This window comes from Nocardioides sp. P86, assembly GCF_023712465.1.
In the GTDB taxonomy this organism is placed as follows: domain Bacteria; phylum Actinomycetota; class Actinomycetes; order Propionibacteriales; family Nocardioidaceae; genus Nocardioides; species Nocardioides kribbensis.
Map to the genome: position 1 here is coordinate 803519 of NZ_JAMAYE010000001.1, position 57671 is coordinate 861189.

Annotated in this window: 39 protein-coding genes and 1 pseudogene (2 of these 40 running past the window's edge); 21 read left to right on the top strand and 19 right to left on the bottom strand. The window is 74.9% G+C overall.

Features of this window, described 5'->3' with window-relative positions; translation table 11 throughout:
• Positions 1–645: the 3' portion of a hypothetical protein gene (locus tag M3673_RS03715; protein WP_251531665.1), read on the top strand. Its footprint begins 462 nt before the window's first position; the window shows 645 of its 1107 coding nt (coding positions 463–1107); its start codon lies beyond the left edge, outside the window; its stop codon occupies positions 643–645.
• 20 nt (positions 646–665) lie between these two features.
• Here the strand turns inward: M3673_RS03715 and M3673_RS03720 are convergent, their stop codons facing one another.
• Positions 666–1499, bottom strand: a complete 834-nt coding sequence (locus M3673_RS03720) for a thioesterase family protein (RefSeq protein ID WP_251531668.1) — start codon at positions 1497–1499, stop codon at positions 666–668.
• A gap of 63 nt (positions 1500–1562) precedes the next feature.
• Here M3673_RS03720 and M3673_RS19070 point away from each other — a divergent pair, with 63 nt between their 5' ends.
• Positions 1563–1973, top strand: coding sequence for a YidH family protein (locus M3673_RS19070; RefSeq protein WP_056862263.1), 411 nt, complete (start codon positions 1563–1565; stop codon positions 1971–1973).
• Positions 1974–2224: 251 nt separating this feature from the next.
• Here the strand turns inward: M3673_RS19070 and M3673_RS03735 are convergent, their stop codons facing one another.
• On the bottom strand, positions 2225–2860 hold the full coding sequence (locus M3673_RS03735) for a hypothetical protein (RefSeq protein WP_251531669.1): 636 nt from the start codon (positions 2858–2860) through the stop codon (positions 2225–2227).
• Between the two features lie 181 nt (positions 2861–3041).
• On the opposite strand from M3673_RS03735, the gene M3673_RS03740 reads away from it, so the two are divergent.
• Complete coding sequence (locus M3673_RS03740) at positions 3042–3425, top strand: hypothetical protein (protein ID WP_251531671.1); 384 nt, start codon at positions 3042–3044, stop codon at positions 3423–3425.
• A complete protein-coding gene (locus M3673_RS03745) occupies positions 3422–4753 on the top strand; it encodes a hypothetical protein (protein ID WP_251531673.1) in 1332 nt (443 codons plus the stop codon). The genes M3673_RS03740 and M3673_RS03745 overlap by 4 nt, the downstream gene beginning before the upstream one ends.
• A 90-nt stretch (positions 4754–4843) precedes the next feature.
• On the opposite strand, the gene M3673_RS03750 is transcribed toward M3673_RS03745, so the two are convergent.
• From M3673_RS03750 to M3673_RS03765, 5 genes and pseudogenes are all read right to left on the bottom strand, one after another.
• Positions 4844–5578, bottom strand: coding sequence for a hypothetical protein (locus tag M3673_RS03750; RefSeq protein ID WP_251531680.1), 735 nt, complete (start codon positions 5576–5578; stop codon positions 4844–4846).
• A 21-nt stretch (positions 5579–5599) separates the two neighbouring features.
• Positions 5600–6160: pseudogene (locus tag M3673_RS19800) on the bottom strand (proprotein convertase P-domain-containing protein); the annotation flags it as partial.
• 285 nt (positions 6161–6445) lie between these two features.
• The gene (locus M3673_RS03755) at positions 6446–16474 is read right to left on the bottom strand and encodes a calcium-binding protein (protein WP_251532802.1); all 10029 of its coding nucleotides are present in this window, start codon (positions 16472–16474) and stop codon (positions 6446–6448) included.
• Between the two features lie 201 nt (positions 16475–16675).
• Complete coding sequence (locus tag M3673_RS03760; RefSeq protein WP_251531682.1) at positions 16676–17167, bottom strand: hypothetical protein; 492 nt, start codon at positions 17165–17167, stop codon at positions 16676–16678.
• Between the two features lie 355 nt (positions 17168–17522).
• The gene (locus M3673_RS03765; RefSeq protein WP_251531685.1) at positions 17523–20654 is read right to left on the bottom strand and encodes an Ig-like domain-containing protein; all 3132 of its coding nucleotides are present in this window, start codon (positions 20652–20654) and stop codon (positions 17523–17525) included.
• Positions 20655–20990: 336 nt separating this feature from the next.
• Here M3673_RS03765 and M3673_RS03770 point away from each other — a divergent pair, with 336 nt between their 5' ends.
• The gene (locus M3673_RS03770) at positions 20991–22601 is read left to right on the top strand and encodes a hypothetical protein (RefSeq protein WP_251531687.1); all 1611 of its coding nucleotides are present in this window, start codon (positions 20991–20993) and stop codon (positions 22599–22601) included.
• Positions 22602–22860: 259 nt separating this feature from the next.
• On the top strand, positions 22861–24399 hold the full coding sequence (locus tag M3673_RS03775; protein ID WP_251531694.1) for an AtzH-like domain-containing protein: 1539 nt from the start codon (positions 22861–22863) through the stop codon (positions 24397–24399).
• A gap of 162 nt (positions 24400–24561) precedes the next feature.
• Here the strand turns inward: M3673_RS03775 and M3673_RS03780 are convergent, their stop codons facing one another.
• The 5 genes from M3673_RS03780 to M3673_RS03800 all read right to left on the bottom strand — a co-directional run bounded on the left by M3673_RS03780 (position 24562) and on the right by M3673_RS03800 (position 29154).
• The gene (locus tag M3673_RS03780; RefSeq protein ID WP_251531696.1) at positions 24562–25284 is read right to left on the bottom strand and encodes a YoaK family protein; all 723 of its coding nucleotides are present in this window, start codon (positions 25282–25284) and stop codon (positions 24562–24564) included.
• Between the two features lie 223 nt (positions 25285–25507).
• On the bottom strand, positions 25508–26569 hold the full coding sequence (locus M3673_RS03785) for an SGNH/GDSL hydrolase family protein (protein ID WP_251531698.1): 1062 nt from the start codon (positions 26567–26569) through the stop codon (positions 25508–25510).
• Between the two features lie 72 nt (positions 26570–26641).
• Complete coding sequence (locus M3673_RS03790) at positions 26642–27211, bottom strand: TetR/AcrR family transcriptional regulator (protein WP_251531700.1); 570 nt, start codon at positions 27209–27211, stop codon at positions 26642–26644.
• A 51-nt stretch (positions 27212–27262) separates the two neighbouring features.
• Entirely contained in the window at positions 27263–28270 is a 1008-nt protein-coding gene (locus tag M3673_RS03795; RefSeq protein ID WP_251531702.1) for an alpha/beta hydrolase, read from the bottom strand.
• Between the two features lie 152 nt (positions 28271–28422).
• Positions 28423–29154 carry a maleylpyruvate isomerase family mycothiol-dependent enzyme gene (locus M3673_RS03800; RefSeq protein ID WP_251531704.1) on the bottom strand — a complete coding sequence of 244 codons (732 nt, stop codon included), beginning with the start codon at positions 29152–29154 and terminating at the stop codon, positions 28423–28425.
• Positions 29155–29449: 295 nt separating this feature from the next.
• Between M3673_RS03800 and M3673_RS03805 the strand changes: the two genes are divergently transcribed.
• Genes M3673_RS03805 through M3673_RS03835 form a run of 6 tightly spaced genes read left to right on the top strand, consistent with a single transcriptional unit; the run spans position 29450 to position 39004 of the window.
• Positions 29450–30736, top strand: a complete 1287-nt coding sequence (locus M3673_RS03805; protein WP_193662155.1) for a hypothetical protein — start codon at positions 29450–29452, stop codon at positions 30734–30736.
• A complete protein-coding gene (locus M3673_RS03810; protein WP_251531712.1) occupies positions 30729–31829 on the top strand; it encodes a polysaccharide deacetylase family protein in 1101 nt (366 codons plus the stop codon). Before M3673_RS03805 ends, M3673_RS03810 begins: the two co-directional genes overlap by 8 nt.
• Positions 31826–33748, top strand: coding sequence for an O-antigen ligase (locus M3673_RS03815; protein WP_251531714.1), 1923 nt, complete (start codon positions 31826–31828; stop codon positions 33746–33748). Before M3673_RS03810 ends, M3673_RS03815 begins: the two co-directional genes overlap by 4 nt.
• On the top strand, positions 33745–36210 hold the full coding sequence (locus tag M3673_RS03825) for a glycosyltransferase (RefSeq protein WP_285838973.1): 2466 nt from the start codon (positions 33745–33747) through the stop codon (positions 36208–36210). Before M3673_RS03815 ends, M3673_RS03825 begins: the two co-directional genes overlap by 4 nt.
• The gene (locus tag M3673_RS03830; protein WP_251531722.1) at positions 36207–37757 is read left to right on the top strand and encodes a flippase; all 1551 of its coding nucleotides are present in this window, start codon (positions 36207–36209) and stop codon (positions 37755–37757) included. The genes M3673_RS03825 and M3673_RS03830 overlap by 4 nt, the downstream gene beginning before the upstream one ends.
• The gene (locus tag M3673_RS03835) at positions 37754–39004 is read left to right on the top strand and encodes a phosphotransferase (RefSeq protein ID WP_251531725.1); all 1251 of its coding nucleotides are present in this window, start codon (positions 37754–37756) and stop codon (positions 39002–39004) included. Before M3673_RS03830 ends, M3673_RS03835 begins: the two co-directional genes overlap by 4 nt.
• Before the next feature lie 111 nt (positions 39005–39115).
• Here the strand turns inward: M3673_RS03835 and M3673_RS03840 are convergent, their stop codons facing one another.
• The gene (locus M3673_RS03840; RefSeq protein ID WP_251531727.1) at positions 39116–40162 is read right to left on the bottom strand and encodes a GNAT family N-acetyltransferase; all 1047 of its coding nucleotides are present in this window, start codon (positions 40160–40162) and stop codon (positions 39116–39118) included.
• Positions 40163–40646: 484 nt separating this feature from the next.
• Here M3673_RS03840 and M3673_RS03845 point away from each other — a divergent pair, with 484 nt between their 5' ends.
• From M3673_RS03845 to M3673_RS03855, 3 genes are all read left to right on the top strand, one after another.
• A complete protein-coding gene (locus M3673_RS03845) occupies positions 40647–41795 on the top strand; it encodes an acyl-CoA dehydrogenase family protein (RefSeq protein WP_251531736.1) in 1149 nt (382 codons plus the stop codon).
• 85 nt (positions 41796–41880) lie between these two features.
• A complete protein-coding gene (locus M3673_RS03850; protein ID WP_251531738.1) occupies positions 41881–43434 on the top strand; it encodes a S28 family serine protease in 1554 nt (517 codons plus the stop codon).
• Positions 43431–43985, top strand: coding sequence for a GNAT family N-acetyltransferase (locus tag M3673_RS03855; RefSeq protein WP_251531740.1), 555 nt, complete (start codon positions 43431–43433; stop codon positions 43983–43985). Before M3673_RS03850 ends, M3673_RS03855 begins: the two co-directional genes overlap by 4 nt.
• Before the next feature lie 648 nt (positions 43986–44633).
• Here the strand turns inward: M3673_RS03855 and M3673_RS03860 are convergent.
• Complete coding sequence (locus tag M3673_RS03860) at positions 44634–46166, bottom strand: serine/threonine-protein kinase (protein WP_251531742.1); 1533 nt, start codon at positions 46164–46166, stop codon at positions 44634–44636.
• A gap of 154 nt (positions 46167–46320) precedes the next feature.
• On the bottom strand, positions 46321–46902 hold the full coding sequence (locus M3673_RS03865; protein ID WP_251531744.1) for a DUF664 domain-containing protein: 582 nt from the start codon (positions 46900–46902) through the stop codon (positions 46321–46323).
• Between the two features lie 48 nt (positions 46903–46950).
• Between M3673_RS03865 and M3673_RS03870 the strand changes: the two genes are divergently transcribed.
• Positions 46951–47421 (top strand): DinB family protein, encoded by a 471-nt coding sequence (locus tag M3673_RS03870; RefSeq protein ID WP_193662165.1) that lies wholly within the window; start codon positions 46951–46953, stop codon positions 47419–47421.
• A 28-nt stretch (positions 47422–47449) separates the two neighbouring features.
• Here M3673_RS03870 and M3673_RS03875 read toward each other — a convergent pair whose 3' ends face one another.
• Together M3673_RS03875 and M3673_RS03880 are read right to left on the bottom strand one after the other, a co-directional pair.
• Complete coding sequence (locus M3673_RS03875) at positions 47450–49636, bottom strand: PAS domain-containing sensor histidine kinase (protein ID WP_251531745.1); 2187 nt, start codon at positions 49634–49636, stop codon at positions 47450–47452.
• Between the two features lie 217 nt (positions 49637–49853).
• A complete protein-coding gene (locus M3673_RS03880) occupies positions 49854–50237 on the bottom strand; it encodes a helix-turn-helix domain-containing protein (RefSeq protein WP_251531746.1) in 384 nt (127 codons plus the stop codon).
• A 199-nt stretch (positions 50238–50436) separates the two neighbouring features.
• On the opposite strand from M3673_RS03880, the gene M3673_RS03885 reads away from it, so the two are divergent.
• Complete coding sequence (locus M3673_RS03885) at positions 50437–50988, top strand: phosphate-starvation-inducible PsiE family protein (RefSeq protein ID WP_251531748.1); 552 nt, start codon at positions 50437–50439, stop codon at positions 50986–50988.
• A gap of 30 nt (positions 50989–51018) precedes the next feature.
• Here the strand turns inward: M3673_RS03885 and ychF are convergent, their stop codons facing one another.
• Positions 51019–52095, bottom strand: coding sequence for a redox-regulated ATPase YchF (gene ychF, locus M3673_RS03890; protein ID WP_251531770.1), 1077 nt, complete (start codon positions 52093–52095; stop codon positions 51019–51021).
• Between the two features lie 141 nt (positions 52096–52236).
• Positions 52237–52737, bottom strand: a complete 501-nt coding sequence (locus M3673_RS03895; RefSeq protein ID WP_056904709.1) for a pyridoxamine 5'-phosphate oxidase family protein — start codon at positions 52735–52737, stop codon at positions 52237–52239.
• A gap of 259 nt (positions 52738–52996) precedes the next feature.
• Between M3673_RS03895 and M3673_RS03900 the strand changes: the two genes are divergently transcribed.
• The 4 genes from M3673_RS03900 to M3673_RS03915 all read left to right on the top strand — a co-directional run.
• Positions 52997–54742 carry an alpha/beta hydrolase gene (locus M3673_RS03900; RefSeq protein WP_251531772.1) on the top strand — a complete coding sequence of 582 codons (1746 nt, stop codon included), beginning with the start codon at positions 52997–52999 and terminating at the stop codon, positions 54740–54742.
• The gene (gene phaZ / locus M3673_RS03905; RefSeq protein ID WP_308196089.1) at positions 54739–55641 is read left to right on the top strand and encodes a poly(3-hydroxyalkanoate) depolymerase; all 903 of its coding nucleotides are present in this window, start codon (positions 54739–54741) and stop codon (positions 55639–55641) included. The genes M3673_RS03900 and phaZ overlap by 4 nt, the downstream gene beginning before the upstream one ends.
• A complete protein-coding gene (locus tag M3673_RS03910) occupies positions 55638–56960 on the top strand; it encodes an acyl-CoA dehydrogenase family protein (RefSeq protein WP_285838975.1) in 1323 nt (440 codons plus the stop codon). Before phaZ ends, M3673_RS03910 begins: the two co-directional genes overlap by 4 nt.
• 150 nt (positions 56961–57110) lie before the next feature.
• Positions 57111–57671: the beginning of a cysteine desulfurase-like protein gene (locus M3673_RS03915; RefSeq protein ID WP_251531774.1), read on the top strand. 654 nt of this gene lie beyond the right edge of the window; 561 of the gene's 1215 nt are visible here — the first part of the coding sequence; it begins with the start codon at positions 57111–57113; its stop codon lies beyond the right edge, outside the window.

The window sequence follows — 57671 nt, forward strand, 5'->3', positions numbered from 1 at the left end:
GCGTGGGTGGGGTCGTGGCTGCACGTCGCGGCCACCGCGAAGGGCTTCTGGAGCGCCCGGGTCGACGACGTCGTCGAGGTGCCGGCCGGTCGCCGCGCGGAGACCTTCGGCCACCGCTGGGTGCTGCCCGTGCGGCGCGGCCACGCCGCCGGCTCGGGCGAGGGCGTGGAGCCGCTGCGCTACTCGTTCCTCTCCGTCGACGCCTCCCCCGCGTCACCCGCGTCGTCGTCCGCCGCGCCCGCGGCGGGCCCGAAGCTGGTGGTCGGCGAGTACGCCAGGGGCCGCCGGACCCGGCGCCTGGCCCGCTTCGCCCTCACCCCCGAGGGCGCCCCCGTGGTCGGTGACGACGGCCGCGCCCGGCCGCTGTCGGTGCACGACAGCGGGGTGGCCGGCATGCAGGGCGCGGTGGTCTCGCGCGGGCGCTGGCACGTCACGACCTCCCACGGCCCCTGGACCCCGGGAACGCTGGTCACGGGCGCCTCCCCCGACGCCGCCGACCCCTGGCGGCCACGCCGCTGGGCGACCCCGATGGGTCCCGAGGACCTCGCCGTTTGGCCCGGCGACACCCCCGCCGACGACCGGCTGTGGACCGTCACCGAGCACCCCCGCCGCCGCTGGATCTGCGAGCTGCGCGTGCCCCGCTGACGCCCGCGCCCGCAGGCGGCTCAGGCCCCGCGCGGCACCATCGCGAGCTGGCGCGCCTGGGCCACGAGGCGCCCGGAGGAGTCCCAGACCTCGCAGTCCTCCTCGAACATGCCCCCCGCGAGGTTGCGGGTGGCGTGGCGCACCTTGAGCCAGCCGGGGGCGGGCCGGGCCCGCACGTGGGCGGTGAGCTCGACGGTGGGGGCCCAGCCCATGAGCCCGAGGTCGAAGGTGACCGGCGGCAGGGCGTCGACGACGAGCAGCAGCGAGAGCGGGTCGGGCTCGCGCTCATCGTGCAGGCGGAACCACGCGGCGATCTCCCCGCGGCGGCTCGGCGCGCCGACCGCCCAGCCGGCGCTCTCGGGGGCGAAGCGCATGTCGAAGCGCTCCATCAGCGGCGCCATCGCGCGCACCTCGGGCGGGGCGTCGGTGTTGCGCACGCACTGCTCCAGCGGCGGGAGCTCGGGCTCGACGGCGGTGGTGCGCACGTCGTCGGCGGCGCGGGCGAGGTCGCCGAAGGTGGCCAGCGCGGTGATGCGGGTCTGCCCGTCCTGCACGAGGTCGGCGGCGACGGTGGCGACGCGGCCGCCGTCGCGGCGTACGCCGACCTGGGCCTCGGCCGGCCCCGCGGTCGCGGCGGAGAGGTAGTAGGCGCTGATGACCAGCGGGTCGGGCTTGCCTCGCTCGGCCAGCTCGGCGCGCACGGCGGTGCCGAGGGTGGCCAGCAGGTAGCCGCCGTTGAGGCCGCCCCCGACCTTCCACCCGGCGGCGAGGTCGGCGGCGTAGCGCCCCTCGCCCTGCGCCGTGACGGCGGTCTGCGTGTCGAACTCGGAGGTCGGGGGGAGGCCTGCGGTCATGGCCGGACGCTACCGCCCGCCGCCGACCGTCCCGCGCCCGCGGTCGTGCGGCACGATGGTCGCGTGCCCGCGTCCGCCTCCCCCGCTCCCGGCGAGAGCCCCCGTGGGCAGGAGCGCCCGCGCCGCCCCGCGTGGGTCTACGGCGAGGGCCAGGAGCCCGACCCTCGCTACGTGCTCGCCAACGAGCGCACCTTCCTCGCCTGGGTGCGCACCTCGCTGGCCCTGCTCGCCGGCGGCGTGGCGCTGTCGTCGCTGGGGGTGCCGGAGCCGACGTGGCTGCGGCTGACCCTCGTCGTGGTGCTGGTGCTGCTCGGCGGGCTGACCACCGCGGTCGCGCTGGCCCGCTGGGCGCGCGTCGAGCGCGCGATGCGCACCGGCCGCCCCCTGCCCGCCTTCGGCCTGGGCCTGCTGATGACCGCCGCCGTCGTCGGCGTCTCGCTGCTCCTCGCCGTCGTGGTCCTGCTCAGCGCCTGACCGCGCCGTGGTCGAGGAGGCAGCCCCACCCACCCCCGGTGGTCGAGGAGGGAGCGCCAGCGACCGTCTCGAAACCACCGCCGGTGGTCGAGGAGGCAGCGTCACCCACCCCCGGTGGTTTGGGAGGGAGCGCCAGCGACCGTCTCGAAACCACCCCCGGTGGTCGAGGAGGCAGCGCCCCCCGGCCCCGGTGGTCGAGGAGGGAGCGCCAGCGACCGTCTCGAAACCACCCCCGGTGAGCGGTCGGCGCGTCACCCCGACAGCTCGACGCTCCCCATTACCGACTCGATCCGCTCCTGAGCGTCGGCCCGGCTGGTGCCTTGCGGGATGCCGAACTCCACGTAGACGACGTACTCCCCCGTGCTGGTGCCGAACGACTCCACCCGGTCGCCCAGGCCGGCCGGCCCCGCGAGGTGCCACCAGCGCTGTCCGACGTACTCCACCGGCGCCAGCACGGTGGGCCGGGTCGGGAAGCGCGAGGTCTCGGCGGCGGTCTGGGCCAGCTCGCGCAGCGACCCGCCGTAGTCGGGGATCGACCCGGCGTTGACGAAGGACCCGTCGGCGTAGTCCGCGCTGATCAGCCCCTCACCCAGCTCCTGGGGCTTCGCCCCTGGGGGCGCGACCAGGGAGATCCCCTCGATCCGCAGCTCGGTGCCGTCTGGCGCCTCGGACTCCGAGGGCTCCGAGGGTTCCGAGGGTTCCGAGGGCTCCGAGGGCTCCGCCGGGGCGCTGGTGGAGCCCGCGGAGCCGGCGTCGGTGGGGGACGCCGCCGCGGTCGAGGACGGGTCGGGATCGTCTCCCGCGCCGCTGTCGGAGCACGCGACGCCGGTCAACGCGACGGCGGCGGCGGTCAGGGACAGCAGGACGGTGCGCGCACGGGACAGCATGGCCACAGCGTGCCAGACCCACCACGGGCGCAGCCGCCCGCGAAGGCCCTGCCGGCCGAGGGAGCACACGTGGACCGGACGACTTCGGTCAAGGACGTTAGAAGTCGCGGCCCGAGGGGAAGGAGCGTCTCGGCCACAACCTGCGCCCACGACACCTCGACTGTCCCAGGAGGACGCGCTCATGAGCGACACCACGCCACTGCCAGGGCTCGTAGGTGCCCTGCAGGAGCTCATCATCGACTACGGCGTCATCGAGGGCATCCTCGAGGAGCTGAGCACGGGCGAGGGCGACCTCAGCTCCACCGACCTGGACTGGGCGGCCGGTTCGTCGTTCGGCTCGCTGCCGCGGGGCACCGAGCTCAGCGGGCACGCCGACAAGGCGAGAGACTACCTCCGCGACAGCCTGGTCGAGCTCCGGCAGGCGATGAACATCTACATCGAGGCGGTCCAGACGTTCCGCGACGGGACCAACACGACCGACACGCACTCCGCCGAGGCCCTGGCGCAGATCCAGAGCAGCACCGACGCGGTCGAAGCGATCAACCAGAACCTGGAGAACCGATGAAGGGCACCGAGCGGACGCGTCTCGACCAGGCCGTCGACCAGTCGAGCGACGACGCCATCACCAATGGTGTCACCGCCTGGGAGAACGTCTCCGAGGTGCTCAACAGGGTGGCCATCCACCTGTCGACGGCCGCCCAGAACGGGATGGACATCGGAGGCGAGACCGGTCCCGCCATGTTCAACGCCCTCAGCGCCTCCGCCGACCGCATGCGTGAGCGTGGCACGGAGGCCTTCCGCGGCAAGCTGGCGCTCCAGATGGCCAAGGACGGCGTGATCAAGGCCCGCGAGGCCCGCGACAAGATCGACACCGACCTGCCACCGCTGACGCCGATCACCTTCACGCCTGACCCCGAGAAGACCCAGGCGGAGAACGACCAGGCCAGGACGGCGGCCGACAACTCCGCGACGCAGGCCGGTCTGCGCGAGCAGGCCCGCGAGCAGCGCGCCCGCGAGATCGCGGACCAGATGGAGAGCGACTACGACGAGCCGATCACCATCTTCAAGGACATCCACAAGATCCCCGACCCCGAGCCGCTCCCCGGCACGAGGAACGGCGGCGGTGGCGGCGGCGACAACCCCTACGGCGACGGCTCCACCGGCGGCAACGGCGGCAGCACCTGGCGCCCCGACGAGGGCGGCCGGATCGACCGCGATCCCGATCGTGACCGCGACCCCGATCGTGACCGCGACCCGATCATCGACCCGGTCGACCCCGAGGAGCCGAAGCCCCCGATCATCACCGAGCCGCCGATCACCGGCGAGCCAGAGGTCCCCGACGGCACCGATCCCGACATCGGCGACCCCGGCTCCTGGACCGACGGCGGCGCGTCGGGCACGGGCACCGGCGGCTCGGGCGGCAGCACGGGCGGCGGCTTCCCCGGCGGTGTCGCGGGCGGCGTGGCCGCCGGCGCCATCGGGGGCGGCGCGCTCCTGGGCGGCATCAAGAGCGGCGCCTTCAGCGGCCTGACCGGCTCGCTCTCCAACGCCGCCACCAAGGCCGGCGCCATCGGCGCCTCGGCCCGCACGGGCACCTCGGGCGCCCTGGGCCGCGGCGCGGCGGTCGCCCCCGGCTCCACCGGCGGAGCGCGTACGGCGGGCGCCGCCGGTGCGGGCGGTCGTGGCGGCAGCCGCAGCGGGGCCCGTGGGGCCGCGCGCGGTGGCACCGGCGCCGGGGGCCGCGGCGCCGGTGGCCGTGGCGCGGCCGGGGCCGGCGGCGGCGCCGGGCGCGGCAGCAAGGACAAGAAGAAGGGCGCCACCGGTGAGGACTTCTGGGACGACGGCCAGGACTGGATCGACGACGAGGACTCCGGCACCACGGTGCTGAGGTAGCCGCCACCCGGTCGACGCACGTCGGGCCCCCACCGCGAGGTGGGGGCCCGACGTGCGTGGGGACGACCGTCGGCCGTCAGGGTGCTGCGGTCAGCACTCCTGCTCGACCTGCGCCAGCGCCTCGTTGCGCTCGGCGCGGGCCTCGTTGCGCAGCGCACGGGTGCGCTCGATACGGGTCTTGTTGCCCGACTCCTTGGCCCGGGCGAAGCGCGCCTTGGCCTCCCTCAGGTCGGCCTTGGCCTCGGCGAGGGTGGCGGTGGCCTCCTCGCAGGCGAGGTCGCGCTGGGTGAAGGAGCGCGTCACCGCGGTGCCGGTGTTGCCGGACTCGTCGGTGGCGCGCACGGCGAAGGTGTGGGCGCCGGGCTCGGTGGTCAGCGTGACCGGGCTGGTGCAGGCCGCGAAGGCCGCACCGTCGACCGAGCACTCGTAGCCGGCGACGTCGTCGTCGGCCGAGGTGAACGTGAAGGTCGGCGCCGACTCGACGCTGGCGCCGTCGGTGGGACCAGACGAGATGGTCACGACGGGAGCGGTGGTGTCAGCCGGCTCGTCCGGCACGGCGTCGAGCACGAACGAACGACGCACCGACTGCCCCTGGAGGCCCGACTCGGCGCGGGCGCGGAAGTCGACGGTGTGGGGGCCGTCCTCGAGCTCGCTGATGTCGACGGTGTAGGGGCTCGTGCAGTCGACCCATGCGCCCTCGTCGACCCGGCACTCCTTGGTCGTGGAGCCCTGCTCGGGCACGTAGAAGGTGTAGGTCGGCGCCGAGGTCACCGTGGCCCCGTCGGCGGGTCCGCCGTCGACGACCACGGTCGGGGCGTCCGTCATGTCCGTACCGAACGTGAGTGAGGCGCTGCTCAAGGTGCCGGTGTCCAAGCCGGCCTCGTCAGCGACACGGATGGTCCACTGACCATCAGGGTCGACTCCCGCGAATGCCTGCGCCAGGTCCACGACTCCTCGGGAATTGGACGCGCGGTACTGCCCACCGGGGATTTCGTAGGACAACGTGGTCGGCGCCGAGAGGAAGGAGTCTGCGCCGGAGTCGCTGAAGGTGTAGGTCCCGTTCAACCCGCGGCATGTGCGGTTCTCATCGGCGAGGACAGCCGTCGTGCCGTCGGGCGCAATGAGGCTGATGACCAGGTCGGCGACACAGCTGTGGTTGAGGGTGATCTGAGCAGTGATCGCCGAGCTCGTGGCAGACGAGACCGGTATGCCTGCATTGCTTGTCGTGTAGTCGCCGATGAAGGCCGGCACCCCGGACGTGGCCGGGAAGGAGGTCGGGGCGGCGGAGGCCGGGGCCGCGGCGCTGACGGCGAGCCCGCCGGCAGCGAGCAGCAGGGTCGAGGCGAGGGCGGCGGCACGGCGGATGGTGCGGCGGCCACCCCCTGTCGGTGCGGTGGTGAGGTTCATGGATCGTCCGTTTCGGGTTCTGGTCAGACCCGAGAGAGCTGACGCGTGGATGCAGGACCATCGTCGGTCGTCGCGATCGCCCGCGAAGAGTTTTTGCTTTTTTTCACTCAGGTCGCAATGACCATTGCCACCCGTGCAGACGGAAGCTCGGGCGGAGTCCCCCTGGCCCTCTCGGCACCGGAGGCATGGCCCGTTCGGGCTAGTACCCCGATCGATCGGGTGGCGGACGGCGAAGGGCCCCCGGTCGTCCGACCGGGGGCCCTCCTCAGCGCCGTGACGCGGGGCTCAGCTTCCTTCGCAGGCGTTGGTGCCGGCGGTGCCGGAGAACGCCGGGAGGCGCTCGCCGCCGCTGGCCACCAGGGAGAGCTCCGCGGCGCTGACGGACCCGGTCGCCTCGGCCAGGCGGGTCAGCGCCGTGACCATCGTGGACTCGGCGACGTCGACGACCTGGTTGGCCGTGCCGGAGCCGCTGCACACCAGGTAGCGGTTGTAGGAGGCCGTCCAGTCGACCAGGCGGTCACCGGCGACGCGGCCCTGGTCGTTCTGGTCGGCCTGCAGGGCGTCGTGCCCCTGGCCGCCGTAGATCAGGTCGGAGCCGTTGACGGTGATGCGTCGTCCGTCGGTGTCGACCGACGGCGCCACGGCCATCCACAGCGCCGGGACGCCGATCCACTTCTTGGTGTCGAGCAGGTCGTCACCGGCACCACCGAAGATCCGGTCGTGGTCGGCGCCGCCCCAGACGACGTCGTTGCCGTCGCCGGCGAAGGTGACGTCGTCGCCGTCGCCGCTGTTGACGAGGTCGTCGCCCGCCCCGGCGTGCAGCGAGTCGAGGCCCGTGCCGCCGAGCAGGAGGTCGGCGCCGCCGACCGTGGGCTCGGTCTGGGTGACCACCCGCACCAGCGAGTCGTTGGGTCGCACCGTCTCGGTGAGGAAGCCGGTCTGGTTGCGGATGACCTCGTTGGTGCGGCCCAGCGTCGCCGCCGCCGTCGGGACGTCGACGCCCTGGTCGCCCAGGAGCGCGTCGTCACCGTCGCCGCCGTCGAGCACGTCGCCGGAGACGGCCTGCCCGGCGTAGGACGACTGCGGCCGGCTGGTGCCGGTGGCGTCGAACTGGCCGTAGAGGTCGTCGTCGCCCTGACCGCCGATCAACGTGTCGCTGCCCGCCCAGATGCCGGGGCCGGAGTCGGCCATGGCCACCTGGCGCACCACGCGCGGGCCCGAGGGACCGCCGGCGAGGAGCTGGTTGGGCCCGCCGCGGGTGATGCGGCCGTTGTCGCCGAGCACGACGTCGGTGTCGGCTCCACCGTCGATGGAGTCGTTGCCGTCGACCAGACCCGTCGCCGAGCTGTCGGACGTGGCGCGCACGACGCTGAGCAGCCGGTCGTCGGTGCCGTTGCCGCTGATGACGACCCCGGTGTTGGAGGAGCCGCCGCCCAGGAGGTCGTCCTGACCGGTGCCGCCGAGCAGCGTGTCGTCGTCGGCTCCGCCTTCGGCGTAGTCGTCGCCGGCGCCGGTGTCGACGCGGTCCTTGCCGCCCTGCCCGAAGGCGAGGTCGCGACCGTCGCCCCCGACGAGGGTGTCGGCACCGCCCGTGCCCGCCGCGGCGCGCGCCGTGGCGCGGTCGAGGTCGAAGAGCGCGATGTCGCGTCGGGTCGTGCCGTCGGCACGCAGGCCGTCCTGACGGACCAGGCGGGCGTTGTCGCCGGCCAGCACGTCGTCGCCGGTGCCGCCGTCGAGGGCGTCGGCCCCGTCGAGCTGACCGGTGCCGGTGCGGGTCGCCCCGATGACGCCGTCGGCCGAGGAGCTGCCGCCGGTGAGGGCGTCGTCGCCCGCCTCGCCGAAGAGCCGGTCGGAGCCGCCGTCACCCTCGAGGCCGTCGTAGCCGTCGCCGCCGCGCAGCTCGTCGTCGCCGCCCTGGCCGAAGACCAGGTCGTCGCCGACGCCGCCGCCGAGGCGGTCGGGGCCGTAGGTGGAGACCGGTGCGGTGCCGCCGGTGGCGGGCTGGTTGAGCAGGGTGACCTTGGCCGGGTCGGCCGTGGTGCCCGCACCCGTGACGGTGCCGTTGTCGCCGAGGACGAGGTCGTTGCCCTCGCCGCCGTCGACGGTGTCGGCGGAGACCCCGTCGTAGGAGCCGGCCGCCCACGAGCCACCGATGAGGTGGTCGTCGCCGGCCTCGCCCAAGAGCGTGTCGCCGCCGGCTGCGCCCTCGACGGCGTCGATGCCGTCGCCGCCGTAGACGGTGTCGTTGCCGCCCTGGCCGAGCAGCAGGTCGTCCTGACCGTTGCCGTAGAGCGTGTCGGAGCCCGAGACGGCCGCGGCCGGGGCTTGGGTCGTCGCGGTGTCGTAGAGCGTGATGCCCACCGTCGGGCGGATCCGCGCCCACCAGGTGCGCGCGGCCGCGGTGTTCTGCGACGGCGGCACGAGCTTGGCGTTGTCGCCGGCCAGGATGTCCTGGCCGTCGATCTCGTCCACGCCCTCGTCGCCGACGAGGGTGTCGGCGCCGTCGGCCTGACCCGCACCGGAGCGGTTGAGCGTCAGCGGTCCCGAGGTCGAGGACCCACCGACGAGCAGGTCGGCACCGTCGTCGCCCTGGACGAGGTCGGCGCCGCTGCCGCCCTCGACGTTGTCGTCGTCGGGCCCACCGAAGACCTGGTCGTCGCCGGCCTGGCCGAAGACCCAGTCGGAGGCGTAGCCGCCGTAGAGCTTGTCGTTGTCACCCGAGGCCGGGGTGGCCAGGAGGGTGGCGTCGACGCCCTCGACGATCGAGCCCGTGGTGCCGGGCTTGAAGGCCAGGGCGGCGTTGCCGCCCGCGACCACGTCGACACTGCCGTCGCCGAGCACCTCGTCGGCCCCGTCGGCGACACCGGCGGTGTCGCTGCCGCCGGCGAGGAGATCGGTGCCGGAGCTGCCGCGCACGACGTCGTTGCCGGCGTCGCCGTAGAGGATGTCGCCGTCGGCGTCGCCGGAGACCAGGTCGTTCCCGGCATCGCCGTGCAGCAGGTCGGCGCCGTCGCCACCGCGCACGAAGTCGTCACCGACGCCGCCGCGGATCTTGGTCTCGTCGCCCTCGCCGGCGTCGACGAAGTCGCCTCCGGCGCCACCGTCGAGCTCGTCGGTGCCCTCGCCGCCCAGGACGCAGTCACCGTCGCCGGTCGCGCCGGTCAGGCCGGCCAGCTCCACGGTCCCGGTGTCGCCCAGCACGGCGCCGCTGGCCGGGCGGCCCTCGACCCTGCCGTTGCCGTCGAGGTCGGCGCGGCCGTCGCTGAACACGACACCGGCGAGGACCCCGGAGTAGCGTCCGCCGCCGGCGGCCAGGACGTAGCCGTCGGTGACCTGGAGGCCCTCGAGCTGCCCGTCGTCCTCGGCCGTGCCGGAGAGGTCACCGTTGAGGTCGACCAGACCGACCACGATGCTCGTGGAGGGGCGGCACACGATCGAGCGCCCGGCGCCCAGCGGAGCCGACGGGTCGGCGGGCTCGCCCTTGACCACGTCGTCGCCGGCGTCGCCGACGAGCAGGTCGCTGCCGGTGCCGCCGGCCAGGGTGTCGTCACCCTCGCCACCGCGGGCCAGGTCGTCCCCGGCGTCGCCGGAGAGCGTGTCGGTGCCGCCCGAGCCGTAGATGCGGTCGCGGCCGTCGCCACCACGGACCACGTCGTCGCCCTGGTCGTCGACCAGCACGTCGGAGCCGTCGCCGTCGAGGAGGTCGTCGCCGCCGCGGCCGCAGACGATGTCGTCGTCGCCGCCCCCGGAGAGGGTGTCGGCCCCGGCGCCGCCGAGCACGTAGTCACGGGCGTCGCCGCCGGTGACGGAGTCGACGCCGCCGTCGGAGGCCGCGCCCTGCTCCTGGCAGGAGGCGAGCACCGACGCCTCGCTGGGCAGCGCGACGGTGAGCACCGAGACGTCGTTGTCGATGATCTGGGTGCCGCTGGCGGAGCTCACGGTGATGGTGACGCGCTGGTCGCGGCTGATCCCTGCGGTGTCGAAGGCGCCGCCGACGGTGAGGTCGGAGCCGTCGCCGCCGTTGACGGTGTCGGATCCGTTGCCGCCCACGAGGACGTCGCCGGAGTCGACCAGGGCCGCGATCGCGGCGTCGTCGTCGGTCGGGAAGAGCGAGTCGACGTCCATGCCGAGCCCGCCCTCGACGACGTCGTTGCCGTCGCCGCCCTTGACCTCGTCGGTCGAGGGGCCGCCGCTGGTGCGGTCGTCGCCGGCGCCGCCGTCGACGGAGTCGCGGCCGGCGCCGCCATCGAGGATGTCGTTGCCCGAGGCGTCGCTCACCGTGTCCTCGCCGTCGCCGGCGTCGACGGTGTCGTTGCCGGAGCCGCCGGTGACGGTGTCGGCACCGCCGCCGGTGACGACGGCGTCGTTGCCCGCGCCGGCGTCGACGACGGCCTGGGTGGTGACGGGCACCGTGGTGACCTTGGTGGATCCGCCCTCGGTGCTGAGGAGCTGTCCGGGGTAGAGCCGCACGATGTCGTTGCCGCTGCCGGCGTCGGCGAGGATGCGCCCGGTGGCGGGCACGTCGTACTCCTGCACGATGTTGAACGCGGTCACCTCCACCCGGGTCGGACTGAGCTGGCGCACGGTGAACTTCTCGTTCTGCTGGCCGGTGTAGACCTTGCGCTCGCCGGCGTAGGACTCGCCGATCAGCAGGCGCAGGTCGTCGCCCTCGCGCTTGGCGAGCACGGGCTCCTCGGTGGCGCAGTTGAACTCGAAGAGCGTGAGGCGGGGGCTGCGGACGATGTCGAACTCCTCCTCGATGGAGAAGAGGAACAGGTCGATGCTGAAGTAGAACTGCAGGAAGAAGACGATCCCCGAGGAGACGTTGAAGGCGCAGCTGGGTCCGGCGCTGGCCCCGATGAACTCGTCGGTGTAGATCTTGCCGCTGCCGTCGGGGTCGAAGGCGTCGAGACCCAGGTCGAGCACCACGCCGCCCTTGATGCCGGCCTCGGCGAAGCCGATGCTGACGGCGGCGCCGGCCTCGACGGTGAAGGTGAGCTCGATCTCCGGGACGTCGTCACCCTCCTCGAGGTCGTCGATGTAGAAGCCGTCCTTGAAGACCGACCCACCGCCGGTGAGCTGGTCGGTGGCGCCGGGGTCGATCGCCTCGATCTTCTGGGTCAGCCCGCGGGTGTCGAAGCCGAAGGCCATGCGGCCGTCGATGCCGATCTCACCGCCGATGGAGGCGCTGACCGGCACCGGGCCCACCATGAAGGGGCCGAAGCTGCGCGAGACGCCGACGTTGAAGCCGAGGTGGCCCAGGTCGACGTAGAGCAGGGTGGCGTCGCCCTCGCCGAGCAGCAGGTTGTAGACCTGCTCGGAGTCCTGGAGCACGGGCACGCTGATGCTGGGCAGGTCGAAGTAGGCCTCGGAGGAGACCTCGGTGACGGTCTTGGGCTTCTCCTGCTCCTCCTCGGCGGGCACCTCGGCGCCCTCCTCGCCCTTCTTCTCGTCCTCGTCCTCCACGTCGCAGGCCGACTCGGCGCCGACGTTGCTCTTGCTGCTCTTCTCGGTCTTGGTCGTGCCGTCGTCGAGCTTCTCCACCGCGGTCGAGGAGCAGGAGCCGACCTTGAGGGAGTCGGCGTCCATCTCGAAGCTGCCGCCCTCGTCGATGCTGCTCAGGCTGACCAGCTCGGGCTCGTCCTTGAGCTCGGGCAGGTTGCCGACGAGCTGCTGGAAGGCGATGAGGTTGGTGATGAGGCCGAGGTTGGGGTAGCGCTTGACCAGGATCGAGAGCATCGAGACCGGTCCGGCCCCGACCAGGGTGGCGAGGTCGTTGATGACCGGGATCGGGGCGCTGAGGGTCTCCACGACCGGGTTGAGCGGGGCCAGCCACTGGCGGGCCTTGCCGAAGCCCTCGCCGACGGCCTTGTAGAAGGTCGTGGCGTCGAGGTAGGTGTTGTCGAAGGACAGGTCGGAGAACACCTCGTCCTCCCAGGTCAGCGAGATCGCTCCGACGGTGTCGAAGAAGCCGAGCTCACCGGCGAAGGACTCGGCGTAGACGTCGAGGCCGCCGGTGCCGGTGGCCGAGGTGTTGAAGCCGAGCTCGCGGTCGTAGATGGAGGGCAGGTAGACCCGGCCGTCGTTGCCATTGGCGTCGGCGGCGTCGATCTCGACCGCGACGTCGGCCTGCAGGCCGGTGTCGCCGAGGTCGACGAGCACGCTCGGCATGGTGCCGACCACGGCGTCGATGCACCGGGCGGCGGTCGGGGCCGGCACGGAGCCGGCACCGGCGGCGTCCTCCCAGTAGGAGGCACGCGTCCAGGCGTGGCAGCTGTCGTCGGTGCGGTCGGGCAGCCGTGCCTCGACGGTCGCGGTCAGCGGGGTGGAGGTGTCGGGCAGCTGGAGGTAGGGGCCGGTGCCCTTCTGGATGCCGACGGTGACCGAGAGGTCCCAGTCGACGGTGGTGACGACCTCGGCGACGGTGTCGATGGAGACGCCGGGCAGGCCGGCGTCGAAGGCGACGGGCTGCTCGGTGACGGTGCCGCTCAGGGCCAGCGGCGCCGAGATCGAGGTGACGTCGGAGACCTTCGACGACGACGTGCACGAGCTGGCGCAGCGCAGGGTGACGTCGACGGGGGCGAGGGTGGTCTCGGGGGTGTCGGCGATGCCGTTGAGGGCGTTCTCGACGGCGGTCTCGAGGGTGCCGGCGTCGGCGGTGGTGGCGATGCCGGTGACCGACTGGACGTCGAGGGCCTGGCGGGCCGCGCCGCTGAAGGCACGGACGGCGGCCGGGACGTCGGCGGCGGCGTCGAGGTCGGCGCCCACCAGCGGCATCGTCAGGCCGGCGAGCTCGCCGTCGAGGGAGTCGCCGAGGGTGCGGTCGAAGCCGCTGAGGGCGTCGACGAGGAACTGGGTGGCGAGCGGCTGGCCGGCCAGGTCGGCACCGGTGCCGCCGGAGCTGTCGGTGGCCTTGAGGTCGAGCCGCACCGTGTCGGAGCCGTCGAGCGGCACGGTCGCGCAGGCGGCGACGTCGGCCCCGCCGGTGTTGCCGGGGCACTGCTGGGCCGCGCCGGCGAGGGCCCGGTCCTGCGTCAGGGAGTCGCGGAAGTCGGCGAGCGGCACGAGGGCCTCGGTGCTGCCGGAGTCGGTGGTGACGGTGACGCCGATGCGCAGGTCGGAGCCGGTGGCGCCCACGGTCAGCGCGGCCGAGCCGTACTCGGCGTTCTTGCCGCCCAGGGCTGCGATGTCGGCGGACGCCACGTCGGTGACGGTCTCGACGGTGCGGGTGTCGGAGCCGACGTAGGAGGCGGCGGTGGCCAGGTCGACGGTGAGGTCGACGGTGGCGCTCGACTCCGAGCCGAGGAGCACCTGGGCGGGCTTGCGGACCCCGTCGTCGTCGACGGCGTCGGTCACGATGCGCAGCTGGCTCTCGCCGGCGGCCAGGCGCAGCGGCACGCTGTCGCTCTGGTCGCTCTGGCTGCGGGTGGTGGCGAAGCTGAGGCGGTCGCCGTCGAGGCCGAAGGTGGCCTCGGTGCCCGGCGCGATGGCCGGGATGGCGGCGGCGAAGGCCTGCAGGGTCGAGACGTCCTGGGTGTCGGCGGGCGCCGCGGTCCCGGTGGCCGAGCCCTGGAGCCCGAGCAGCACGGCGTTGAGGCCCTGGCGGGCGCGGTTGAGCTCGGAGGGCACGACGTCGAGCAGCGGCAGCGTCTTGTCGGCGCCGAGCTCGGGAGAAGGCGAGGCGAAGGAGAGCAGCACCGCGGCGTAGTCGTCGATGAGCTTGTCGCGCAGCGCCTCGGGGTCGCCGTTGATGACGTAGGGGTGGCCGGCGGTGAAGCCGACCTCGGCCAGCGGACCGTCGGTGCAGGTCACGGTGGTGGCGCTGTCGACGGTGAACTGCGTGCAGATGCTCGCGGTCGGGTCGGTGGGGGCCAGGTCGTAGAGCTGACGGTTGACCACGCGGTCCTCGGCGGCCGTGTCGTCGGCGACACCGAACTGGGCGTAGAAGTCGGCGGACTCGTCGACCAGGGTGGCGCCGTCGGAGGCCTCCCCCATGGTGCCGTTGCGCGAGGGCACGAGGTCGAGCAGGCGCAGGTCGTCGTAGGCGCCGCCGGTGGTGACCGTGGGCAGGGCGCCGGCGGCGAGGGTGGCCCAGGTGGCGTCGATGGTGCCGTCGGCGCCGACCAGGCGCTCCCCGGCTCCGCCGCCGGCGGCGATGGTCGGCGCGTCGGCGACGTCGAGGGAGGCGGTGGCGCTCAGGGCGACCGAGCCCTCGGGCTCGGCCACGACGGTGCTCTGGCCGTCGTCGAGCAGGTCGGCCACCGGGAGGGCGCCGGCGACCTCGCCGTACTGGAGGGCGACCGTGCCGGTGGGCACGGTGACGCGGGCCGCGGGCTGCCCCGCGGCCTGGGTCAGGTCGTAGTCGGTGACGTCGACGTCGACCTTGAGGAAGCCGATGCGCGCGGCCATGGCGGTGTCGCCGTCGAGGCCCGCGTCGACCGAGCCGATCTCCCAGAGCCTGCCGTCGGGGCCGGGCTTGAGGTAGGCGACCGGGGTCTGGTCGGCCTCGGCGAGGGTGGGCTGGTCACCCTCCACGAGCGGGGCGGGGTCGACGAGCCCGAGACCGAAGGTGGCCTCGAGGTAGCGCCCGGCGGTGGCGACCGTGGCGTCACCCGCGGGCGGCTCCACGGCGCCGGGGGCGTCGCCGGTCTGGGGGCAGGAGCGCACGCCGTCGGCGACGACGGCCTGGCAGAGGCCGGTGAGGCCCGTGAGCGGGGCGAGGCTGCCGCTGCCGCCGGTGAGCACGTCGGCGCTGCGGGAGGCGGCGTCGTCCTGGCGGACCGCGACCTCGAGGGCGCGGGTGTCGGGGGCGTAGGTCACCGTGCCGTCGAGGCCGAGGTCGCCGATGGCGCGACCGAGCTCCTGGATCGAGCCGGTGACGGTGCGGGCGGTGCGCTTCTCGCCGTTGCTGGCGAAGCTGGTGGTGAGCACGGGGAAGCCGCCGCCGCCGGTGACCTCGACATTGTCGGTGGGGGCGGTGCCGACGGTGGCGGCGGTGACGCCGGTGATCCTCACCGAGGGGTCGGGCGAGGCCCACGTGACCGTGGCGCCGTCGTCGACGCTGACCCCGGTGGTGGTGGCCTGGCAGTACTGCACCTGCCCGGGGCGCGGGGCGCCGCTCGGCGGGTTGGTGTCGGCGGCACCGCAGGTGATGGTGGCGGTGGCCTGCTGGCTGAGCAGGTCGATGAGGTCGTCGGCCGGGGAGTACAGGTCGGAGAGGTTCGCGTCGAGCAGGGGCAGCTCGGCGTCGGCGGCCCCCTCGGCGCTGCGCAGCGCGGTCGCGTACTGGGTGAAGCCGGTGAGCGCCTGGGTGCGGGTCAGGGCCGTGAGCTGCTCGAGGGCGGTCTCGCGAGCGATGACCGGCGTGGCGTAGGGCGTCTCGGCGTCGGCGGCACGCGTGCCGACGGTGACGGCGCCGTGGGGGCCGCCGTCGAGCAGGTCGCTGGTGAGCGAGACGTCCATCGAGACGTCGTCGGCGCCGGGGAGCCGGCGGGTCGCGAACATCTCGGCGGGGTCGCTGAGCTGGAGGTCCTCGGTGGTCAGCGCGCCGCGGCCGTTGGGGTCGCGCAGCCGCAGGACGGTGGTGGTGTCGATGCGCCCGGCGCCCTCGGCGGCGAGCTCGACGAACCCGTCGCGCACCGTGAAAGGGGCGATGGGGAGGTCCTGGCCGGCTCCGGCGCTGCTGCCGGCGGGGCGGGTCCACACGTGGGTGGTGAGCTCCGACTGACCCACGACGGAGAACTCGCGCAGGTCCTCGGCGGAGTCGTCGAAGCGGAGTCGGACCTGACCGGTGAGACGGCCGGTGGCCTCACCGGCGAGCTCGGCCGCCCCGAACTGCATGCGGTCGTCGGCGTAGGTGAGGGCGACCGGGGCGGTGCCGGTGAGGTCGATGTCGAGCAGCCACTCGATGCTGTCGGCCGGGGCGCTGGCCAGCGGGGTGACGGCACGCATCTCGAGGGCGGGGTCGGCGGAGATGACGTCGTCGATGGTGTCGAGCGTGGCGTTCTTGTTCAGCACGGCCGCCGTGACGCGACGGCCCAGCGCGGTGTCGAGCTGGAGCACGTCGCGCACCGAGAGGTCGGTGAGCGGGAAGTCGTCGGCGAGCGCGGGCTGCTGGGCCGCGGCTCCGAGCGCGTTGCCGAGGCCGAGCAGACCGATGACGACGTCGGAGGCCGACGTCGAGCCCACCGGCGGGGCGGCCTCCGACGGGCTGACGGACAGGGTCGCCGCGGCGACGGCGAGAGCTGTGGGAGCCGCGACGACCCCCAGCAGACGGCGGGAGCGACGCAGGACGGCAGGACGGGAAGCACGCACGAGGAACTCCGGACTCACACGGCCGGGGCAACCCCCTGTTGCGCACACTCGGCCAGGAGAACCTCACCACGTCTTCACCCTCGTGGCCCATAGTCGGTTCGAGCCTGACAGAACAGTAAAAAGGGATGGTTCTGGGTCAAACGCTGGACAGACGCCCCGCCGCGGGGTAGGGCCCTTCGACCCTTCCCTGCGGCGCGGCTGTCACTGCCGGCTCTTGCCCCCGCGGCCGCAGGAGAAGGTGGCCGCGAGGTCGGCGGAGGTGTCGTCGGCGCCGGTCAGCGGGAGGTCGGCGGTGGCCTCGCGTCGGGTGATCTCGATGCCCTCGGAGCCCTCGCTGGCGAAGTTGGCGCCGTCGAGGCTGAGCACGGCGCTGGTCTCGATCTCGCCGCCGGCCTGGTAGACGTTGAGCGTGTTCTGGTCGTCCTTGCCCCACGCGGCCATGTAGATCGCCTTGGGCTGGCCCTCCTGGGCCGAGCGGATGACGCGGGCCTCGCCGGAGTAGGCGGCCTCGGCGCCGCCGGAGACAGTGAGCTCGACGGTGCAGCCCTTCTCGGCGTCTCCCACCGGGCCCGAGGCCGAGGGCGACGGGGCGGGGTCGGCCTGGTCGCCGCCGCCGTCGTCACCGCTGCACGCACCGAGGGCGAGGGCGAGGCTGAGGGAGGGCAGGACGAGGAGGGCACGGCGCAGTCGCATGGGTAAAGTCAAGCACCCCTCGACGCCGGCGCGACGCCCCGTCGGCGGCGTGTCCGGGTCGCGCGGACCACACGGTCGGGGCCTGTGGACCCTCCCCCGAAATGCCCACCGGGGCGACACACATGACGTGTGTCGCCCCGGTGGTGCAGCCGGACGGCCCTGGTGTCCTAGGGTGGACAGGCGGTCCGGACCATTCTCAAGCAGCGGCAACAGAGAATGGCCCGGACCGCGTCTGTGTCTCCCGGCTGGTGGTGGTGCTCAGCTGTGCGGAGAAGCGTGGGGGTCGTGGACCCCCGGGAGAGTCACCCCGGGGCGGCTCGCGCCGCCCCGGGGCTCCTCACGTGTCACACGAGGGTCAGCGGACCCGGGTGTTGTTGGAGCGGTCGCGCAGGGTGGCCGCGGTGCCCTTGACGATGGCGAAGTACTTCGTGAAGCGCTTGCCGTTGACGTCGGGGGCGTTGACCTTGGCGATGCCCTCGGAGTTGAGGACGGCGGTGCCGACGAGCTTGGAGCTGCCGTCCTTCTTGATCCGGTAGAACTCGGCGACGGCCTCGTTCGCACCGGCGGTGACGCCGGCGGAGACGCGGAGGCGGTCGGCCTGGGCGCCGTTGTTGTTGGCGCTGAGGACCGCGGTGACCGGCTCCTTCTCGACCGGGCCCGGGTTGCCGACGAAGACGACCTGGTCCTGGGCGGTGACGACGCCGTTGCCGTCCGTGGCGGTCACGGTGATGTTGGCCGTGCCCTCCTCGGTGCCGACGAAGGTGTAGAAAGCCTCACCGTTGGCGTTGGTCGTCGTGGTGAAGTTGGCGTCGCCGTCCTGGCCGGAGCCGGGGCCCTGGCGGATGAACTGGACGTCGAGGTTCGACACCGGGTTGCCGTTGCCGTCGACCACGCGCACGGTCTCGGTGACCGGCGAGCCCACCTGGACCTCGCCCTCGGGCGAGGACGTGATGGTGGCGGTGGCGTCGGCGATGTCGAAGTCGTACCAGTTGATCGTGTACGTGTCGGTCAGCGCCTCGGTCGGGCCGGCGACGGCGGCACCGTTGACGACGGTGGTCGTCGGGGCGTTCCACGTCGCGGTGATGGTCTGGTCGACCTCGCGGATGCTGAAGGCAGAGAACTCGACGTCGTCGATGAAGTCCGTGGTGACCGTGTTGTTCGACAGATCGGCCAGCGTCGTGTTGTCGGTGAGCTGCACCGTGACGTCGGTCAGGTTGCCGAACTGGTCGGTGGCGTAGACGTCGAAGTAGACCTCATCGCCGGTGCGGGCCTCGGGCAGGAAGTCCGCGTCGTCGTTGAACCGGTCGTTCGGGACGATGGTGACGTCGCCGCCGTTGAGCGGGTTCGACGAGTCGAAGTCCGCGGTGGCGGTGTCGGAGGCCGACGGCGTGGTGCCGGCGGTCGCGACGGTGGCGGTCACGGTGGCGGTGGCGTCGCCGTCGTCGTCGAAGTCCTCCGAGCGGCCGATGCCGACCAGGAACTCGGCGACACCGGCGTTGTCGGTGGCGACCGTGATGGTCTGGCCGAGGTCGCGCAGGTTGCCGCCCTCGGTGCCGTTGGCGCCGGTGTAGGTGCCGTCGGTGAAGAACGCGTCGCCACCGATGGTGAGCGTGACGTTCTGGTTGGCGACCGGGGCGCCGTTGGCGTCGACGACCTCCACCTGAGCGAGGTCGGCCTCACCGGGGGTGGTGTTGGCGTCGAGACCGGTGATGTCGACCGTCGAGGCCGCCGGGGCGGTGGCCTGCGAGAAGATCACAGCGAGCGTGTCGCCCTCGAGGGCGTTGTCGATGTCGCCCTCGGAGTCGTCGTAGTCGGCCGTGTCGGCGGTGACGGTGCCGTTCTCGGTGGGCTGAGCGACGCCGGCCGCGGTGGCCACGTCGTCCAGGGTGGCCGAGAAGCCGCCGTTGGCCCCGGTGGTGACGGTCAGCGTGGGCTGGTCGGCGCCGGTGGTCTGGTTGAAGCCGGCGTCGCCACCGGTGTAGCTGAGGTCGATCGGGCGACCGGCCAGGGCCGTGCCGTCCTCGAGCAGCAGCGTGCCGGAGACGACGATCTCGCCGCCGGCCGGGGCCGAGGCGGGGTCGGCGTTGGTGATGTCGAGGGTCGCGTCACCGGCCTTGAAGGTCAGCACGTTGCTGACCGGGACCGCACCGTTGCCGGTGTTGGGGTCGGCGGCCACGCCGGCGAACAGCGTGAAGGTGCCACCCTCGGTGACGGTCGGCAGCGGGATGTCGGCCTCGCCGTTCGCGTCGGTCGGCACGGTGCTGGTGCCCGTGGCCGGGAAGCGGCCCTGGGTCGTGGTGCCGTCGAAGGCGGTGAAGGTGAAGTAGTACTGCACCTGCTGCACGCCACCGAAGTCGATGCCCTGCTGGTCCTGGACCTGCACGGTGATGTCGTTGGCGTCGTACTCGTTGAAGTCGAAGGCCGCACCGTTGGAGGAGTCGGCGTCGAGCGAGGAGGCGACGGGCACGTACTGGCCCAGGGCGACGTCGTTGGAGCGCTTGTCGCCGAGGTTGGCCTGGTAGCCGGTGGCGGCGGTGGCGTCGGCGTAGTAGTAGGCCGAGGCGTCGGTCTGGGTGAAGGTGGCCTGACCCTGAGCGTTCGTCAGCTGCGTGGCGCCGCCGGTGGAGCTGGCGACGCGGGCACCGGCGATCGGGCGCTGGTTCTGGTCGAGCACGGTGACCGTGACCGGCACCTGAGCGCCACCGGCGGTGGGCTGCCCGGCGACGGCGTTGACCGTGGTGATGGTCTGCTGGTAGAGCGCGAAGGCCTCGGTGTCCTCGGAGGCCTCCGAGGCGCGCACCAGGAGCTCGTTGGTGGAGCCGTACTGGTAGCCCGCGATGTTGAGGATGCCGGCCCAGGTGCCCGTGGTGGGGTTGGTGCCGGTGGTGGTGCTGACCGCGGTGCCGCCGGCGGCGAAGGCCGCGCCGTTGAGGAACTCGAGGTCGGGCGTCGCGGCCGGGTCGGACGAGGTGCCGTTGACGATGACGTTCTGCTGACCGCCGCCGTAGGGGGCCTGGAAGACGCCGACGGTGTCGCCGTTGGTGATGTTGACCGTCTCGACGGTGTTGTTGGCGGCCACGGGGGCGGCCGCGGTGTCCTCGTCGGTGGTCGTGCCGGCAACGTTGCCGGTGGCGCGGATGGTGACCGCGGGGGCGCCGGCGACGGCCGAGGCGTCCCACTCGATGCCGAAGACGCCGTTGTCGTTGCGCGTCGTGGAGCCGATCTCGGTGAAGTTCACACCGTTGAGGCTGTAGGAGAAGGTCACCGAGGTGACGCCGGTGCCGGCCTGCGCGGTGAGGCGGTAGGTCGAGTTGGTGCCGTCGGCCTGGGCCGAGATCGGCAGGGTCGGGTCGACGAGGGTGACGACGTTCTCGGACCCGGTGCCCAGGGTGAGGGGCGCCGCGTTGGCGATCGCGGGGACGCCCGTGACCGCGAGGGCGGCGATGGCCGTGGTGGCCAGTCCCCGCTTGATGCCGCTGCTGTTCATGTGGAGATGTTCCTTCCGGAAGGTGAAGTGAGCCTCCGACACCTGCCGGGGGACTCGCCAGGCCCCCGCTGGGACCCGGGCCCAGGTCTGCCGAGCAGACCCAAACAACGAGGACCCTAGGAAGGTAAAGAGGTGAGCACCCCCTTTTATGTGTACCGATTTTTGATCCGCAATAACTATGGCGGCGCTCCATCGTTGTGATTCCCGAGACGGAGCCCGAGGTGCTCCCCTACCTTTCTCCTGCACGACGACGTGAGGAGTACGAGACCCCATGAGCCTTGCGTCCCCCCCGACGCGCTCGCAGCAGCGACCGACCGACTGCCCTGAGGGCTCCGCGTGACGGGCCGACGACGCGGCCGTCCCCAGCAGATGCCCGACGACCCCAGCTCGCTCCGCTCACGCACCTTCGGCGCCTGGCCCCGCTCGGCGTGGCTGCTGGCCACCTCGCGCATGCTCGGCACCGACCTGGAGCTGGCCAGCCGCTCGGCCTTCGTGGAGAAGCTCAGAGGGCTCGGGATGGCCGCCGACCTCAGCCGCGTCAGCCGCTGGGAGTCGGGGCAGCAGGCCGTGCCGACCAAGGTGGTGCTCGCCTACGAGGGGGCCCTCGGTCTGCCGTCGGGCTCGATCCTGGCGACCTCGCGCAGCCTGCTGCGCAACTCCGCCCCCACTCCCCCGCCGCCCGAGCGGGCGACCTACGGCGAGGAGGACAAGGGCCCCCAGCTCGTGCAGGGGCTCCTCGAGCGTGCCTTGGCCGGCGACGTCCTCTGCGGTGGCGAGTGGCTGCAGCTCACCGTGGAGCTGGCGCGCTTCGACTACTTCTTCCTCATGGCCGACTCCTGGCAGGTGCTCTGCGGCCGGCTGGTCAACGAGCTCTCGCGCACGATGGGCATCGACCACCTGCGCCGCTACGAGGCCTGCGTGACCCTCATCGGCCACGACATCGCGCGCCCCCACATGCTCCACGCCCTGGGCTCCTGGCTGACCCACCCCGACGTGCAGCTCGCCGCCCCGGCCGTCTCGCTGCTGCGCGAGATCCCCGACGCCCCGGCCGGCGAGCTCGTGCTGCGGCTGCTGCGCAGCGACAACCCCACCCTGCGCGAGGCCGCGGTCGGCGTCGCCGCCGGCAAGGCCGCGCGGGGCCACTTCGACCCGCTCTCACTGCGCAAGCTGGAGAAGGTCGCCGCCCGGCGCCTCGACGCCCACGAGACCACCCGGGCCGCGGTCGACACCATCGACCTGGTCGTCCACCTGCCCGACGACGGCTTCGAGCGGGTCATGCGCGGCCTGCGCGACCCGGCCAAGCGGCCCCGGCTCCAGCTCACCCGCGACAAGGGCCTGCTGCTGCCGGCCCAGCACATCAACGCACTGTGCCGCACCATCGCCGGTCAGGCCCAGGCGGTCACCCCCACCGCGCGACCGGCCGAGCCCGACGCGCTGCTGGAGAAGCTGGTCAAGGAGCTGCTCTTCCACGTGCACGGCGTGCGACGCCGCATGGCCGGGCGGGTGCTGGCGCTCAGCCCCTACGGCCCCGCGGTCGCCGACGCCTGCGTGCCCCTGGCCGGTGGGGTCAACGAGGTGCTCGCCGCCCGGGCCTGGGACTCCCTGCTCGTGCTCGGCCACGGCAACCGTCGTGACGAGGTCGTGGCGCTCGCCGTCGGCGAGCCCCGCACCGGTCTCCAGGGCGAGGCGTTGGTCAGCGTCGGGCTCGGCCGGCGCCACCTCGACGAGGACGAAGCCGAGAAGCTGCTCGCCGTGGCCCGGGAGACCCCCCACGCCGACGTCAGGGCCTCGGCGGTCTTCGCGCTCGGCATGGCCGGCCCCGGGCACATCGCCGATGCTGGCCGCGCCTCGGAGGAGTCGGCCCGCGCCGCGCGCTGGTGGGCGGCCACCGGCCCTGCGATCTACGACGCCGACAGCTCCCCGGGCCCCGCCGCGAACGCTGTCTGAGCCCCTCGGGAGATCGATGGGCACGAGTCGGCCTCGTCCGGACCGACTCGTGCGACCGCGATCACCCCTGCGGGTGGAACGACCACCCGGACGTGGTGAGTTCACTCGCGACAAGCGCAAGACAACAGGCTGGGAGCCCCGCGGGGAACCGCCCGTCGGGGTGGGGACCGGCCGGTGACGCGCCACCGGGGCCCGCGGCCGGGGCGACCGACCAGCGGCACGGCGCCCGCCGTGCGACCCCGCGGGGGATGATCAGCGCGTGAGCGCCACTCCCCCCGGACCCGTCCCCGGACCCACCGGCCCGAGCCTGCCCGTGCCCGACGGCCTGGTCGAGGCCTTCTGGGCCTACGAGCGGGCCCTTATGGCCGACGACGTCGAGACCCTCGACCGGCTCGTCGCGCGCGCCTCCACCACGCTGCGCGGCGACGCCGCCGGGCTGCTGGTGGGCCACGACCAGGTCAGCGCCTTCCGCCGGTCGCACGGCCCGGCGCCGCGGCGACGGATCGTGCAGACCCACGTGCAGGTCACCGACCCCGACCACGCCCTGGTCGTCGCCGTCACCGAGCTCGAGCGCGGCGGCCGCGGTCAGCAGACCCAGCTGTGGGCCCGAGCAGTCGACGGCTGGGTCGTCACCGCCGCCCACGTCTCGGCGCCCGCCCCCGCCCTCGACAGCCGCATCTGGCGCGTGGTCGGCGACCCCCTCGTGCCCGGCGCCGCCGGCGGCCCGCTGGCCGGGGAGAGCCTCGCGGTCAAGGACCTCTACGCCGTGGCCGGCCAGGTCGTCGGCGCCGGCAACCCCGCCTGGGAGGCCGCCGCCCCCGTCGAGCGCGGCGACGCCCGCGTCGTCGACCTGCTCGTCGAGGCCGGGGCGTCGGTGCGCGGCATCGCCCGCACCGACGAGTTCGCCTACTCCCTCGCCGGCACCAACCACCACTTCGGCAGCCCGCCCAACCCGCGGGCGCCGTACCGCGTGTCGGGGGGCTCCTCCTCCGGCTCGGCCTCCGCGGTCTCCCTGGGTCACGCCACCATCGGTCTCGGCACCGACACCGGCGGCTCGATCCGCGTGCCCGCGGCCTACCAGGGCCTCTACGGCATCCGTACGACGCACGCCGCCATCGCGACCCACGGGCTGCTCGCGCTCGCGCCGAGCTTCGACACCGTCGGGTGGATGACCCGCGACGCCGACCTGCTCGCCCTCGTCGGCGAGGTGCTGCTGCCCGACTCCCCCGGCGGCTCGAGCGACCTCGTCGTGGTGCCCGAGCTGCTGGGGCTGGCCACGCCGCCGGTGCGCGCCGCGGTGGAGGGCTGGATCGGCGACCAGGGGCTGGTCGTGCGGGAGAGCTGGCCGCTCGGGGAGCTCGACGCCTGGCGTCGCGCCTTCTCCACCTGGCAGGCCTGGGAGGCCTGGCAGGTGCGCGGGGCGTGGCTGGCCGAGCGGCTCGACACCCTCGGGCCCGACGTGCGCGGCCGCTTCGCCGCCGCCTCGGCGGTCTCGCGCGCGGAGGCCGACGCAGCCCAGGCGGTCGTCGCCGGCGCCCGCGCCCGGGTGCGCGAGCTCGTCGGCGACCGGGTGCTCGTGCTGCCCTCCGCGCCCTCGGTCGCCCCGCTCGTCGGCGAGGACCTCGGCCGCGTGCGCGAGGCCACCCTCGCCCTCACTTGCCTGGCCGGCCTCGGCGGCCTGCCCGCCGTGTCGCTGCCCGTCACCACCAGCGACGGGCTGCCCGCGGGCGTGTGCCTCGTCGCCGGCCCCGGTCGCGACCGCGACCTGCTCGCGCTGGCCGCCAGCCTCGCCGGCTGAGGCCGAGCGCGACGGGGTCACAGCGGCCCGGTCGCCGCCGCCGGGTCGCCGTAGCCGGACGGGCACTGTCGGCGTACGCCGCGGCAGCGGCCGGACGACAGCCCGTAACCGCGCGGCGCCCGTCCACCCGAGGTCGTCGGCGGCGGCACAGTGCCCGTCCGGTTACGCCAGGGTCGAGGGAGCCACCCGGGCGGCCAGCCGGGCGTGGACCGCGCCGAGCAGGGTCGCCAGGGCGACCAGACCCCCGGCCACCACGAGCCCGGCGCCGAGGTGCCAGCGCAGCAGGGCGGCCCCGGCGGCGGCGCCGAGCAGGATCAGCGCGACCGCGAGCACGCGGCGCCCGGAGCCGCCGCCCTTGCCGCTGCCGAGCACCGAGTCGGCGGCAAGACCGGTGATGGTCGAGGTGACCACCACGGTGGTGACGTCCTTGACCGCGATGAAGCGCGCGGTGGCGGCCTGCACTCCCATCGCCGCCCCGAGCGCGGCGGTGACCGGCAGCGCGATGGCCTCGGCGGGGGTCTCGCCCGGGGTCTCGCCGAGCGCGAGCAGCAGCACCCCGAGGCCCACGCAGACGACGGCCACCGCGGTGAAGAGCAGCGTGGTGCGCCGGGTCCAGGCTCCGCCCGCGCGGCGCAGCACCCGCCCGCCGAGCGCCGCGCCGGCCATGAAGCCCACCAGCGCCACCACGGGCCCGAGCACCGGGAGGTCGTCGGCGCCGACGATCGCCATGCCGAGGATGACGACGTTGCCGGTCATGTTGCCGGTGAAGACGCGGTCGAGGCCGAGGTAGCCCACGGCGTCGACGATGCCGGTGGTGAAGGTCAGCACGAGCATGAGCGCCAGGTGCATGCGCTCGTGCGACACGGCGGCGAGGCGGGAGGTCACCCGAACATCCTCGCCGGGCGTGCGGGTGGGGGTGGGTGGCCGGGTGGTTTCGAGACGCTCGCTGGCGTGGTCCCTGAGGAGCGAGCGCAGCGAGCGTCTCGAAGGGCTCGCTCCTCAGCCACCGTGGCGGTCGGGTGGTTTCGAGACGCTCGCTGGCGCTCGCTCCTCAACCACCGTCGGACTTGCGCTTGCTGGCGCTCGCTCCTCAACCACCGAGGGTGGGTCAGGAGCAGGAGTAGCACGCGGTGTCGCGCAGGTACTGCAGCAGCACGGCGGCCTGGGCGCGGGCGCCGGCGGCGTTGGGGTGGGCGGGCACGCCGACGGCGGGGTCGTTGACCGAGGGGCCGTAGGTCTCGGCCCAGCGGGTGACGGGGTCCTGGCACAGGTCGTGGCCACCGGTGTGGCTGAAAGTGTCGACGAACTCCGCTCCCCCGCGTCGCGCGGCCCGCTCGACCATGCGGTTGAGCTGGCGGAACTTCGCGGCGATGTAGGCCATGTCCTCGTCGCTGGCCGGCACGGTCGGGTAGCAGCCGTGGTCGGGGATGACGTCCATGTAGTCGAGCACCAGCACACGGGCGCGCGGGGCGAGCCGGTGCACGGCGCGGAAGGCCCGCACGAGCTTGATCTCCGAGGCGCGGATCTGCTCGGCCAGCTGGTCGGTGCCGTCGGCGGTGTACTTGGCCTTGCAGCCGCCGAAGGGCAGGCCCGCGCCGGAGTCGGTGAGCGGGTTGTCGACCGGCAGCACGCCGAGGCAGTCGAGGCCCGCCGAGGCGATGCCGGCGTCGTTGCCGCCGATGCCGATGGTCACCAGCTCGGTGCGGCGGGTGAGCCGGTCGAACTGCGGCGGGTTGGTGCCGCCCAGCGGCAGCCCGGTCTGCGGGTGGCGGAAGTCGCGGGTGGTGGCCGAGCCGCAGGAGGCGTCGCGGAAGCGGTCGGCGCCGAGGGCCTCGGCCACGATCTTGGGGTAGTTGTGGTGCGACTGCGCGCAGTCGACCGGCACGTGCGTGGTGTCGGGCACCCCGTCGCGGTTGAGCAGCACCACGTCGGCGGTCCAGGAGTCGCCGAGGGCGACGTACTCGGTCAGCGACGGCAGCCGGCGCCGGTCGGGGGTCTGCGTCGACAGTGCCCGGGTCTGCGTCGACGGTGCGGTCGTGGCCGCCGTGGCGGTCGGCGCGGCCTGGGCGTCGGACCCGGCCAGGGGCGTCACGCCCGGGGTGAGCAGGGCCGCGGCGAGCGCGAGCGCGGCGAGGGGGGCGGCGGGCACGAGTCGGCGCGAGGACCTCATGCGGAGACCAACGTCACACTCCCGCCGAGGTCACGCCCCGGACCCGACGTCACCCGACGTCGCCCGGCGACCTCAGGCCGTACGCCGCTCCCGCGGGCCCGCGAGCTCCTGCGCGGCGCGGGCCAGGTCGTCGACGCCGGCGGCCAGCCACTCGGGCCGGTCGGTGGCGAGGTCGAGGTGGAAGCCCGACAGCGAGGCCTCGACCAGCGTGACCACGCGGCGCACCTTGCGGGGCGGGGCGCCGCAGCGCACGAAGTAGGTGCGCAGCGCGGCCGCCCACAGCTCGTTGGCCGCGCGGGCCTCGGAGAGGTAGGGCTCGTCGCCGATCAGGCCGGTGGCCGCGGCCTGGCAGTAGGCGGTGAGACAGCCGTGCATCGGCTCCTCCTGGTAGGTCTCCCAGAGCCGGTTGACCCCCGAGCGCACCGTGCGGGCGGCCGGGAGGGCCTCGACGATCTCGATGGCGCGCTCGGTGACGCGCGTGATGACCGCCGAGACCAGGCCGTCGCGGCTCTCGAAGTGGTAGATCAGCATGCGGTCGCTCGTGCCGATCGCCGCGGCCACCGGGCGCAGGGTCAGCCCGGTCAGACCGTGCTCGAGCACGTGGTCGGTGACCTGGTCGAGCAGCTGGGTGCGTCGGGACATCCCTTGAGTGTAGCGATCGCTACACCGCGGTGCCTCCTGACCCCGGCGCGGTCACCCCAGCGCTGCGCGCTGGGCGGCGACCACGGCGTCCATGGCGGGGCGCGCGGAGCGGGCGAGGTGGGGGAAGCCCAGGAAGCCGTGCGGCATGCGGTGGAAGTCCTCGACGCGGGCGGGGACCCCGGCGGCGGCGAGCGCCTCGGCGTACCGCACGCCCGAGTCGTGCAGCGGGTCGAGCCCGGCCACCACGACCAGCGCGGGGGGCAGGGCCGCGAGGTCGGGCGCCAGCAGCGGGGAGAGCCGCCAGTCGGAGGCGTCGACCGCGGTGGGGCCGGGCTCGGGCAGGTAGTGGCCCAGGAAGACCTCGAGGTCCTCGAGGCTGACCACGACGCCGTGGTCGTTGGCGGTGAAGGAGTCGTGCTCGCGCAGGGCCTCGGTGAGGTCGGTGGCGGGGTAGAGCAGCGTCTGGTGGCGCAGCCGCGGACCGCCGCGGTCGCGGGCGAGCAGCGCGACCACCGCCGCGAGGTTGCCGCCGGCCGACTCCCCCATCACCGCGACCCGCTCGGGGTCGGCGCCGAGCTCCGCGGCGTGCTCGACCGCCCACAGCAGGGCGCCGAGGCAGTCGTCGAGCGCCGCCGGGAACCGGTGGGTCGGGGCGAGCCGGTAGTCGACCGAGACCACCACCGCGCCCACCTCGCGGCACACCACGCTGGAGGCCCAGTCGCCCTGCCGCGCGCTGCCCAGCACGAAGCCACCGCCGTGGAAGGCCAGCACCAGCGGGCGCCCGGCGGCCGGTCGCGGCCCGGGCGGGGTGTAGACGCGCAGGGGCACCTCGCCGTGGGCGGCGGGGTAGGCCGTCGTCCGCACGACCACCCCCGGCTGCACCCGCCCCAGCACCACGCCGAGGGCTCGGCCGACGGGCCCGCGGTCGGGCAGGGCGAGGGCCTGGACCCGCTCGAGGCGGGCGGGGTCCATGCGCGCCACCGAGAACGACGGGCTGGCGCGCATCACCGCGTCGACCAGGCGGATGCCCGGGGTCAGTCGCGGGCGAGGGGTGGGCACGCAGGGATCGTAGGTCGGCGGGGTGGTGGTTTCGAGACGCTCGTCGCTGGCGCTCCTCCCTCCTCAACCACCGGGGGCGTCGCTGGCGCTCCTCCCTCCTCAACCACCGGGGGCGACGCTGGCGCTCCTCCCTCCTCAACCACCGGGGGCGACTACTCGGGGAGCGGCTCGGTGGGGAGGTCGCCGAGGCCGGCGAAGGCGTCGAGGTAGGGGGTGATCTCGCCGCGCACGGTCCAGGAGCGCAGCTGGTCGGCGGTGCGGCGGCTGGTGAGGGCCCGGAAGAGGTCGAAGCCGGAGGCCTCCAGCCGCACGGGCGCGTCGTCGGGGTCGACCCCGCCGTCGCCGTGGCTGCACCAGCGCCAGCCCTCGGGGGCGGGGTCGACCAGGGCGATCGGGGGGAGGTCGCCGACGGCGTCGGCGAGCCGGCCCGCCATGCGCCGGCGTACCTCCGCCAGGCCCGGGGTGTCGCGCGCGCCGGGCTCGCCGACGGCGCCGCGCAGGTCCTGCTCGTGGATGACGACGTCGTTGAGGGGGCGGCTGCCGTGCTCGCCCATCCAGGCCATCAGCCGCGGGGCGACGTCGTCCCACTCGGCGACCAGCTCGGCCACCGAGCGGCCCCGGCGCCGGTCGACGTGGGCCTGGGTCCAGGCGGGGTCGTGGTCCTCGGGCTCGTCGCCGTCGAGCACGTCGACGGGCAGACCGACGACGTGGCTGAGCAGGTCGCGCACGGTCCAGTCGGGGCAGGCCGGCACGTGGCGCTGCACCTGCTCCTCGTCGAGCCCGGTCACCAGCGCTCGCACCCGCTGTCGTGCGACCTCCCACTGCGACACCGGGTCGGTGCCCGGGTCGGCGCCCGCACCGGTCAGGTCCTCACCACCAGCCACGTCGGCCTCCTCCTCGTCGTTCTTGCTCGTCGTTCTTGCTCATCGTTCTTGCTCGTCGTCCCTGCACGTCGTCAGGGGCCCACCACCCCGCGGCCGGCGCACCCCGGGTCCTGCCTATCGGCGCGCCGGGCCGGCCAGGAACCCCCGCCCGGGTGACCCCGGAGACGTGCTCGCGCCCGCCTCGGCGACTCACGTGACGTGTCCCTCAGATTGGTCCTCACCCATCGTGGGTAGATCATGGGCTGACAGTTCCTCCGGGGGGAGGTTTCGCCGTGCCTGCAGGAGGAACCGCACGATGATCGAGACAGTTCGCCGCGCATTGCGCTGGCGGTGGCCGTGGATGGTGCTCGTGCTCGTGCCCGTCGCGGTCGTCGGCATCTGGTGGGTCGAGGCCCAGCCGACCCGCGCCGAGGCCGTCAGCGTCGTCGGCGTGACCCCGGCGTCGGTGGAGTACGCCAACCCCGACCTGGTGCAGCTCACCGTCAACCGGTACGCCGTGCTGCTCGCCTCGCCCACGGGGCTGCAGGGGGTCTCCGACGACACCGGCATCGACGTCGACGAGCTCGAGCAGGCCGTCTCGGTCGAGTCCAGCCTCGACTCGGCCAACCTGCGGATCGTGGTCGACGCCGCCACCGAGGAGCGCGCCGAGGAGATCGCCGACGCGGTCGCCGCCCACGCCCGGGTGCTCGGCGCCGACGACGACGCCACCGACGTCTCGGTGCTCTCCCCCGCCGTCGTCCAGGCCCCGCCGCTCACCGCCTCCAAGCGCGTGCTCGAGGCCGTGCTCCTGCTCATCGCCCTCGTCGTCGCCCTGGGCGCCGCCTGCGCCGTGGAGCTGGCCCGCCCCCGCATCCGCACCGGCGGCGACGCCGAGGCCGCCACCGGCGCGATGGTCGTGGCCGGCATGCGCCGCTTCCCCCAGCCCGGCCTGCTGCGGCGCAACGTCGTCAGCGACGACGAGGTGCTGCGCGCCGCGCGCGCCCTGCGCACCGGCCTGCTGGCCAGCGAGCGCAGCGCGCCGAGCGGCCCGATCTGCGTGCTCGGCAGCGAGCTCGGCGCCGGCGGCACCACCATCTCCTTCCTGCTCGCCCGCTCGGCCAGCGACGCCGGCGAGGCCGTGCTGCTCATCGACGGCGACCTCGAGGGCACCGGCCTGAGCAAGCACCTGCTGCTCCCCCAGGACGTCGGCCTCGACGACGTGCTCGCCGGGCGCGCCGACCTGGAGGCCGCCATCGACCGCGAGGGCCGCGTGCCCGTCGTCGGCACGCGCCGCAAGCTCGGCTCCGACGCCCTCACCGAGCGCCGTCTCGGCGAGGTGCTCAAGGAGGCCGCCGGCTCCTGGGAGCGCGTGATCGTCGACGCCCCGCCGGTCGGCAGCCAGGGCGCCGACGTCGTCGGCCTCCACGCCGCGTCGGTGCTGCTGGTCGTGCCGCTCGGGGCGCCGGTGCACCGGGTGCGCCGCGCCGCGCGGCGCCTGGCCCGCCACGGCATCCCCGTGCGCGGCGTCGTGCTCAACCGTGCGCCGCGAGGGGTCGTGGAGTCGATGCGCACCGTCGCGACCGTCAGCCACGCCGATGGCTGAGCCGCAGCCCGCCACCACCGGCTCCACCGCGGCCCCCGGTCGCCGCTCGCCGCTGCGCCCGTCGCGCTCGACGGTGGTGCTGATGTACCACGGCTTCTGCACCACCCGCCGCGCCGACGACCCGGAGAACCTCTTCGTCGAGGTCGCCCGTCTCGAGGAGCAGCTGACGTGGCTGCTGGCGCACGGCTGGGAGGCGCTCGACCTCGACGGCTACCGCGACGTGCGCGCCGGTCGCCGCTCGGGGCACCGCACCGTCCTGGTCACCATCGACGACGGCTTCGACTCCGTGGCCGACCTCGCCGCGCCCGTGCTGCACCGGCTCGGCGTGCCCGCGGTGCTCTTCGTGCCCTCGGGCCTGGTCGGCGCCACCGCCACCTGGCTGCCCGAGCCCGCCTCCAGCCCGCTGCTGCAGCCCGAGCGGCTGCGTGGGCTGCCGGCGCTCGGCGTGGAGATCGGCCTCCACGGTCGCGACCACCGCGACCTGCGCGGCATCGATCCCGACGAGCTGCACCGCCAGACGGCGCTGGCCCGCGCCGAGCTCGCCGACTTCCTGGGCGCCCCGGCCGCGCGGTGCGTGCGCTCCTTCGCCTACCCCTACGGCGCCCACGACCGCGCCGCCCGCGACGCCGTCGCCGCGGCCGGCTTCCTGGAGGCCTTCTCGGTCTTCGACGACGCCGGGCCGATGGCGGTCTCCCGCGTCGACGTCAACGCCACTGACACCCTGCGCTCCTTCCGGGTCAAGCTGATGCCGCAGTACCGCCGCGCCTGGCGCGCCCTCGAGAGCGCCCCCGCCCTGCGCCGCCTGGTGCACAAGGTGAGCACCCGCACGCCCAACCGCACCCCCGACGGCCCGCCGGAGGCCGCACCCACCGCCGTGCCGAGCGAGCCCCCCGTCGTCGAGGCGCCGGTCGCCGAGGCGCCGGAGCAGGCGGCCTCGGAGCCGACCCCCCTCAGGCGCCCGCAGCGCACCGGCGCCGCACCCACGACCACGCACCGTACGACGACCCAGCGCGCGGCCTTCGCCTCCGCCCCCGAGCCCGACCCGTCGACCGGCACCACCCCGCCGGCCGACGGCAGGGGGCCCCGGGGATGACCACGCTGCTGCCGGCCGCGCCCGCGCGACCGGCCCGCGGACCGGCCTTCCTGGGGCCGCTCCGGCCCCTGGTGCCGCTCCTGCCCGCCGCGCTGACCACGCTGGCCTGCGTCGTCGGCTGCGTGGTCGGCGGGATCGCCGCCGGTCTGCTGCTGGCCGAGCTCGGCGTGCGCTTCGGCCCGGCCGCGGTGGTGGCGGTCGTCGTGGCCACCGGCCTGGCCGCGGTGGTGCCGCGCCGCCCCGAGACCATGCTCGCGGCGGTCGGGCTGACCCTGCCGCTGGGCCCCGTGCCGGTCGGGCCCGTCGAGGTCGTGCAGCTCACGGTGGCCTTCGCCGTGGTCGCCCTGCTGGGCCGCGCCGCGCTGACGCACGGGCTGCGGCTGCCGGCCCCCGCGCTGGCGGTGCCGCTGCTGGCGATGCTGCTCAGCGCCGCGCTGGCCACGCCGCTGGCCCGCGGCAGCGACGTGGCCTTCAGGCTCGACGTCCAGCTGCTGCTGCTGGTGCTGCTCGCCGTGGCCGCCGCCAGCGCGCTGCGCAGCCGCCGGGCGCTGGTGCTCGTCACCGCCTCGACCGTGACGGGCGGAGCGGTCGCGGCCGGCTGGGCGCTGGTGAGCTCGGGGCCCTCGACGACGTTCTACGGCGGCGCGGTCGTCAGCGGCCGCGCCCAGGGCGTCTTCTCCCAGCCCAACGAGCTCGGCCTCTTCAGCGCCGTGCTGCTCGTGGTGGCCATCGGCTTCGGCACCACCGCGACCTCGCGCCGCCAGCAGCTGCTGTGCCTGGTGGCCGGTGGGCTGCTGGCCGCGGCGCTGGCGCAGTCGCTCTCGCGCGGGGCCTGGATCGGGGCCGTCGCCGGGCTCGCCACGCTGGCCCTGCTCAGCCCCCAGGCGCGCCGCCCGATCGGTGCGCTGGCCGGGGCCGCGCTCGCCGTCGTGGTGGTGCTCCAGCTCGCGGGCGCCGGCATCGCCGAGGCGCTGCTGGCCCGCCTCGACAGCGTGCTCAACGCCAGCGACAACCCCTACGACCAGCGTGGCCAGATCTGGGCCGAGGCGCTGCGCCAGCTCGCCGAGCGCCCGGTGACCGGCCAGGGCCCCGGCGGCTTCCCCTACGCCGCGCGCGGCCTGAGCGGGGAGGGCATCGTGCTGGAGATCGAGCACGCCCACAACCTCTTCCTCGCCGCGGCCAGCGAGTACGGCGTGCCGGGCCTGCTCGCCCTCCTCGCGCTCATGGCCGGTGTCGTGGTGACCGCGGTGCGCGCGACGCGGCTGCTGGCCGCCGGGCCGCACCCCCGCGACGCCGGCGTGCCCGTGGCCCTGGCCGCGGCCCTCGTGGCCGTGGTGGCCCACGGCATGGTCGACTACCCGCTGCGCAACGCCGCCGTGGTCACCACTGTCTTCCTCGTCGTGGCCCTGCTGGGCGCCTGGCACCTCCACGGGGCCGACGTCGCCGCGCCGCCCGCCCCCGACCCCGCCCGGGCACCCGACCTTCACCTCGCCGACGTGCCGGTCGTGGCCGTGCACCCCAGCCTCGTGCCGACCCCGGCCGGTCGCGCCGCATCCGCCGGCGGCGGCGCAGCGCGCCCCGCGGCCGAGCGCCCGCGGGCCGCGGCACGCTCCGGCGCGCGCCTCGCCGACCTCGCCGGCCGGGTGCGCGGCTCCGAGCGCCCCGACGGCCCCGGTGAGACCCGCGCCGCCGACCTGGCCGGCGTCGTGCGGCCCGTCGCGCCGCGGCGCCCGGCGCCCACCGCCCCCGACCTCCCGGCGCCCGACCCCGGCGCCCGCCCCGAGCCCGCCGACGCCCGGCCCATCGGCGACACTGGAGCCGGTGAGGTCGACCTCGACCCCGCCCACCGCACCACCCGCACCCCCCTCCCGCCGCACCAGCCCACCCGCGCCCCGCGCAGCACGGAGGACACCCGATGAGCAGCACCAGCACCGGCCCGACCGACCCGCTCGGGTCCGAGACCGGGTCACGCGGCGGCGCTGACTCCGCGTCGCGCGGCGGGTCGGCCACCGGAGCCGTCACCGGGCCGGCCGCCGGGTCAGCCGCCGAGCCGGCCGCGACGCATGACGCCGCCGACCGCCCGGCCACGCCCCCGCTGCGGTGCGTGGTGGTGACGCCCTACGCGACCCTCGGCGGCTCCGAGCGCTGGCTGCTCGCGCTGCTCGACGGCGCCGCCGCCCGCCTCGACGCCGAGGTGTGGCTGCTCGAGGACGGTCCGCTGCGCGCCGAGCTCGAGCGGCGCGACGTGCCCACCCTGGTGCTGCCCACCGGCCCCGACGCCCGCTCGCTGGCCGCCCGCGGCGCCGACCTGGCGCGCCGGCTGCGCGCCGGCGGCGCCGACGTGCTGCTCGCCAACGGCGTGAAGGCCGCGGCCGCCGCCGTGCCCGCCGCCCGGCTGGTGGGCGTGCCCGTGGTGTGGGCCAAGCACGACTTCTCCTTCGACTCCACCCTGGCCCGCCCCCTGGGCGCGCTCGCCGACGCCGTGCTCGCCACCTCGGCCGCCGTCGCCGCGGCCACCGGGCGTGACGACGCCGTGCTCGTGCCGCCCCCGCGGCCCTCCCGCGTGGTCGCCTCGCGCCTGGAGGCCCAGTCCTTCTGGTCGGCGGCCGGTGTCCCGGTGCCCGACCACGCCCCGGCCGGGGCGCCCCCCGGCGAGACGCGCGCGACCGGTCCCGCTCACGCCCCGACCGCCGGGCGCCGCACCCTCGCCATGCTGACCCGCCTGGTGGCCTACAAGGGCGTCGACACCGCCATCGCGGCGCTCGCCGAGCCGGCCGCCGCCGGCTGGGACCTCCTCGTCGTCGGCCCCGACGACCCCTCCGAGCCCGGGGAGCGCGCCCGCCTCGAGGCCCTCGCCGCCGACCTCGGCGTGGCCGGACGGGTGCGGCTCGTGCCCGAGGTCGACGACGCGGGCCACTGGCTGGCCGCCGTCGACGCCGTCGCCGTGCTCACCCGCAGCGCCGGGGCCTTCGGCCGCGAGGGCTACTCCCTCGTCGCGATCGAGGCGCTCGCCGCCGGCGTGCCGCTGCTCGGCGGCCGCGGCAACCCCGAGGTCGAGCGGATGGCCGCCGCCGCGGGCCGGGTCGTCGCCACCGGCGACCCCGCGACGCCCGACGGGGCGCGGGCCGTCACCGACGTGGCCCAGGGCCTCGCCGAGCTGGGCGACCCCGACGTACGCCGCGCGACGCGGCTGGGCGCCGAGCGCCTCCACAGCGCCCACCCCGACGCCGCCACGTGCACCGCCCTCACCGTCGGCCTGCTGGCCGAGACCGCCGGACGTCCCGGCGCCGGCCTGGCCCCGGCCGAGCCGGTCACGGTGCTCACCTGCTTCAAGGACGAGGCCGGCCACGTCGACGGCGTCGTCGCCCGCGTGGTCGAGCAGCTCGGCCCCGACGACGAGTACCTCCTGGTCGACGACCACTCCACCGACGGCACGAGCGAGGAGCTGGCCGCCTGGGCACGCCGTGAGCCCCGCATCCGCGTCCTGCCCGGCCCCGGGGTCAACCTCTCCGCGGCGCGCAACCACGGGTTCGCCCACGCCACGCACGCGGTCGTCGCTTGCACCGACGCCGGCGTCGAGCCCGCCCCCGGGTGGCTCGACGCGCTGCGCACGCCCTTCGCGGAGCGGCTGCCCGCAGCCGCGAGGGACGCAGCGGCCGCGGCCGGCCCCGTCGGCCCCGCAGGCCCCCTCGGCCCCGACGCGGTGGGCTCCAGCGGCCGGGGCGTCGACCTCGTGGTCGGCGTCTACGAGGTCGACGGCGGCGACCCCTGGCGCGACGCCGCGCGGCTCGCGCTCTTCCCCGCGGTGGCCGAGGCACGCCGGCGCACCCCGCTCGTGCGGATGGCCGGCACGCTGACCGGGCGCCGCTTCGACGCCGCCCGCCTCGACGGTCGCTCCATGGCCTGCACCGTCCAGGCGTGGAAGCGGGCCGGCGGCTTCGACGAGTCCCTCTACTCCTCCGAGGACGCGGTCTTCGGCACGGCGGTGCGCGCCGCCGGCGGGCGCAGCGTGCTCGCCCTCGACGCGTGCGTGACCTGGGCCCAGTCGGGCCGGATCGGCGAGACGGCCGCGATGTACCGCAAGTACGGCGAGTGGGGCGGGCGCGCCGGCTCCTGGCCCCTGGTCAGCCGCGACCTCGTGCGCGGCTCGGCCTACCTGGTCGCCCCCGCGCTCGCCGTGCGCGGCGGAGCCGGGACCCGCGCGCTGCTGGCCCTGGGGGCGCTGGGCTACCTCGCGGTGCCGCTCAGCCGCGCCCGGGCCGAGCACGCCGACCCCGCCACGGTGGCCCTGATGCCCCTCGCCCTGGCCCTCAAGGACGTCGCCAAGGCCGTGGGCTGCGCCCGGGGCAGCCTCGGCCGGCTGCGAGGGGACCGCGCGTGACCTCACCGCACCCGCCGGCCCCCGCGAGCGGCCCGGCCGGCCCCGACGAGCCACCGGCAGACACCTCGGGCGACACCTCGACCGGGACCTCGGCACCGACCTCGGGCGTCGGCGAGCTCAGCCGCCGGGCGGCCCTCAACACCGCCGTGCGCAGCGTGGCCGAGATCCTCGGCAAGGTGGCGACCCTGGCCTGGACGGTCGCGGCCGCCCGCACGCTGAGCACCGAGGACTTCGGTGCGGTCTCCTACGCCCTGACCCTCATGCTGCTGCTCAGCTCGGTCGCGGCGTGGGGCTTCGACTCGGGCCTGGTGCGCCGCGGCGCCGCCGAGCCCGACTCGCTGCCCCGGCTCTACCGTGCCACCCAGGTCGAGAAGACCGGGCTCGGGCTGGTCGTCTTCTCCGTCGCCTCCCTGGTGGCGGTGCAGTCGCGCGCCGACACCGGCACCTGGGTGGTGATCGTGCTCATGGTGCTGGCCGGCTTCCCCGAGATGTGGAGCCAGAGCGCCCGCGGTGCGGCCGCCGTGCGGCAGAGCGCCGCCGCGGTCTCCAGCGCCCTGGTCGTGCAACGGCTGGTCACCGCCGTGGTCATCGTCGCCGCGCTGGCCCTCGGCCTCGGGCCGGTCGGCGTGGCCTCGGGCTTCCTCGTCGGCACCCTCGCGGGCTGGGGCGCGCACGTGCTCGCCGTACGCCGCCTCGACCTGCACACCCGCACCCGCGAGCTGACCCGCGAGGACCTCGCCGCGGCGGCCTCGGGCACCTTCCTGCTCGGGGTCTCCAGCCTCGTGCTGATGCTGCTCTTCCGCCTCGACGCCGTGCTGCTGGCCGCGCTCAAGGGCGACGAGGCGGTGGCGGTCTACTCGGTGGCCTACCGGCTGCTCGAGACCGTGCTCTTCGTCGCCCACGCCATCAACCAGGCCGTGCTGCCCGTGCTCAGCTCGACCTCCTCGACCCTGCGCCGCCGCAACGCCTTCGAGCGGGGCGTGGCCGTGGCCGGCTTCGTCTACCTGCCCTTCGCCGTGGTCTGCGTCGTCGAGGGCGAGCGGGTGCTGCGGCTGCTCTTCGGGGCGCCCTACGGCGAGGCCGCGGCCCCCGTGCTGGCCTGGCTGGCGCCCGCGCCGATGCTCTTCGCGATCGCCTTCTTCGGCAACTCCCTCATGCTGGCCCAGCAGCGCAACCGGCTGCTGCTGGCCTCCTCCGTGCTCGCCCTGGCCGTCAACACCGGGCTCAACCTGGCCCTCATCCCGGCCTACAGCGGGGTCGGCGCCGCGATCGCCACCAGCGTGGCCTACCTCGCCCAGAGCCTGCTGGTCGTCTACGTCGTGCGCGACCTGGAGGACCGCCCCCGGCTGCTGCAGCCGCTCACCTCGGCCGTCCTGGGCGGCGTCGTGCTCCTCGGCGTGCTGCTCGCCCTCGACCTGCCCGTGGTGGTCGAGCTCGCCCTCGGCGGCGTGGTCTACCTCGCGGCGTGGGCGCTCGCCTCGCGCCGCCTGGCCCCCGACCAGTACGCCATGGTCGCCGGCGTCGCCCGCCGGGTCGCGCGTCGGTGAGCGGCCGCTACGCACGCCTCCGCCGGCCGCGGCGGGTCCTGGTCTCGACCGACCTGCCCTGGCCGGCGCTCTTCCTGGGCGAGCAGCTCTCCCACGCCCTCAACCACGGGCTGCCCGCCCGCCGGCGCAGCGGGCCGCTCGCCGCCGCGATCGGACGCCGCGGCCTGCCCGCGCCCGCCGTCGCCTCCCTCGTCGCCCGGCTGCCGCACCGCCCCGCCCCGGCCACCGACGCCGTGCTCGACGCGGTGCGCGAGGCCTGGCCGACCCTCGTCGCGGCCGCCGGTGGTGCCGGTGACCCGGGCGACTCGGGTGACGCGGGCGACGCCGGTGACTCGGGTGACGCCGGGGCGCCGGGGGCCGGACGCCTCGTCGGCGACGCGCCCGCGCAGCTGGCCGCGCTCGAGGTCGACCGCTCGGGGCGCCGCTTCGTCTTCGTCTTCGCCGACGACCCCCACCCGCTGCTGGTGCTGAAGTCGCCCGACGCGACGGCCGACGGCGCCGCGGAGGCCGAGGCCCTCACCCGCGCCGCCGCGCTCGGTCTCGCGCCCCGCTGCCTGGGCCGCATCGCCGAACTGGAGGCCCAGGAGGGGCTCGCGGGCCGGCCGCTGTGGGTGCGTGCGCCCGGGCGTCCCGGCTGGAGCGGCGCCTACGGCGACGCCTACGCCTCGCTGGGCTCCGGCCTGGAGCGGCTCGCCTCCGCCACCGCGGTGCCCGGCGGGCCCGACCGGCTGCTCGCCGACGCCCAGCCCGCGCTGCCGCTGGTGCGCTCCCCCCGCACCCGGCTGCTGGTCGAGGCGGCGCTGCGCGACGTACGCCGCCTCACCCACCGCAGCCTCCAGCACCACGACCTCTCGGCGCAGAACTGGCTGGTGCGCGACGACGCGCTGGTCGGGCTCGTCGACTGGGACACCGCGATGCCCGACGGCGTGCCCGGCCACGACGCCCTCCACGCCGCCGTGTCGCTGCTCGAGCACGGCGTCGGCCTGCGCTCCCGCTCGCCGGAGCGCGTGCTGAGCACCTTCACCCGCGCCTGGCACGAGGAGCCGCTGCTCGCCCAGGCCCGACGCGCCCACCGCGCCTGCCTGGTCGCCGCCACCGGCTCCGAGGCCCTCGCCGACCGCCTCGCGGAGCCGCTCCAGCTGGCCTTCTTCGCCCGCCGGCTGGGCTGGGTCGCCGTCGGCGACGGCCACGCCGCCCTCGACGTCGACACCGCCGAGCGCATGCTCGACCACGTCGCCCGCGGCTGAGGGGGCGCCGCCCGCGCCCCGTCCTACTGACCGTTGCGACCACTGGCTGACAGTCCTGACGGCCGTCCAGTGGTCGCAACGATCAGTAGGACGCCCCGCCGAGCCGGCCCCTCAACGGGCGGCGGCCGGCTCCGACACCGCGGCCCGCTCCTCGGCGGCGACCTCGCGGTGGTGGCGGCGCACGAGGGCGGCGCGCACGGCCACCCGGCCCCGGGCGGTGCGGGCGTGGGCGATGCTCTCGATCATCGGCTCGCGGGTGGCGAAGCGGCCCTTGTAGCCCTCGTCGCCGCGCAGGAAGCGGAACTCGCGCAGCCCCGACTCCAGGGCGGCGCGGATGATGCGCACCATGAGCACGAAGCCGACCGACTCGTGGTCGTGGTCGGGGTCGCGGCCCAGCTGGTAGCAGTACGACGCCCCCGCGAACTCGAAGACCAGCGCCGTGGCCACCGGTCGGCCCGCGATCTCCAGGAACCACAGCCGCAGCCAGCCCTGGGCCAGCGCGGCGCGGGCGAAGGCGGCGGTGAAGCCGCCCTGCCGCTCGTCGAGCAGCGGGCTCTCGCCCTCCCAGCGGCGCGCGTGCAGGTCGAAGAGCGTGGCCAGGTCGGCCTCGATGGTCGCCGCGGTGGCCAGCCGGTAGGTGACGTCGTGGGCGTCCTCCAGCTTGGCGGTCTTGCGGCGCATCTGGGCGCGCAGGTTGCGGCTGCGCGAGGCGAGGAAGGACTCCCAGTCGTCGTGCTCCACGAGGTCGACCACCGGGCTGACCTCGCTGCTCACCTGACGCCCGCCGAGCGGCTGCCACCACGGCTCGTCGAGCGGCATGTCCTGGAGCAGCACCACGTCGGCGCGGACCCGTCCGCCCTCGAGGGCCTCGCGCAGCAGCGCCTGGGCGCGCGGGCGGTGCTCGGGGGCGCAGACGGGGCCGAGCTGGTCGGCCGGGCCGTGGCCGATGAAGCGGGCCTGGCGCAGCACCCGGCCGGTGACCACCAGCGGCAGCACCACCGTGGGGTCGGCGAGGTCGTCGCACAGCACGTCGGCCTGCGCGCCGTCGCCGTAGAAGTCCCACCAGCACGACGCCCAGGTGTGGGTGGCGAAGAGGTTGCCGGCGTCGTGCGCCAGACGGTTCCACGCGGCCGGGGAGGGGCCGGCGGTCAGAGGCATGCGCGGAGTCTAGGGTCCGCGCGGCCCCACCGTGGGGCGTTGGGCCTTTACCCGACCACCGGGGTGAGGTGCGCCCCCGCACGCCCGACGGGCCCTCACACGTCCGGGCCCGGGGTCGTCGGGGTCGTCGGGGTCGTCGGGGTCGTCGGGGTCGGCAGCCGTCCGAACCGCGCAATTGCGCGGTCCGAGCACCCCCGCGGGGCCACCACCCGTCCAAACCACGCAATTGCGCCGTCCGGACGTCCCGGGTCGGGCCCACCCGGCACCCCGCCGGGCTCCCGCCGTCGGCGCGACCGCGTCGTGCGCGCCGTACGACGAGCGGGCGCCCGGGGGTCGCCGGGGGGTCGCCGAGGGGCGCCGCAGGTGGTGCCGCGACGCGTGCGACACGGCGTCGGGCGAACCTCGGCGTACCTCTTGAACTGTGACAGTACCGCTGTCACAGTAGGGCGTGCAGGCACCGTCCCGACCCCCGAGAGGCCGCCCCATGAGCACCGCCAGCTCCATCTACGAGACCGAGCACGACGACTTCCGCGCCATGGTGCGCTCCTTCATGGAGAAGGAGGTCGTGCCCTTCCACGAGCAGTGGGAGAAGGACGGTCAGGTCAGCCGCGAGGTGTGGACCAAGGCCGGCGCGCAGGGCCTGCTCTGCTTCGACGTCGACGAGCAGTACGGCGGCATGGGCATCCAGGACTTCCGCTACAACATGATCGTCGCGGAGGAGATCTCCAAGGTCGGCGCGAGCGGGCTCGGCTTCCCCGTGCACACCGACATCATCGTCCCCTACATCTCCTCCCTCGGCACCGAGGAGCAGAAGCGGCGCTGGCTGCCCGGCCTGGTCAGCGGCGAGCTGATCTCCTCGGTCGCGATGACCGAGCCCGGCGCCGGCTCCGACCTCCAGGGCATCAAGACCTCCGCGGTCGACAAGGGCGACCACTACGTGCTCAACGGGTCGAAGACCTTCATCTCCAACGGCATCATGAGCGACCTGGTCATCGTGGTCGCCCGCACCGACCCCGACGCCGGCCACCAGGGCATCAGCCTGCTCGTCGTCGAGCGCGGCATGGAGGGCTTCGAGCGCGGCCGCAACCTCGACAAGATGGGCCTCAAGGCCCAGGACACCGCCGAGCTGTTCTTCGACAACGTCATCGTGCCGAAGGAGAACCTGCTGGGCGAGGAGGGCCAGGGGTTCATCTACCTCATGGTCAACCTGCCCCAGGAGCGGATCTCCATCGCCGCCATCGCCGTCGCCGCCTGCGAGCACGTGCTCGACCTGTGCCTGTCCTACGCCAAGGAGCGCGAGGCCTTCGGCCGCCCGATCGGGAAGTTCCAGCACAACCGCTTCCTGCTCGCCGAGATGGCCACCGAGGTCCACATCGCGCGCGTCTTCGTCAACGACTGCGTCATGCGGCTCAACGCCGGCGACGTCGACACCTCGCTGGCCTCGATGGCCAAGTGGTGGACCACCGAGCTGCAGAAGAAGCTGGTCGACCAGGGCGTGCAGCTGCACGGCGGCTACGGCTACATGATGGAGTACCCCATCGCCAAGGCCTACGTCGACAGCCGCATCCAGACCATCTACGGCGGCACCACCGAGATCCAGAAGGAGATCGTCGGGCGCTCCCTCGGCATCTGAGCCACGCACGCCGGCGACGGCCTCGTCACGACGGGGGTGTCGCCGGCGTCTGCTTGGGTGGAGCCCCACGTCTCGGAGGTCCCCCGTGCCCCTCGCTCCTCCCCGCGCCCTGCGCCGCTCCCGGCGCCCAGGCGCCGCCCTGCTCGTCGGTCTCGTCGGTCCCGTCGCCGGTGCCGTCGTCTCCGGGTTGCTGCTCGGCGGTCTGCTGCCGGCCGGCCCGGGGGTCGCGGCCGCCCCGTCGACGGCCTCGGCGACGGCGGCCGACCGCCCGGCCCACGCGTCCGCCGAGGTCCGCCGGGCCCCGCGGCGCAGCCTGGAGGAGCGGATCGACCGGCTGCCGCACGTCGTGGGCGTGAGCCGGCGCGGGCCGCGCGTGCTCGACGTACGGTTCCGCCAGCCGGTGGACCACACCGTGCGCGGCGGGCCGACCTTCGTGCAGCGGGTCGTGGTCACCCACCGCGGCGTGGGTTGGCCCACCGTCGTGACGACCAGCGGCTACTCCCTGCCCGGGCCCGCCCCGACCGAGCCCACGCGCCTGGTCGACGGCAACCAGGTCGGCTTCGAGCACCGCTACTTCGGGCGCTCGCGCCCCGCCGACCTGAGCCCCGAGTCGTGGCGCACCTACCTCACCCTCGAGCAGGCCGCCGCCGACGAGCACCGCATCATCGCCTCGCTGCGCCGCCTCTACCCGCGTCCGTGGCTGAGCACGGGCGTCTCCAAGGGCGGCATGACCGCGGTCTACCACCGCAGGTCCTACCCCGACGACGTCGCCGGCACGATCCCCTACGGCGCGCCCGACGACGTCGTCGACACCGACGACGCCTACAGCGACTTCCTGGACCGGGTCGGCACGAGCGCGGGCTGCCGCGACCGGCTCGTGGCCCTGCAGCGGGCCGTGCTGGTGCAGCGCGAGGCGCTGGCGCCCCGGTTGGCCGACCTCGGCCCCACGAAGATCCTGGGCGGGCCCGACCGGGCGCTGGAGTTCCTCGCCACCGACCTGGCCTTCGGCTTCTGGGCCTACCGCGGGCAGGAGGCCTGCCCGACGCTGTCGCGCGACCCCGCCGCCCTCAGCCCGCGACGGCTGTGGGCCGAGGTCACCGACGTCTCGCCCCCGATCGCCTACGTCGACCCCGTCCTGCGCCGCTACGCGCCCTACTACGTGCAGGCCGCCACCCAGCTGGGCTCACCGCAGCTCGACGAGTCGGCGCTGGCCGACCTCCTGCGCCATCCCGGCGCCAACACCGCCGCCGAGCTCGTGCCGCGACGGCTGCGCCCGCTCACGCTCGACCCCAGCGCCATGCCGGCGGTCGACGCGTGGGTGCGCGAGGAGGCGCAGCGGATGCTCTTCGTCGACGGCGGCGTCGACCCGTGGCACGCCGAGCCCTTCAGCTGCGGCGGCGACCCGGCCGCCGCCGCGGCCCGCGCCTGCCTCACCGCGGTCGTGCCCGGCGGCACCCACGGCGCGCCGATCGCCGACCTACCCGACGCCGAGCGCGACCGGCTGGTGCGCACGATCCGCCGGTGGGCCGGCCTGGCGACCTCGAGCGCCGACCTCGACCCGCGGGGATGGGCCGTCGCGGAGGACGGCCCCACCCCTGCCCGCCTGAGGGGCCTCGCCCCGGCGCGGGTCCTGCGGTGAGCACCGGCCTCGAGCTGCGGGTGACCGCCACGGGCGAGCTGGGCGCCGCGGAGCTGACCGCGCTGCGCGCGCTGTGGCACGACGCCTTCGACGGCGACTTCGCCGACACCGACGCCGACCACGCGCTCGGCGGCGTGCACGTGCTGGCCCACCTCGACGGGGTCCTGGTCGGCCACGCCAGCGTGGTGCCCCGCAGCATCCTGGTCGGCGAGGGCGACGCGCTCACCGTGTGGGACGCGGGCTACGTCGAGGCCGTCTGCACGCTGGCGTCGGTCCGCGGCCGCGGCGTGGGGCGCGCCGTGATGCGCGCCCTGCAGGAGGAGCTCGTCGCCCGTCACGACCTGGGCGTGCTGAGCACCGGGGTGCCGCTGTTCTACGAGTCGCTGGGGTGGCGCTCCTGGCGCGGCCCGTCGTACGTCGTGCGTGCGGGCGGGCGCCAGCGCACCCCCGAGGACGACGACGGCCTCATGGTGCTCGTCGTCGACCCCGACCGCCCGCTCGACCTCACCGCGCCCATCGCCTGCGACGAACGCCCCGGCGACGACTGGTGACGGCATCCGCTTGCGGCGGCCGGCCGGCGTCTGCGCAAGTAGCGCAATTGCGTGCGGGCGACCCAGGCCCCGGCCCCGGCCCCGGCCCCGGCGGAGGTTTGCGCGGTCCGTGCCAGGTGTGGGGCCCGGCGTCTGCGCAAGCAGCGCAATTGCGCGCGACCGACCGCGGCCGCCGCAGAGGTTTGCGCGGTCTGTGCCGCGTGCGGGGCCCGGCGTCTGCGCAAGCAGCGCAATTGCGCGCAGGCAACCCCGCCCCCCGCGGAGGTTTGCACGGTCCGTGCCAGGCGCGGGGCCCGGCGTCTGCGCAAGTGGCGCAACTGCGCGCAGGCGGCCCCGCCCCCCGCGGAGGTTTGCACGGTCCGTGCCAGGCGCGGGGCCCGGCGTCTGCGCAAGTGGCGCAATTGCGCGCGCCCGACCACGGCCGCCGCAGAGGTTTGCGCGGTCCGTGCCAGGCGCGGGGCCTGGCGTCTGCGCAAGTGGCGCAATTGCGTGCGGGCGACCCCGCCCCCCGCGGAGGTTTGCACGGTCCGTGCCAGGTGTGGGGCCCGGCGTCTGCCCGAGCAGCGCACTTGCGCGCGCCCGACCACGGCCACCGCACGAGTGGGCGCTGTCTACGAGCGCCGGGGCCGCGGGCGGTCGGGGGCCGGGTCAGCCGACGACGGCGTCTCCGACGATCAGCCAGGTGCCGTCGGTGGGCTGCAGGGTGAGTCGGCGCACCTCGCTCTGCTGGCCGCCCCCGGAGGAGTAGGTCAGCGACACGTCGACGGTGCGGCCCGAGCCCGACGTGCCCGTCACGGTGACGGCGTCGATGCCCGACCAGAAGGACGCGTAGTCGTCGTAGCTGCCGACCCGGGCCTGCAGCTGCGGCGACAGGGCCGGCCAGGTCTGCGACGGGTCGCCGGGCAGGGCTGCGTAGTAGGACTGCACGAAGGCGGCCGGGCTGCTGCTCGGGGCCTGGTCCGCGGGCGTCGGCGTCGGGGTCGGGGTCGGGGTCGGCGTGGGGGTCGGAGTCGGCGTGGGCGTGGGCGTGGGCGTCGGGGTCGGTGTGGGTGTCGGCGTGGCCGAGCGGTCCCGCCCGTTGCCGTTGCCGGCGCCGTTGCCGTTGCCCGTGCGGGCGGAGGCCTGCTCGGCGCGCCCGGCCTCGTCGACGCCGTCGTCGCCGACGACCAGCGCGACCGCTCCGCCGGCCAGGGCCAGCACGAGGAGCACGACCGCGGCGACGAGCCACGGCGCCCGACGCCGCCGCGAGCCGTCGTCCGAGGTCCCGGCCGGGGTCGGCGCCGGGACGGGCACCGGAGCCACGGCGGGCACGGTCCTCGTGGCGACCGCCTGGGTCGCGATCACCTGCGTGGCGTCGGCCCGAGCGGCGCCGGCGGGCACGGCGCGACCGGCGGCCAGCGCGCGCAGCGACTCCGCCGCCTCGGGCATGCTCGGGCGACGGGTGGGGTCGGGGTCCATCATCCGCTCGATCACGGGGCCCAGGGCCTGCGCGCGCTGCGGCGGCGGGGGCGGACCGTCGGCGATGCGAGCCAGCACCTCGAGCGCGCTGCCCTCGCCGTAGGCACGGCGGCCCTCGACCGTGGCGTAGAGCGTGGCGCCCAGGGCCCAGACGTCGGCGGCGGGCGTGGGGTCGCCGCCGCGCGCCAGCTCGGGCGCGAAGTAGGCGGGGGTGCCGAGCACCAGACCGGTGCCGGTGAGCTGGTCGTCGCCGGCGGTGCGGGCGATGCCGAAGTCGGAGATCTTGGCCGTGCCGTCGGAGGTCACCAGCACGTTGCCGGGCTTGACGTCGCGGTGCATGGTGCCGCGGGCGTGGGCGGCGGCGATGCCGTCGGCCGCCTGGGCGCCGATCGCCGCCGCACGCCGGGGCGTCAGCGGACCGTCCTGGTCGACGACCTCGGTCAGGTTGCGCGACGCGACGTACTCCATCACCAGCCACACCTCCCCGCCGTCCTCCACCGCGTCGAGCACCGAGACGACGTTGCGGTGGTTGAGCGCGGCGGCCGAGCGGGCCTCCCTCAGCGCGCGGGCGCCGTCGACCGCGACGCCCGGCAGCGCTCCCGCCCGCTTCACCGCGACGTCGCGGCCCAGGGTCTCGTCGTGGCACAGCCAGACCGCGCCCATCCCTCCACGGCCGATCTCGCGCACGATCCGGTAGCGGCCTGCGATGGGGTCCGGCGTCATCTGGCTCCTCCGTCGGGCCCGCGGCCCGGGGTCTGTCGGCGCGACGGGGGTCTCCCCGGCGCGTGGTCGACCACCCAGTGCACCACAGGCCGCCAAGCACGACGACCACCCCTGAGGGTGCCGCCTTACGGTGTACGTCACATCGTCAGGGGCCTCAGGCTCCCACCCAGTACGCCGGCGGGTCCTCCCCGACCCGGCCGTCGGCGGCCTCGCGCAACAGGTCGGCGTGGCCGGTGTGGCGGCCGTACTCCTCCAGCAGGTCGCACAGCAGCCGGCGCAGGCTGGCGTGCCGCCCGGCGTCGTCGGCCATCGCCACCTCCTGGTCGAGCCCGCCGGCGGCCAGAGCGGCGGCCAGGCGGACGCGCGAGCGCGCGACGGCGCCGTCGTAGAGCGCGTAGAGCACCGCGGGCGGCTCGTCGGCCGCGGACGTGAAGGACCAGTCGTCGCCGGGCGGCGCGGTCATCCCTGCGAAGTAGGCGTCCCAGGTCGGACCCAGCGGGTCGTCGGACAGGCGGCAGGCGAAGACGTCGTCCTCCACCAGGGCCAGGTGCTTGAGCAGGCCCCCCAGCGTCATGGCCGAGACGCCCAGCCGGGCGGACAGCCCGGCGGCGTCGAGACCCTCGGCCTTCCAGCGGAAGGTCGCCCGCAGCCGGTCGAGCGAGCCGACGAGGTGGCCGACCTCGTCGCCGGCCAGCGGGATCTCCCAGGGCATCGCGGCAGCGTCGTGTCGGTCCATGGCCACACGCTAGGCCCGGGCGCCGACGTCCGTCGCTAGCCTGCCGTCATGGCCCCCTCCCCCCACGACGAGCGGGCGCTGCTCGCCGACGCCCTCGACCGCCAGCGCGAGGAGGTCGCGGCCATCCTCGACGGGCTCGACGACACGGCGGCCCGCGCGCGCCTCGTGCCCTCCGCGACCACGCCGCTGGGCCTGGTGAAGCACCTGACCTTCGTGGAGCGGGTCTGGTTCCACTCGCGCGTCGCCGGCGTGCCCCGCGCCGAGCTCGGCCTCCCCGACACCGTCGACGAGAGCTTCGTGATCGACGAGGAGGACACCGTCGCCTCGGTGCGCGCGACCTACCTCGCCGCCTGCGAGCGCTCGCGCGAGATCGCGGCCGGCCGCGACCTCGACGAGACCTACTCCTCCCACCACGGCGAGACCAGCCTGCGGGCGGTGCACCTGCACCTGCTCACCGAGCTGGCCCGCCACGCCGGGCACGGCGACATCCTGGTCGAGCTGCTCGGCTCCGAGGGCTGAGCCACGCGCGCACCAGCAGGCGCGAGAGTCACGTGGGGAGGACCGCCAGGCCCTCCCCACCCCCGGCCGGCTCGGACGCCGGAGCCCCGAGCGGCGACGACACCGCCGGCGACACCGCCGACGACACCGTCGAGGGCATCACCAGGGGCAGCACCACGGTCACCGTGGTGCCGACACCCGGCGCGGAGTCGACGCCCACCCGACCCCCGTGCAGCTCCACGATGGCCTGCACGATCGACAGCCCCAGACCCGTGCCCTGGATGGCGCGGAGGTTGGCCTCGGCCGAGCGGAAGAAGCGGGTGAAGAGCTGCGCCTGCTCCTCCTGCGCGATCCCGATGCCCGTGTCGCTGACGACCACCACGTGCTCGTCGGCCCCCCGCTCGACCGCCACGGTGACGGCACCCCCGTCGGGGGTGAACTTCAGCGCGTTGCTCACCAGGTTGGTCACGGCCCGCTCCAGCTTGACCGCGTCGCCGCTGAGCTCGACCGGGCCGGGCGGCAGGTGGAGCGCGACGTCGAGCGAGCGCTCGGGCACGCAGTCGACGACCGCCGCCGAGGCGCGCGCCACGACGTCGCGCAGGTCGAGGCGCTCGACCTGGAGCCGCACGGTCGCCTCCTCGACGCTGGAGAGCATCAGCAGGTCCTCCACGAGCGCCGAGAGCCGGCGCGAGTTGCTGCTGATCCGGGTGAGCACGGCGCGCTGCGGCCCGGTGAGCTCGCCGACGTCGCCGTCCTCCAGCACCTCGGCGAAGCCCAGGATGCTGGTGATGGGGGTGCGCAGCTCGTGGCTGACCGTGGCGACCAGCTCGGTCTTGGTGCGCTCCAGCGCGCTGAGGCGCTCCACCGCCTCGCGCTCGGCCTCGAGGGTGGCCAGCAGCGAGCGGTGGGCGCGCTCGCGGTCGGTGACGTCCTCGGCCGTGGCGAGGTAGCCGGTCAGTCCGCCGAGCGAGTCGGGCACCGCGGTCAGCGTCATCCGCAGGATGCGCTCCTCCTCCCCCCGCCGCACGCGCCAGTGGGCGTCGCGCACCCCCTGGGCCACCGAGGCCCGGCAGATGTCGGCGAAGACCGGCGCCGCGCCCACGGCGTCGGCGTGCCGGCGCAGCTCCTCCTCGGCGAAGAGGGCGTCGGGCCGGCAGCCCACGACCTCGTCGGCGCGGCGGCCGAAGACCGCGGCGGCGCCGGGGTTGAAGAGGGTGACCGTGCCGTCGGCAGCGGTCGCCACCACGGCGGTGCCGGTGGCGGCGTCGACCAGGCGGATCATCGTCTCCCGCTCCTGCTCGGCGCAGGCGGTGGCCACCCGCTGCTGGGTGACCATCACCGAGAGCGGGAGCAGGATCAGCCCGCAGTCGAGCAGGAAGAGCTGGAGCACCCCCAGCGACACCTCCGGCGGCAGGTCGAGCAGCGCCCCAGCCGCGGCGACCGGCCCGAGGCCTGCCGTGGTCAGGGTCGTGCTGACCACCGCCACCACCACGAGCACCACCATCGACTCGCGCAGGCTGCCGCGGAAGGCGTGCCAGGTGAACATCGGCATCACCGCGAAGATCAGCTGCGGCAGGTCGGTGGGCACGAAGACCGCCACCGTCGTGCCGACGGTGAGCGCGAGCTGCACCGCCCTCTCACCCGTCGAGGCCAGCGCCTGGAACTCCAGCTTGTCGAGGAAGAGCGGCACCAGCACGACCGCGGCCGCGGCGTGGGCGCCCCCCGCGGCCAGCGCCACGCGCCACGTGCTCTCGACCGGCGCCCCGGTGAGCAGCAGCGTCGTCACCCAGCCCGCCCCGGCGACGGCGGAGCCGACGGCGATGGCCCCGATCATGCGCGAGACGTCGCCCTGGTCGCGCAGCCGTGCGCGCCCGTCGGGGCGGCGGGCGACGAGGAGGGTCTCGGTGACCACGGCCCCGAGCACCGTCGAGACGCCGAGCCCGAGCGAGACTCCCCCGCCCGCGCCGTCGAGCAGGTGGGCGAGCACCAGGAGGCCGAGCAGCGCAGCGAGGACGTGCGGCCTGCGCCGCGGCGGCGTCGTGAGGTAGAGCCCGGCGGCCAGACCGGCCGGGGGCCAGACCGTGGGGGTCAGGCTGTCGGCCGCCACGGTCTGCATCCCCGCCAGCGCGCCGAGGAGCACCGCGAGGAGCAGCAGGACCCGGCGGGGGGTGCCGTGGGTGACCGGGACGGGCGGTGCGAAGCGCGCCCGAGAGCGTCGCGCACTGGTCGTGGACATCGTGCCTCCGTGTGCTCGCCCTGCCGCGTCGCTCAGGGGGGTCGACGCACTCAGCGTCCGCGGTCACCGGTGGAGCCCGTACGGCGCCACCCCGCGGGGGCACCCCCTCCGATCGGCCGGTCGGGCCGCGGGGTGATCAGCCGGGTGGCGGGCGCCGTGCACCCGCTGGCGCACCCCGCTGGCCCACCCCGCGGCGCGGGCGACTCGTGGGCCCGGGCTAGGCCGTCGGCCCGGCCCCCGGCGTACAGCCCTGGCGCGGGGTGCGGACGATCCCCCGGACCCGTCGTGACCGGGCCCAGGCGAGCACGCTGTCGCGCCGCAGCGAGGGCCCCCGCCCGGCGCGCTGCTCGACGTGGCCCGCGGCCACCGCCTCCCACAGCGCGTGCTCGGTGCAGTCGGCCAGGTCGGCGGCCTCCCGCCACGAGACCCACCCCCGGCGCTCGGCGGCGTCGGCGCGCACATGGGCGGCGTCGAAGACCCACCGCCCCTCGCGCTGCTCGGCCGGGATCCTCCCCCGCCGCGCCAGCCACACCGCCTGGCTCCGCGTCAGGCCGAGCACCTCGGCCGCCTGCCTGCTGTCGATCCACTCCCGAGAACGCACCCGAGAATGATTCCGTGCCACGTGCGGCGGACCGCACCCCAGCGGCGCCGGATCGCAGCGGGTCCTGCACCACCTGGCGCGCCCGGTCGAGAAGGGCCCGGCGGACCCTGGACAGACACGGCGAGGCCGGCGGGCCCGGCCGTCGGGTCTGCGCGCGGCGCGGGCGACGCCGCCGCCGTCGGGCTGCCATCATCAGCCGATGAGCACACGATCCAAGGACGCTCCGTCGAGCGAGGAACGCCGCGCCGAGGTCATCGACCGCGCCATCGGCTGGCTGGAGGACACCCTCTACGTCGTCATCGCCGTCGTCCTCGCCATCTGCGCCACGGCCCTGGTGGTCGACCTGGCCCGCGGCGTGCCCGACCTCTTCGTCACCGGCGGCCAGGCACCCGTGCTCGAGGTGCTCGACGCCGTCCTGCTGGTCTTCATCGTCGTGGAGCTGCTCTTCGCCGTGCGTGCGACGGTCGCGCGCCGCGAGCTCGTGGCGGAGCCCTTCCTCATCGTGGGCATCATCGCCTCGATCAAGGAGATCGTGGTCGTGTCGGTCAAGGCCGCCGAGGCCACCGGCAAGGGCGACGTCTTCCGCGACGACGTGACCCTCATCGGCGTGCTCGGCGTGCTGACCCTGCTGCTCGCGGCCGCGGCCTACCTGCTGCGGCGCAAGGAGCGCGAGCCCGACGAGGGCCGCGAGGACGACGACGCCGTGGCCGACAGCACCGCCTCGCCCGACAGCGAGCAGCGCGCGTCCTGAACCGGGACGGCGAGCGCCGGGCCGCGCGGGTCAGACGTTGAAGCGGAACTCCACCACGTCGCCGTCGGCCATGACGTAGTCCTTGCCCTCCATGCGCACCTTGCCGGCCTCCTTGGCCTTCTGCATGGTGCCGAGCTCCATGAGGTCGTCGAAGGAGACGATCTCGGCCTTGATGAAGCCGCGCTGGAAGTCGGTGTGGATCACGCCGGCGGCCTCAGGGGCGGTGGCGCCCTTCGGGATCGTCCAGGCCCGGGTCTCCTTGGGGCCGGCGGTGAGGTAGGTCTGCAGGCCGAGGGTGTCGAAGCCGACCCGGGCGAGCACGTCGAGGCCGGGCTCCTCGACGCCCATCTCCTCGAGCATGGCGCGGGCCTCGTCGTCGTCGCCGAGCTCGACGAGCTCGGACTCGAACTTCGCGTCGAGGAAGATCGCCTCGCTGGGGGCGACCAGGGCGCGCATGCGGTCCTTGAGCTCCTCGTCGGCCAGCTCGTCGGCGTCGCAGTTGAAGACGTAGATGAAGGGCTTGGCGGTCAGCAGCGACAGCTCGCGCACGAGTGCGCGGTCGACCTTCGTGTCGATGACCGGGGTGCCGGCCTCGAGGTGGCCGAGGGCCTCCTTGGCGGCCTCCAGGTTGGCGGTGACGGCCTTGTTGCCGCGCGCCTCCTTCTCCAGGCGCGGGATGGCCTTCTCCACCGTCTGCAGGTCGGCCAGGATCAGCTCGGTCTGGATGGTGGAGATGTCGTTGTCGGGGTTGACCTCACCGTCGACGTGGGTGACGTCCTCGTCGCGGAAGACGCGGGTGACCTGGCAGATCGCGGCCGACTCGCGGATGTGGGAGAGGAACTTGTTGCCCAGGCCCTCGCCCTCCGAGGCGCCGCGCACGATGCCGGCGATGTCGACGAACTCCACCGTCGCCGGCAGCACCTTGGCCGAGGAGAACACCTCGGCCAGCCGGGCCAGGCGCCCGTCGGGCACCCCGACCACACCGACGTTGGGCTCGATGGTGGCGAAGGGGTAGTTCGCCGCGAGGACGTCGTTCTTCGTCAGGGCGTTGAAGAGGGTCGACTTGCCCGCGTTGGGGAGACCGACGATGCCGATGGTGAGTGCCACGGGCGGAAACTCTACGGGCGGGCGCCGACCCGGCCGCAATCGCGCCCGGGCCGGGCCGCCGCGGCCCCCGGCCGGGCCGGGGCGGACCCGGGGCCGGCCCGGCGCAGGCCCGGCGCGGGCCCGGCGCAGCTCAGAGCCGGGTCAGCGCAGGTCGACCTGCTCGTTGTCGCCCTCGATGCGCGAGCCGGTGAGCTTGGCCTTGACCAGGTTGGTCAGCGAGATGATCGTGCTGCCGCCCGGCGCCGACCAGTACTCCGCGGAGTCGGGGGTGACCTCGACGAGCACGTTCTCCGGGTTCTCCGGGCCGCCCTCGAGCCAGGAGTCGGTGAAGCTGCTCCACAGCTCCTTCAGCTTGGTCTCGTCGTTGACGACCGAGGCGGTGCCGGCCACCGAGACCCAGGAGCCGTTGTTGGAGTAGGACACGTTGACCCGGGAGTCGGCCACGAGGGCCTGGACCTTGTCGGAGCCGCGCTCGGCGATGAAGTAGAGGGTGCCGTCGAAGTCGACGTCCTGGGTGGCCATGGGCTTGCTGAGCAGCTTGCCGCTGGGGTCGAGGTAGGTCAGCATCGCGACCTTCGAGTCCTTCAGCAGCTCGACGACGCGCTGCTCCTGCTCGCTCGTGCTCTGGTCGTGGGCGCTCATGGTGCCTCCTGGGGATCGTGGGGCGGACAGGTCCTGCCCGCCCCTCGAACGTACGTCGACCCCGCGGCCCCCACCCTCACCCCGACGGGCCCCGCCCGGCGGCCCGCCCCGCCCGACTGCGGACCCGCCCGCTGAGCCGCCCGCCGACCCGCCCGCCGACCGCCCATCCGACCGGGTGGTCCAGTCCGGTGTGGCACCAGTCACACTGGGCGCAGCAGGGCCGGCGTACGTCGGCCACGCCCAGCCGCTCGGAGGCACGATGACCGATCTCAGCGCACGACCCGCCCGCGAGGCCGACCAGAGGATGCGCGAGGCCGGCGCCGCCGACGCCCCGGGCCCCGGCGAGCTCGCGACGCCCCTCGACCTGCTGCTCGCCGACGCCACGCGCGGCCCGCTGCGGCGGCTGCTGCCGGGCATGTCGGGGGTGCGCTTCGGGGTCGGGCTGGCCCGTCACCCGCGTCGGGTGGTCGGCCGCGTCGCCGGCCTGGGCGCCGAGCTGGCCAAGGTGCAGGTGGGCCGCTCCGAGCTGGCCCCGCACCCCAAGGACCGCCGCTTCAGCGACGAGGCGTGGGAGAAGAACCCCTTCTTCCGCCGCACCCTCCAGAGCTACCTCGCCACGGGCGCGGCGCTGCGCGGCCTGGTCGCCGACGCGGGCCTCGACCACGGCGACGGCCAGCGGATGGGCTTCGTGGTCGACAACCTCGTGGAGGCCTCGGCGCCCACCAACAACCCCGCCCTCAACCCGAAGGTGCTCAAGCGGGTCATCGACACCGGCGGCGGCAACCTCGTGGCCGGCGGGCGCCGCTTCGTGCGCGACTTCGCCACCGCGCCGCGGGTGCCGTCGATGGTGGAGGCCGACGCCTTCGAGGTGGGCGAGGACATCGCGGTGACGCCCGGCGAGGTGGTGCTGCGCACCGACGTCTTCGAGCTGATCCAGTACACCCCGCAGACCACCAAGGTGCGCTCGGTGCCGCTGCTGATCGTGCCGCCGACGATCAACAAGTACTACGTCATCGACCTCGCCCCCGACCGCAGCCTGGTCGAGCACCTCGTGCGCGCCGGGCAGCAGGTCTACTGCATCTCCTGGCGCAACCCCGACGCCCGCCACGCCGACTGGGGCCTCGACACCTACGGCCAGGCCATCGTGGAGGCGATGGGCGCCGCCCAGGACATCGCCCGCCAGGAGCAGGTCGCGCTGCTCGGCATCTGCTCCGGCGGCATGCTCGCCTCGATGGTGATGGCCCACCTCGCCGCCACCGGCGACCTCGACCGGGTCGCGGCCTTCAGCCTCGCCGTGACCGTGCTCGACCAGTTCGAGGCCGGGCTGCCCAGCGCGCTGCTCTCGCACAAGGGCGCGGCCGCCTCGACCCGCGCCTCGCGGGAGAAGGGCTACCTCGACGGCGCCGCGCTGGCCGAGATCTTCGCCTGGCTGCGGCCCAACGACCTGATCTGGAACTACTGGGTCAACAACTACCTGATGGGCCACGCCCCCAAGGCCTTCGACATCCTCTACTGGAACGCCGACCCCGTGCGGATGACGGCCGCGATGCACCGCGACTTCATGGACCTCGCGATCCGCAACGCGCTCACCGAGCCCGACGGCTCCACCATGCTCGGCTCGCCGGTCGACCTGGCCAAGGTCGACACCGACGCCTACGTCGTGGCCGGCATCGCCGACCACCTGTGCAAGTGGGAGTCGTGCTACCGCACCACCCAGCTCTTCGGCGGCGAGACCCGCTTCGTGCTCTCCACCAGCGGCCACATCGCCGCCATGGTCAACCCGCCCGGCAACGAGAAGGCCAGCTTCCAGACCGCCGAGGACAACCCCGCGACGGCCGAGGCCTGGCTGGCCGGGGCCCGCAAGGTGCGCGGCAGCTGGTGGGAGGACTACGCCGCCTGGCTGGCCGAGCGCACCGGCCCCGAGCGCAACCGGCCCCGCCGGCACGGCTCGGCCCGCTACGAGCCCGTGGGGGCCGCGCCCGGCGCCTACGTCCACGACCGGTGAGCCCCACGATGGCGACCCGGGGCCCCGGCGGCCCGAGCGGTCCCGGCGCCGACGACGACCGCGGCCCGGCTGCCCCCGACCGGATCCGCACCATCGCCGTACGCCGCATCCCGGTGCGGGTCTCGGTGCGCCCGGGCACCGGCGCGCTGACCGGCGAGCCGCCGCTGCTGCTGTGCAACGGCATCGGGGCCAGCCTGGAGGCGCTCCAGCCGCTGGTGGACTCCCTCGACCCCCGGCGCGGGGTGGTGCGCTTCGACGTGCCCGGCGTCGGGGGGTCGCCGGCGCCGCCGGTGCCCTACACGATGGCCGGCATCGCCTCCTGGCTCACCGCGCTCATGGACCGCCTGGGCCACCGGCGCTTCGACGTGCTCGGTCTCTCCTGGGGCGGTGGGCTGGCGCAGCAGCTGGCCTTCCAGTCGCCGCGACGGGTGCGCCGCGTCGTGCTCGTGGCCACCGGCACCGGCTCGCTCATGGTGCCCGCCCACCCGCGGGTGCTCTCGCGGATGCTCACCCCCAAGCGCCACCGCGACGCGGGCTACGCCGCCTCCATCGCCGGCGACATCTACGGCGGCACCATGCGCACCGACCCCGCCCGCGGCGCCGCCCTGCTGCACGAGGCCACTCGCAGCGGCCCCCGCCGCGGCTACTACCTCCAGCTGCTCGCCGGCGCGGGCTGGTCGAGCCTGCCCGCGCTGCCCCTCCTGCGCCAGCGGGTGCTGGTGATGGCCGGCGACGACGACCCGATCATCCCGCTGGTCAACGCCCGCGTCATCGCCCGCCTCGTGCCGCGCTCGCAGCTGCACGTCTACCGTGGCGGCCACCTGGGGATCCTCACCGAGAGCGACGAGCTGGCCCCGCTGATCGACCACTTCCTCGACGACCAGGAGCCCGACCGATGAGCACCCCTCCCCCCACCTCCGGCACCGCGACCTCCGGCACCGCGACCTCCGGCACCGCGACCGAGCACGCGGCCGAGGCCGCGGCACGGCCCGACGGCGACCTCAGCGGAGACCCGAGCACCACCGGGCTGGAGGGCGTGGAGCTCACCGACTCCCCCTTCTCGGACTTCCTCGGCTTCGAGCTGCTGCTCGAGGACGACGACCGCGAGCTGCTCGGCCGGGTGCGCGCCTTCATGAACCGCGAGGTCGAGCCGGTCATCAACGAGCACTGGACGCGCGGGGAGTTCCCCCACGAACTGGTGCAGGGCATCGCCGACCTCGGCATCGCCGGCCTGGCCTACGACGCCCCGGGCTGCCCCGCCCGCGGCGCACTGGTCGACGGCCTCGTGGCCATGGAGCTGAGCCGCGTCGACCCCTCCATCGGCACCTTCATGGGCGTGCACGGCGGGCTGGCCATGGGCTCGATCGCGCTGTGCGGCTCCCCCGAGCAGCAGCAGCGGTGGCTGCCGGCGATGGCGCGCCTGGAGCTCATCGGCGCCTTCGGCCTCACCGAGCCCGAGACGGGCTCGGCCATCTCCCAGGGGCTGTCGACCACGGCGCGCCGCGACGGCGACGCCTGGGTGCTCAACGGCGAGAAGAAGTGGATCGGCAACGCCTCCTTCGCCGACCTCGTGGTCGTCTGGGCCCGTGACGAGGACGACGGCCAGGTCAAGGGCTTCGTGGTCGAGAAGGACACCGAGGGCATGACGTTCGACGTGCAGCGCGACAAGATCGCCCTGCGCGTGGTGCAGAACGCCGAGATCCACCTGCGCGACGTGCGGGTGCCGGAGGAGAACCGGCTGCAGGAGGCCCACTCCTTCCACGACACCTCCCAGGTGCTGCGGGTGACCCGCATGGGCGTGGCCTGGCAGGCCGCCGGCTGCGCGCGCGGCGCCTACGAGCACGCGCTGCGCTACACCAAGGCCCGCGAGCAGTTCGGGCGCCCGATCGCGTCCTTCCAGATGGTGCAGGACCTGCTGGTCAAGATGCTCTCCAACGTCACCGCCTCCACCGCGATGAACGTGCGCGCCTCGCAGCTGCAGGTCGCCGGTCTGCTGCGCGACGAGCACGCCTCGCTGTGCAAGGTCCACAGCACCGTGCGGATGCGCGAGACCGTCGGCTGGGCCCGCGAGGTGCTCGGCGGCAACGGGATCCTCCTCGAGCACCACGTCGGCCGCTTCGTCGCCGACGCCGAGGCCATCTACTCCTACGAGGGCACCCGTGAGATCAACACCCTCATCGTCGGTCGCGCGATCACCGGCGAGAGCACCTTCGTCTGACGGGCGTGCCGCGCCGGCGGTGCGAGCGGAGGCCTCGCACGAGCGGGTCGAGCCCGGGCGGGTCGCGCAGCCGGGTCGCGCAGGCGGGTCCCGCGGGCGCGTCGGGGCCGCCCGGGCGATGGCGCGCAGGTGGTGCGTAGGTTCGGCCCCATGAGCCACGCACCCGTCCTGCGACCGATCCGCGACGACTTCCCGGCGCTGTCGCTGGGGGTGGCCCACTTCGACGGGCCGGGCGGCTCGCAGGTGCCACGCGCGGTGGCCGACGCCGTCGCGGGCGCGATGACCGCGGGCCTGGGACAGCGTGGGAGCGGCACCGCCACGGAGCGTCGTACCCAGGCGGTGGTGGCAGACGCCCGGGCCGCCGCCGGCGACCTGCTCGGCGCCGACCCGGCCGGCGTCGTCTTCGGCCGCTCGATGACCCAGCTGACCTTCGACCTGGCCCGCACGCTCGCGCGCGGGTGGGCGCCCGGCGACGAGGTGGTGGTCAGCCGCCTCGACCACGACGCCAACGTCAGGCCCTGGGTCATCGCCGCCGAGCGCGCCGGCGCCACCGTGCGCTGGCTCGACCTCGACCCCGTCACCGGCGAGCTCGACGACCCCGCCACCGCCATCGGCCCCCGCACCCGGCTGGTCGCGGTCACCGCGGCGTCCAACCTGATCGGCACCCGCCCCGACGTCGCCGCCGTCACCCGGGCCGCCCGCGAGGTCGGG

Bases quoted from the DNA above. Each gene is read 5' to 3' on its own strand.
- M3673_RS03860 (WP_251531742.1), bottom strand. From the start codon at position 46,166: ATGACGCCGGACCCCATCGCAGGCCGCTACCGGATCGTGCGCGAGATC.
- M3673_RS03840 (WP_251531727.1), bottom strand. From the start codon at position 40,162: ATGCCTCTGACCGCCGGCCCCTCCCCGGCCGCGTGGAACCGTCTGGCG.
- M3673_RS03750 (WP_251531680.1), bottom strand. From the start codon at position 5,578: ATGACGGACGCCCCGACCGTGGTCGTCGACGGCGGACCCGCCGACGGG.
- M3673_RS03740 (WP_251531671.1), top strand. From the start codon at position 3,042: ATGAGCGACACCACGCCACTGCCAGGGCTCGTAGGTGCCCTGCAGGAG.
- M3673_RS03825 (WP_285838973.1), top strand. From the start codon at position 33,745: ATGAGCAGCACCAGCACCGGCCCGACCGACCCGCTCGGGTCCGAGACC.
- M3673_RS03720 (WP_251531668.1), bottom strand. From the start codon at position 1,499: ATGACCGCAGGCCTCCCCCCGACCTCCGAGTTCGACACGCAGACCGCC.
- M3673_RS03790 (WP_251531700.1), bottom strand. From the start codon at position 27,211: ATGTCCCGACGCACCCAGCTGCTCGACCAGGTCACCGACCACGTGCTC.
- M3673_RS03760 (WP_251531682.1), bottom strand. From the start codon at position 17,167: ATGCGACTGCGCCGTGCCCTCCTCGTCCTGCCCTCCCTCAGCCTCGCC.
- M3673_RS03810 (WP_251531712.1), top strand. From the start codon at position 30,729: ATGGCTGAGCCGCAGCCCGCCACCACCGGCTCCACCGCGGCCCCCGGT.
- M3673_RS03895 (WP_056904709.1), bottom strand. From the start codon at position 52,737: ATGAGCGCCCACGACCAGAGCACGAGCGAGCAGGAGCAGCGCGTCGTC.
- M3673_RS03765 (WP_251531685.1), bottom strand. From the start codon at position 20,654: ATGAACAGCAGCGGCATCAAGCGGGGACTGGCCACCACGGCCATCGCC.
- M3673_RS03900 (WP_251531772.1), top strand. From the start codon at position 52,997: ATGACCGATCTCAGCGCACGACCCGCCCGCGAGGCCGACCAGAGGATG.
- M3673_RS03735 (WP_251531669.1), bottom strand. From the start codon at position 2,860: ATGCTGTCCCGTGCGCGCACCGTCCTGCTGTCCCTGACCGCCGCCGCC.
- M3673_RS03870 (WP_193662165.1), top strand. From the start codon at position 46,951: ATGGCCCCCTCCCCCCACGACGAGCGGGCGCTGCTCGCCGACGCCCTC.
- M3673_RS03885 (WP_251531748.1), top strand. From the start codon at position 50,437: ATGAGCACACGATCCAAGGACGCTCCGTCGAGCGAGGAACGCCGCGCC.
- M3673_RS03910 (WP_285838975.1), top strand. From the start codon at position 55,638: ATGAGCACCCCTCCCCCCACCTCCGGCACCGCGACCTCCGGCACCGCG.
- M3673_RS03745 (WP_251531673.1), top strand. From the start codon at position 3,422: ATGAAGGGCACCGAGCGGACGCGTCTCGACCAGGCCGTCGACCAGTCG.
- M3673_RS03875 (WP_251531745.1), bottom strand. From the start codon at position 49,636: ATGTCCACGACCAGTGCGCGACGCTCTCGGGCGCGCTTCGCACCGCCC.
- M3673_RS03845 (WP_251531736.1), top strand. From the start codon at position 40,647: ATGAGCACCGCCAGCTCCATCTACGAGACCGAGCACGACGACTTCCGC.
- M3673_RS03785 (WP_251531698.1), bottom strand. From the start codon at position 26,569: ATGAGGTCCTCGCGCCGACTCGTGCCCGCCGCCCCCCTCGCCGCGCTC.
- M3673_RS03865 (WP_251531744.1), bottom strand. From the start codon at position 46,902: ATGGACCGACACGACGCTGCCGCGATGCCCTGGGAGATCCCGCTGGCC.
- M3673_RS03815 (WP_251531714.1), top strand. From the start codon at position 31,826: ATGACCACGCTGCTGCCGGCCGCGCCCGCGCGACCGGCCCGCGGACCG.
- M3673_RS03805 (WP_193662155.1), top strand. From the start codon at position 29,450: ATGATCGAGACAGTTCGCCGCGCATTGCGCTGGCGGTGGCCGTGGATG.